The organism is Gordonia aichiensis NBRC 108223, assembly GCF_000332975.1.
GTDB lineage: Bacteria > Actinomycetota > Actinomycetes > Mycobacteriales > Mycobacteriaceae > Gordonia > Gordonia aichiensis.
On sequence record NZ_BANR01000031.1, the window covers coordinates 1 to 43792 of the forward strand.

Below are 43792 nucleotides of genomic sequence, written 5' to 3' on the forward strand. Positions count from 1 at the left end.
CTCAGGGAGCGATGCAGCTGGTCATGAATGACCAGCTGCGCGATGCCACCGGGTCTCCGCTGTGAAAGTATCGCCCGCAATCTTTCTCATCACCAGCGGGCTCCCGCTCACCGCCTGTGGTGCAACGCATTCCGACAGCAACGACCACACCGACCCCGTGAGCACGGCCGTCGAGGCCCCATCCACGGAGTCGTGAGCACAGCGTTCCTCGGTATCAACGCGACGGACGCTCGGCAAGCGGGCGGATTTCGTCAGCCGCGGTGCCCGTAACCCGCGGGCAGGTTGACCGACTCGGCCTTCTCCACCGCTGTCACCGCGCCAGACGAGGCCAGGATCACGCCGCCGACAACGGCCGCCACGAAGGCCACGATCGCTGCCGGACCCCAGCCGGACCGCGTGACGTCACCGAGAAAGATGATCCCGACGGCACCGGGCAGCACAGTCTGTCCGACGACCAGCGCGGCGGCCGCGCCGTTGACTGAACCCGTTTGCAGCGCAACGGTGAACAGGTAGAAGCCACCGATGCCGCTGATCAGCAGCGCATACAGTGCCGGGTCGGTGAACAGCACTCCGGGCTGCAGCGGCGAGACGCCGGTCAGAACGCGGGAAGCCACGGCCATCACGCCGAAGATCGCACCTGCGATCAGTCCCGCGAACGCAGCGATCCGTCGTCTGAGTACGCGGGCCCCCGCGATTCCGATGACGATGAGCAGTGGTCCGGCAACCAGCGTCGCCCACCCCATCCATGCGTCGTAGTCGGAGCCCTCACGCCCCGCGGACACCGCGAGCAGTATCAGCGACAGGATGACCACGGCGCCCGACACCCATTCCCGCCAGGTCAAACTCACCTTCAGCACGATCGCGGCGAGTACCGCGGTCGCAACCATTCGCGCGGAGATGATGGTCTGCGAGAGAAAGAGCGGGATCAGACGCGCAGACACGATGGTGGCGACAAAACCGATGATGTCGAAGACGAATCCGACGAGGAACGGCACGGTCAGCATCGTCGCGGCGGTCGAGCGCAACGTCGGATGCGGTGTGTTGGACCGTAGTTCGTCGCGGTGTTCGGCACGTTGCGCCACTCGTTCGGCGCCGAGCGCCTGCAACACCGACGCCGCGGCGAAGGAGAGCGCACCGATCACCGCGATGATGATTCCGAGAGTCATCGCGCCACCCGAACCCACCGCGAACTACTCGACGGCACACCACGCGTCATACGACGCTACTGAGTCTTGAGCGCGTGGGGCTTGAGCACGTCGGTGCCGACGTACCGCGCGAGTTCGTCTGGCAGCACGACCGAACCGTCAGCCTGCTGATGGTTTTCGAGGATCGCGACGATCCACCGCGTGGTGGCGAGTGTCCCGTTCAGCGTTGCGGCGATCTGCGGCTTGCCCGAGTCATCGCGGTACCGGATCGACAGGCGACGCGCCTGGAACGTCGTGCAGTTCGACGTCGAGGTCAGTTCTCTATACGTCTGCTGCGTGGGAACCCATGCCTCACAGTCGAATTTGCGAGCGGCCGACGATCCAAGATCGCCGCCCGCGACGTCGATGACCCGATACGGGACGTCGATAGCAGCGAGCATCTCCTTTTCCCAGCCCAGTAGTTTCTGGTGTTCGGCCGCGGCGTCCTCGGGCTTGCAGTAGACGAAGCCCTCGACCTTGTCGAACTGGTGCACACGGATGATGCCGCGGGTGTCCTTGCCGTAGCTGCCCGCCTCGCGCCTGAAACACGTTGACCACCCTGCATAGCGCTTCGGGCCGTCGGAGAGGTCGATGATCTCGTCCATGTGGTAGCCGGCGAGCGGGACCTCCGAGGTGCCGACGAGGTAGAGGTCGTCCTCTTTGTCGAGGTGGTAGACCTCATCGGCGTGTGCGCCGAGGAACCCGGTGCCGCCCATGACCTCCGGCCGGACGAGCACCGGCGGGATCATCAACGTGAACCCATTGGCCGTGGCCTTCTGCGCGGCCATCGTGAGCAGGCCGAGCTGCAGCATCGCGCCCTGACCGGTGAGGAAGTAGAAGCGCGAACCCGACACCTTCGCGCCACGCTCCATGTCGATGAGGCCGAGCGACTCGCCGAGCTCGAGGTGGTCCTTGGGGTTCTCGATCTCGCGCGGCTGACCGACGTACTCGAGCACGACGTAGTCGTCCTCGCCGCCGGGAGGTGCACCCTCGACGATGTTGGAGATCGCGCGTTGCGCGTTCGACGCCGCGTCGTCGGCCTCGTTCTGCCGTGCGACGGCAGCCTTGACCTGCTCGGCGAGCTCTTTGCCCTTGGACAGCAGCGCCGCCTTCTCGTCGCCGGAGGCCTTGCCGACCTGCTTACCCAGCGCCTTCTGCTCCGAACGCAGCGAGTCGGCGTCGACGATTGCCGCTCGACGCGCGGAGTCGGCGTCAAGCAGAACGTCGACGAGGCCGGGGTCTTCTCCGCGGACGCGCTGAGATGCGCGGACGAGGTCGGGGTCGTCGCGGACGATTTTGAGGTCGATCACGCCTGTCAACGATACTGGAGCGCCGATCGGGCGGATCGTCGGACGTTGTGCGGCTAGTGCCAGCGTTCGCGATAGTCGGCTCTACCGAACATCGACGCCGCATCGTCGGCGCTCGGTGTTCCCGCGAATGGGTCGGCCCCGGCGTTCACCAGCACCGCGACGACGTCGTCGACTCCCTTGAACACCGCGCCGGCCAGCGGGGTTTGGCCCTTGTCGTTCGCGAGGTCGACGTCGGCGCCGCGCTCGACGAGAGCTGTGACCGTCTCGGCATTGCCGTGGTAGGCCGCGAGCATGACAAACGTGTCGCCCGACTGATTACGCAGGTCAACGGGCACTCCTGCGTCGATATACGCGGCGAGGGTGGCGGTGTCACCCGAACGCGCCATATCGAAGAGTCGCCCGGCGAGTTCTTGCAGATCCGGGCTCGGTTGCGTGTCGTTCTCGCTCACCGTCCCGAGTGTAGGCACAGGTATCGGCTCACCCCGGCCGTCGGAAAGTGCATGATGGATGCCGATGAACGACGATCCCGAGAAGGCGCCAGACGCCGACGAGACGCCCGAGCCCGCGGCAACCGGGGCGACACCCGACGGCGCCAGGACATCCACCGACGCCGCGCGCGTCGTCGACGCCGAGGACGCGACCGAGGAGTTCGAGCCGATCACCGAACAGCTCGAGCCCGTCGTCGCAGATGACGACGCAGACGAAGCCGAATTCCCGGAAGCTGATACAGCTCAGACGTCCGCGACGGAGTCCTCACGACGCCGCGGCGGAGTGACCGGCGCTCTGGCCGCGAACCCGATGCGGGTGGTGCTTGCTGCGGTCGTTGTCGGCGCGATCGTCGCGGGCGGTATCGCATTCGCGCTCGGCACATTCACCGACAACGGAAACGTCGGGACCACCGACATCGGCGAGAACGAGCGACTGGCCCAGAACGCGTTCACACGCTCGGTTGCCGGTGACTGCCTCGACTGGCCCGACGGCCAGCCCGGTCAACCGTCGAAGGTCGCGTGCGATCAGCCGCATCGCTTCGAGGTCGCAGGGCCGCTCAACACCGCGGTACTTCCGGGTGCGGAGTTCGGCGACTCGGCCGCATGGCCTGGGACGGAGCGCTTCGCGGCGATCCGCGACGAGCAGTGCCCCGTCATCGTCGACGACTACCTGCAGGGCAAGCTCGACCCACAGGGACGTTACTCCGTCGGAATGATGTTCCCCTCGCAAGCGCAGTGGGACAAGGGCGCGCGCGAACTGCGCTGCGGACTGCAGCAGACCGGCAAGGGCGGCCAGCCCGACCAGGTGACCGGCCGTCTCGTCGACAACGATCAGTCGTTCTCGTGGCCCCCGGGCACGTGCATCGGCATCGATCAGCAGACTCGACGCCCCACGGTGCCCGCGACCGTCGTCGGATGCAGTGAACCGCACGCCTTCCAGACCACAGGCATCGTCGACCTGTCTGCGAAATTCGGCAACCGAACGTCGGGCAAGCCGTGGCCGGAGATCGCCGACCAGAACAAGTTCTTGGCCGGGATATGTCCCGCGCAGGCACAGCGATTCCTCGGTGGCAAAGAAAAGCTGGACGCCACCACGCTCAACACCCAGTGGTCGGTGATCAGTGAACCGAGCTGGCTCGCCGGCAGCCGCAAGGTGGTCTGCTACATCGGGCTGCCCGACCGAGGTGGATTCGCGACGCTCGTCGGAGACGCACGCCAGACGCTGCTGATCAACGGCAAGCTCCCGGTACCGCCCCCGCAGGCGCCGCCGGGTCGCGTGCTTCCCACGCCCGTCCCGCTGCCACCCGGCATCCAACCGAACCCCGAAGAGGTCCCGGCGCCCGTCGGCTGATCAGGAGAAACACCCATGCCCGTCGCCATGTCCGACGACGAGTTCGAGGGCCTGGTGTCCGATGCACTCGACACCATCCCGAAGGAATTGACCGACGCGATCGACAACGTGGTGATCCTCGTCGAACCCAGCAACCCGGAGTCGCCGGACATTCTGGGACTGTATTCGGGCGTCGCCCTGACCAGCAGGGACCACGATTACGGCGGCTTCCTCCCCGACACGATCACCATCTACCGCGAACCGATCCTCGGGATGTGCCACACCCGCGATCAGGTCGTCCACGAAGTCGCGGTCACGGTGATCCACGAGATCGCTCACCATTTCGGCATCGACGACGCCTGGCTGCACGCCCACGGCTGGGGCTGAGGGTCGTCGGATTCGGGGGTTCTCCTGTGGTGCGGGCTCCGGTGATTCCTGCGCCGAAGGGTCGAAAACCTGGGGGGCGGGTTGCTCCGCCCTGGAGCCGGCACCCGGGGGCGACGCCTTCCGCAGGTTTCTGCGGCCCTGGCGGGGCTCTTCCGCTACTTTCTGCGCCCGGACCCGCTCTTCCGCTGGTTTCTGCGGCCCTGGCGGGACTCTTTCCGCTAGTTTCGGCACTCCGGCCCGACTCTTCCCCTACTCTCGTGCCTTTCCCCGCGAAATAACCCGCGGAAACGTCGAGAACCAGCGGAAAAGCTCCTTCCGCTAGTTTCTGCACCCCGGCGCGGGTCTCCCGCTAAGCTCCGCGGCCCGGCGCGACTCCTCCCCTAGGTTCTGCACCCCGGCGCGGCCCTTCCGCTAGTTTCTGCGCTCCGGCCCGACTCCTCCCCTAGGTTCTGCACCCCGGCGCGGCTCTTCCGCTAGATTCGGCGGCCCCAGCGCGACACTTCCGCTAGTTTCGGCACTCCGGCGCGGCTCTTCCCCTACTCTCGTGCCTTTCCCCGCGAAACAACCCGCGGAAACGTCGAGAACCAGCGGAAAGACTCCTTCCGCGAGTTTCTGCACCCCGGCGCGGCTCTTCCGCTAGTTTCGGCGTTCCGGCCCGACTCCTCCGCTGGATTCCGCACCCCGGCCGCCACTCCTCCGCCAGATCCGGCGCCCCGGCCGCCACTCCTCCCCTGGTTTCTGCGCCCGCGTCGGCCCCCAGGCCTCCGCGCCGACTACCCCATCGGGTCGGCGACGAGGGGCTCGTCGACGAGCTGGAACGGGGCGCGGGTGGCGCCCCAGCGGTGCGGGACCCACAGCCCGTCGGTGTACTCCAGTTCGACGGACCCGGTGTTGGGCAGATGTGTTGCGGCCGCGAACTTTCCGTCGATCCCCGCGAGGTGCGCTGCGACCAGTCGGATGGCTGCGCCGTGGCTCACCAGGTAGACGTCGCGTGCATCCGGGCCGGTGAGGTAGCGCTGGGCGAGGTCGGTGACCGCGGGGAGATAGCGCTCGAGCACCATCGTCAGCGATTCGCCGCCGGGGATCGGGGCGTCGGGGTCGCCCGAGTACCACCGGTCGAGAATGTCGCGGAACACGCCGTGGGCCTCGTCGTCGGTGCGGTCCTCGAGCTCTCCGGCCTGCACCTCGTACACGCCGGAAACGACCTCGGCGTCGGCGCCCCACACAGACCCGATGACCTCGGCGGTCTGTTGTGCGCGCGTCGCCTGCGAACTCAGCAGCACCGGTCCGGGGTCGGACTCCTCACGACGATCCGCCCGGTTCTCCAGACCGTATCTAACCGCCTGTCGCACACCGAAATCGGTCAGTGCAGCACCGGGTAGCGCGGTATCGAGTCGACGCATCACGTTCGACGTGGTCTCGCCGTGCCGGACCAGATACAGACGGGCCATCAGTCATCACCATCCTCGACGTCGTCACCATCTCCCACTCCTCGACGCATCGCCGACACCCACTCCATCCCGGGCCGGTGGTCCGGCGGCGGCGAGCCGATCCCCCCGCGCGCCGTCCACGATCCGAGATACACGACGTGTTCGGCTTCGCGGTAGAGCGCTTCGAGAGCCTCGGCGACAGCGTCGTCGTCGATGTGTCCGACGGCGTCGAGGAAAAACCGATACTGCCCCGGATTCGATTCACCGGTGGCCGGGTCGCGCCTCGGGCGGGATTCGATCCTCGTGAGATCTATTCCGCGCGAGGCGAATTGGTTCATGGCCGACATCAGGCTACCGGGTTCATTGGGAAGTTCGAGGATCACAGCGGTACGGTCGGCGCCGGTGCGCGGCGGCGGTGACACCGGGCGTCCGACGAGCAGGAATCGCGTCGTGGCGTCAACTGCGTCGGACACCTCGTCCGCGATCACGGTCAGCCCCGACAGCTCTGCTGCCAGCCGGGTGGTCACCGCCGCATCGGCCTTCCCCTCCGCAACATCCTGTGCCGCACCGGCGTTCGACGACGCAATGACGAACTCCGCACCGGGGTAGAGCTTTTCGACGGAGGTACGAACCTGGGCCGACGCGACGGGGTACGCCGCTATCCGGGTCACCTCCGACGCATCGATGGCGGTCCGGGCGGCGATCGCGAATGCGACGTCGACCACCGTTTCAGCAACCACCTGTACCCGCTTCGAACCATCCGGCACGAGCGCATCCATCGTCGCGGGCACCGATCCCTCGAGTGAACTCTCGATGGGGACACACGCGAAGTCGGCATCCCCCGAGCGGACCAGCGCGATGGCGGCGGCCGGACTGGGCGCCGCCACCTTGGTCACCTCATCGCGATCGTCGCGACGAGGAACCCCCGCGGCACCCGTCTCGGTCGCGAGGATCTTGTCCAACGCCATCTCGGTGAAGGTCCCTGCCGGACCGAAGTACGCGAACACTGACACGACAAGAGCTTAGTCGACGCCGAGTGAACGTCGGCCTGACCTGCGCGGACAAGCAGTCGACGTCGGACACAACATCCGCATCCCCAGGCCAGGCGCTTACGCGGCCCTCGACGATCCCCGGGCACGGTGGGTCAGACTCCCCGCGAGCCGAACCATTGACGATCCCCCGAATCGACTTTAGGTTAGGGTTACCTACTATGAGTTGGGCAGCACATCAGCCGACCGGGAGTGAGCACCGCATGACACGAGCCGTCACCGACCGACCGACGGACGCCGAGGTCATCGCCACCGCATGTCGCAGGGCGGGAAGCGCGATGCTGGCCGTCGAATCACCCGTCGGCACGTCGCAGGAGGAGCGCACCGGCCACGCCGCCGACCTCGCCACGCCGACCCAGGTCGATCTGGTTCACCTCTTCGACACGCAGGCATTCCTGCTGGTCCCCACTGCCGGGCCGGCCATGCGCGCTGCCGCCGAGAGCCCCGACGGGCTTCCGGCGATGGTCGAGATCACCGACTGCGCGCCCATCGACCTGCGTGAGCGGGTCCGCTCGCTGATCTGGCTCAACGGACGCCTGCACCACATCCCCGCCAACCTCGAACGCGACCTTGCCGTCGAGATCGCCACCGAGCACCCCGATGAGGGCCTCCTCGACATCGGGCACGGTCGGTCGATGATGCGGCTGCAGGTCGAGACCGCAGTCGTGGCGTGTGGCGCAGGTGCAGCATCGGTGAGCGCCGACGAACTGGCCGGCGCAGAACCCGACCCCTTCTGGGAGTACGAAAACGACTGGATCAGCCACCTCGACGCCGCGCACGCCGACATCGTCGGACAACTCGCACGCAGGCTCCCGCGTCACCTGCGGCAGGGCCGGGTGCGGCCACTCGGCATCGACCGCTTCGGGCTCCGGTTCCGAGTGGAGGGCTCGGCGGGAGATTCCGACGTCCGGCTCCCATTCCCGCATCCGGTGAACGACGTCAGCGAGCTGTCACGCGCACTGCGCAACCTGGCGGGCTGCCCGTACATGAACAGCCTGCCGGACTGAACAAGACCACCCCGCCCAGTCGGATCGGAGGTCCCCTCGTCCGAGAAACGGCTGGATTGCCAGGGTGCGCGGCCGGGAGGGCTGCCCGGCCGCGCGCCCGACTCAACTCGGTGCAACCAGCAGACCCAGCAGCCGTAGGCTGTCGGCCATGGTCGACGTGAGGCGCGGGATCGCGACGCTGGTACGGCCAGGACTCCAACAGATCTTCGACGTGGTCGCTGACCGCCGCGAGCGGCGCGCACTGGTCATTGAGCTCGCCATCGTCGGCGTACTGACCTTCGGATTCTCGGCGCTCTCGGCGATCCTCTCGCTGATCGAAGTGCAACTGACCAGCGGCATCGGCAACGCGACGGTCGCGCTGAACCCGAGCCGGTCGTCGGTGGCATTGATCGACTTCATTCGCCAGGTCATGAGTGCGGTACGACTGTTCGCCATCGCCGGGCTCGGCGTCTATCTCCTGTGGCGATCGGGGTGCGGACCGCGCATGATCGGGCTCGCTCGTCCGGCAGGCCGTGACGTCCCGCCGGGTCTGGTACTCGCAGCGGCGATCGGGCTGCCGGGTCTGGCACTCGTCGCCGCAGCACGCGCACTCGGGATGAACGCCCATCTCGTCCCGAGCGAGGTCGACGGCCCGTGGTGGCGGTGGCCGGTCCTGATCCTGATCGCCGTCGGCAACGCGGCCGCCGAGGAGATCATCGTGGTCGCCTACTTCATCACGCGGTTGCGCCAACTCGGAGCGTCGGAGAACGTGTCGCTCGCGGCCAGTGCCGTCCTACGTGGCGGCTACCACCTATACCAAGGCGTCGGCGCAGGCATCGGGAACGTCGCGATGGGGCTGGTGTTCGGTCGCTATTACCAGCTGACGAACAGGGTATGGCCGCTGGTCATCGCGCATGCGGTGATCGACGTCGTCGCGTTCCTCGGATACGCGCTGCTCCACGACCATCTGTCGTGGGTGGGCTGAGATTCTGCGTCACCTCGACGGCGACTCGACGCTGTGCACCACGTGAATGACGCTCGGGCGCACCACGTTGCGTACATTTGATCTGATGAACGAGCCAGATCCGCGCTACATGCGGCGCCGCGGCAGTCCGTCGCCGCGCGATCAGCAGCCGCGGAATCCGGCACCCACGCCACCGCGACGAGACGACGCTCCTGCTGGTCAGCGACGCAATCCGGCACCACCGCCGCCTGGCGGACAACGGCCAGACAATCCGTCCCGACAACCGCCGGGCAGGCGACCCGATCCGCGACCACACGGACAACAACCCCGACGCCCCGCACCGCCGAACACCGACGATCCGACCCGCCACGTGGGCGGCGCCGCCCAGAACGATCGGGCGCGTCGGGTCGGAGAGTACCAACCGCCCCTGGCATGGTCGGCGACCCCGAACCGGGCGCAGCCAGGGCCTCGACGCCCCGCACCGTCACCGCCCCACGCCCCACGCCAGCCTGCTCAGCGGGACCGGGATCCCGCCGGTCCGCGAGACCGAGACCACGCAGGACGTGCACCCGCAGCCGTCGGAGCCGCAGCGGGCGCGGACGCCGCCCGGGCATACGCACCGACGCAGAAGCCGGAGCCGATCTCCCGAAACAACCAGCGGCCGGGTCGCGGCGGCGCATCCCCACCTCGGCGCCCCGATCGCGGCCGTGGTGCGGCTCCGGAGTCGCCGGCCCGACGCCGAATCCCGGGCCTGCGTCGGCCCAGGCTCGGACGACCGCGACGCATCGGCAGAATCATCCTGGTTGTCCTGCTGGTGATCGTTCTCGGATCGGTGGGGCTGTTCTTCTATTACGACAGCAAGCTGCACCGCGTCGACGCTCTGCCCGGCTATGCCGGACGCCCGACCGATACTCCCGGGACCACCTGGCTGATCGTCGGCAGCGACTCACGCGAGGGCTTGACCCAGCAGCAGAAGGACAATCTGGCCACCGGCGACAGCGACGGATCGCGTACCGACACCATCATGCTCGCCTACAAGGCACGCAGCGGTAAGGCCGCGCTGATCAGCATCCCGCGCGACCTCTACGTGCCCATCCCCGGGCAGGGCAACCACAAGATCAACGCCGCCTACAACTTCGGCGGTCCGCAGCTGCTCGCCCAGACCATCGAGCAGCTCACCGGCATTCGGATCGATCACTACGCCGAGATCGGATTCGGGGGTTTCGACACCCTCGTCGACGCCGTCGGCGGCGTGAACATCTGCATCGACCAGTCACTGAACGATCCCAAGGCGGGACTCAAGCTCACGAAGGGCTGCCACGACCTCAACGGTCAGCAGGCGCTCGGCCTTGTCCGCACCCGCGCATTCCCCAACGCCGACCTCGAGCGCGTGGTCAACCAGCGAAAATTCCTGTCGGCGTTGATGTCGAAGGCCACCAGCCCCGGCGTGCTCCTCAATCCGTTCCGCCTGTTCCCGTTCATCAGCGGAGCCGTCGACGGCCTGACCGTCGACAACAGCACCCACCTGTGGCATCTCGGCATGCTCGCGTGGTGGCTCAGTGACGACCCGATCACAACCACGACGCCGACGGCCGGTTCGGAACAGACCAACGACGGCGACTCACTCGCGGTCGGCGACAACACGACACAGTTCTTCGACGCCATCCGGAGCGGCAAGGAGATCCCCAAGGAACTGCTCTCGAATCAGGGCGGCGCGATCGGGTAAGGCCCCTTGCGGAGCAGCTACACGACGCTCTCCACCGACCGGGGTCTCGGCGTTGAGGACCGAATCATATTCTCGATCGTCGAGCACGGTTGAGTTCCCACCATGCTCCCGACGGAGCCATTCGGACAGCAGACGATTCCGTATTTTCTCACTACCGGTTGTATCGTCGGGGATTGGACCATGGGGCTGCACACCGGGGATTGCGAGGACAGACGTGACGTTCGACCACAATCGAGTGCCTGCAGCGCCGCCGTGGCTCACCGGAGGAGGCGCACCTGTGCCGCCACCGTCACCGGACAACGCGACCGGTGATGACGTGAACTCTCCAGCATCCGAGGCGCAACCGCCGATCTCTACACCCCCAGCCGGGCAGGTAGCCGCAGGCCCTGTGGCTGCAGACCCTGGTGCTGGAGGCCCTGGTGCGGGAAAACCTGTCGCGGGGGGACCTGCGACAGGCCATCCCGCGACCCGCGAACACGGAGAACCGAGCGGACCGGCCAATGATCAGGCTCCGGCTCCGCTGCCGCCGAATGCACCGCGCCCGCAATGGGTCCCAGAGCCCGAAGACCCACACGCCAGCCCAGCCTGGGAGCCGTCGCCGTACCCTGCCCCGCACGGACCGACGTACCCGAACGCCCCGGTGGCGCCCTACCCGAGCGCCAACGAGCCGTCGTATCCGAGCCACCATGCGCCGGGGCCGGTCCTGAATGGGCCGTACCCACCACCACCGGGGGCCGGCTATGGCCCACCACTCAACCAGCACCACGCCGCCCCGCCCGCGCCCGGGTACCGCCCTGAGTTCCAGAACAGTCACAGCGCGCCAACCGGATTCAGCCCCACACAGCCCGGCGACGGTCTCGAATCGGCCGCACTGCTGCGCAGGGCACGTCGCGCTCCGCGTTCCGGCTGGCGTCGTACTGTTCACCGAATAACCGGCGGCCGCGTCAACCCCGGCGAATCCCAACAGACCGTCTACTACGACGACCTCGTACGACAGGCGAACGCACCGGTACGCGGCGACTTCCGGATCGCGGTGCTCTCACTCAAGGGCGGTGTGGGTAAGACGACGACGACGGTCGGTTTGGGATCGACATTCGCCAGCCTGCGCGGCGACCGGATCATCGCCGTCGACGCCAACCCCGACCTCGGAACACTCTCGCAGCGCGTGCAGGTGCAAACGCCGTCGACGGTTCGCGATCTACTCCTCGATAAGGCCATCTACCGTTACTCCGATGTGCGACGGCACACCTCGCAGTCAAGCAGTAGGCTGGAAGTCCTTGCCTCCGAACGAGATCCGGCCACAGCCGAGACGTTCAACGAGCAGGACTATCGCACGGTGATGAAGACCCTGCAGCGGTACTACAACATCATCCTCACCGACTGCGGCACAGGTTTGTCTCACTCGGCGATGAACGGAGTGCTCGATCTGGCACAGTCGTTGATACTGGTGTCAACCCCCGCACTCGACGGCGCGCGCAGCGCAAGCGCAACACTGGACTGGCTGCAGACGCACGGGTATCAACACCTGGTTTCGCGAGCGGTCGTCGTTCTGAGCGGCCCACGGAAAGACTCGACGAAGATCGACGTCGATCAGCTCGCGCAACACTTCCTCGCGAGAACCCGTGCGGTACAGATTATTCCGTACGACGATCACCTCGCCGAGGGCGCAGAGGTAGATCTCGAATTACTCGACAAGGCAACTCGTCGTGCGTTCGTCGAACTTGCAGCGACCGTCGCGGAGGATTTCGCCCTGGCGAGCGACGAGCCAGGACTTCATTAGAAGACCGGCGACCATGGCAGATCTGATGTGGGCTCGGCGTGTGTTCGACGCGGGAGTATTCGCGAAATCGACTACCGCCGACAGCCAGGAACCAGGCGGATACAAGTGGTGCCCGGCACTCACGAGAATGCAAAACGAGGCGGAATGGTGATGGATAACGAAACCTTCCGTGTGCTGATATGAGCACTAGCTCGAAAGATAAGGCTTGGATCGGATCATTTCCCATATATGACGGTGGTGGGGTGTTCATGCGCGGGGACTTCGATTTCGACGAGGAACTGTCCCCGGCACCAGTGACCTCGTCCGACTACACAATCATGACCACCGGGGTGGAGACTGCCTGGGTTGTGCTCATGCGAGACGCCTCCTACATCGGTCTACGCATCGAACTCCGTGCCGCGGCCCCGCTGCCCGTTGAACCTCAACACCCGCTCGTCGCAGTGCACCCTCTTGCACCGCACGAGACGACCAGGACGTACACGCATGAAGCAGTAGTGACCTTTACCAAACCACCTCGCCTCTGGCGTATGGGAATTGACCCAGTCGGGCCGGAAGATGATCCAGTGTTTGGGACACTTGACATCGCGCCAGGAACGTACCACCTGCGGGCAACCTTGTGGCACCAGGAAACAGTCATCGACGAAGACCAGGCCACAGTTCCACCAGATCTGTATTCCATCCAAGTCGCTATTCAATTGTGGCCTTTGTCGACGCCTGAAAACTGACCCCTAGCGACCGTTCTCTGCCACGACGCGGTGCACACGGCGAACAACCACTGTGCGGTTCACTCCAAAGAGTCTATGCCCCAACGGATGTCGCGCATCATGTCGCCCGGCGTACGGAAGTCCTCCGGGTCCAATGGAGCACCGAAGACGAGTTTCACCTGCCGTCGCCGATCGAAGGACACGCCGTTGCGGCGGTACTTGCGCAACGGCAGCACATCATTCGAGCCAATGATCTTGACTGGAACGACCGGCGTTTTGGTGCGGAACGACAAGACTGCGACCCCGGGTCTATAGCGCACTGTCTCGCCGGGCGGTACGCACCGCCCCTCGGGGTAGATGATCACCGCACCGTTGAACCTCAGCGCTGTTTCAAGTCGCTCAAGCGCGCGGCTTCCGGATATCTTGTCCGAACGGTCCACCGGCACGAAGTCGAGTTTCCGGACTAGCCAGCCGACAACCGGCCAACGCCACAGCTCAGCCATTGCGATGGCGATCGCGCGTCGTCGCAGCGCGCCCCAGAGAAACACGCCATCGAGCATCGAGATGTGATTGCTGGCGAGAATGACGGGCCCTGAGCGCGGCACGACCTCTCGATTGACAACCTGTACGTGGACCACTCGGAATGCCGCCAGCAGACGCAGAATCCTGCGAACGACCCTCGTCATCAACCATGCGCGAAAACCCGATCCGCGCGGCCTCGGCTCCGTTCTCGACGCGTCCATTTCTCGCATTGTGGCAGCGTAGTCCACGACGTCTTCAGGGGGTCAGGCAAACAAGTCCGGTCGATATGCGCGAACCCACGAGCCCACGACCCCTTGGCTCCAGTTGTCCTCGTACTCCGCAGGAAAGATGACTGCGGTGTCACGTACCGTGCTCTCACCCTTGCGTAGATTCGATCCGGTCATGCGGTCATGCCCGCGGAGCACGCCCCGCGGTGCTCCCGGGACGGGCGACACTCGCCCACGTCCTACGATCGCCAGCGACACATCGCGCTTGGTCGCGTTCGCCACTGCGGCGACTGCTTCTCCCGCGACGCCCATGCCACCCGTCTTGATCGTCGAATCATGCTGTTGGAGTCGGGCGATGTCGCCCCAGGCCATCTCCACCCGCATGCAGTCGTCGGCACGGACAATCCCCCACGACGAGAGGTCAAGCGTCTGTTCACGGAACCGTCGGCGCAGTTGATTCCGTTTACGGACGTACATGGCGGGCGTGAAGATCGCAGTACACACTGCCGCGCCAGCGTAACCGATATATCCGTTCATCGTTGCGACGCCGATGATCAGCATCGTGATGAAGTACGTGGCCCCGGCCACCATGAGCATCAGCCCGATGCCCTTTGTCCTCATGTAGTGGTCGGCATCGCGAATGCCGGTCAACCGCACGGAGTCAGTATTGATGTGGTCAGGTGTATTCACTCCGTTGACTCTTGAACGGTAACGCAACCTTCGTCGCCTCGACGTACGGCGTTGATCGATGTCGCTCGCTCGATCAATTCACTGCCAATCGACCGCGCAACAGCTCTGCCAGTTGCGAGCGCCCCCGATTGAGCCTCGACTTCACCGTCTGCACGCCGACACCCTGATGCTCGGCGATGTCGGCGTAACTGAAATCACCGAACTCGCGTAAGACGACTGCCTCGCGGATGTCGTCGGAAAGTTGTTGTAGCGCTTCGCGTAATGCGTCGCGAAGTGCTATCTGCTCGTCGAATCGGGGCGCCGAATCGTCTGCGTCGAGTGTCACCGGCTGCTCTGGATCGCTGAAGTCCGTCAGCGTGGTGTTCGCCTTGCGCTTGCGGATCAGTGCGAGTGCGTTGTTGGCGGCGATGCGGTGCATCCATGTCGAGAATCTCGCCTCACCACGGAACTTGTCGAGGTTGCGCCAGGCGGCGAGCAGCGTCGCCTGCAACGCATCCTCAGCATCGTGCTGGTTTCCGCAGATCTGCAGGCACACCGCCCAGATCTGGTTTCGATGACCGTTGACGAGGTCGGCGAATGCGCGCTGGTCGCCATCACGCGCCTGCATCACGAGTACGGCTTCGTCCACAGATTCTCCCGATCAGTCATGCACCGACGCACCGGTGACGGACGCGTCACCGGTGCGCAGACTGTGTGCGATCTTCAGCATTGTGCTCATCGAGCTCTCACAGGTGGTAGTCGCCCCCGTCATGAAATCCACTACCGTCGTGATCACCGTAGTCGTGGTCGGCGAGGTCAACCTCGTGGCCACCGCTCGCTTCGTCGTGCTGCAGCGTCGGATCGTCGTTGCCATGCAGGACCGCAGGGTCGGCCGGGATCGCATCCCCGTCGTGATCGGTCCCGCCGTCGTGACCCTCGTCAGGGCCCTCGTGGTGTACGCCGTCGTCGACGACGAGATCGTCGTCGGGCACCGCGGGCTCATCGTCCATGACCGGAACGGTGCTGTCGTCTGCCGGCGCATCCGATGCGAACGCATCGGACAGGGCGTGCTCGAACACACCGGCCGGAGGTGCCTGCACGTCGTCGGGCGAGATGCCCAGCGCAGTCAGGATGGAGTCGTCGTCAGCGCTCATCCGTGTCTCCTTCGTTGGTGGCGGGCGACCCGTGACGAGGTCGCATGCCAGCTTTCTCGATTAGATGCTGCCAGGTGGGCTTCAGCCGGTATACGCCGCCATCGACGACACCGCTGACGCGATCACCGCGACATAGAGCACGATCGAGATCACGAACAGCACCGCGAACGCGATCAGAGCATACTTTCCGAGCCTCTTGACCTGGTCAGACGCGTGCTGCGCACCTGCCCGGTCGCCCGAGAGCCACAACGTCGTGACGTTGCCTGCATGTCCGAATGCCGCAAAGGCCAGCGGCCAGAAGAAGATCAGCGCCGCAGCGGCCCACCCCATGTTCGACGACGGGCAGGTGACCGGGACGGTGGACGACGTCGCGTCGGGCTGCTGCGCCGGACGTTGGGTGGGCGCAGCATTCATTTCTCGTCCGGAGGTCCGCATGACGGTGGTGCGTCCGTCAGGTCCGGCCTGGGTGGCGCGGAAGGCGGGCATCGGCTGGTTCTGATTCGCGTACATCGTGCTCTCCTCGGTTGTTCGGCGCCTTGTGCGCTGTCAGAGATTGGATGCGGCGAGAACACCCGAATGTGCCCCGCGTCGTCGAACATTCTTTGTGACCTGCATCACTGGCACGGTCGACGTTTCAACTGCAGTTTCGATGCGGTGTACCCGATGAGCACCACACCGAGTAGCGCGAGCACGCTGGTCGCCAGGAGCGCGTTTCCGAAAGCGGGCTCCCAGAGGTGGGCTCCACGAGTCTGCGGGGCCAGCGGAGCGATCGCCCGCAGATCGACAGCCATCGCCGAGGCCGCGTACCCCCAGTACGACGGGAAGAGCCACGCGAACTGAGACAGGACCGGCGCGTCGAGCCGAAAGAGCCCACCGCAGAACACCAACTGCGAGATGACGAGGATGACCAACGGCGGCATGGTCTGCTCGTTGGACCTAACGGTAGCCGAGATAGACAGTCCGACAAGCACACTCACACACGCGATGGCTGCTACCGCGCCGAGTAGCTCGATCGGCGCCACCCCCAGAACCCCTCCCGACGGCAACCCCTTTCCCAGGTAACAGATCACCACCATCACCATCGATTGCGCGATCGCCGCACCGAAGTAGACACCGATCTTGGCGGTCAGGTACGCGCCGGGACGCAGTCCGACAGCGCGCTCGCGTTCGAAGATGTCGCGTTCGCCGACCAGATCACGCACTGTCAGCGCGGTGCCCATGAAGCAGGCGCCGATCACCAGGATCACGAGAATCTGCAGCGACTCGCCCGCGGTGTCTGGGGTCTTGTTGACGTTGAATCCCGCGCTGCCGGGAATGACCAGCGTGAGCAGCCCCAGCACGAGTGGCATCACCCCGAGAAAGGTGAGATATCCCGGGTCGGCGAGGATCAGTCTCGTCTGTCGGCGGGCGATTGTGCTCGCCTGCCGCTGTGCACTGGTCTGGGGCGGGGGTAGGACCGACGCTCGTGCAGTCGATCGACGCCGGCGGGAGGTTCGTCCCTCGGTTCGCGCCAGGTGCCTGCGGTGCGCATCATCGGGATGGCTTGCCACATAGGCGAAGATCTCGGCCCAGTCGCTGCTGCCGAGCGCGGGCGTCACGTCGGTCGGGCGTCCGCAGAACGCGGTCTTACCGCCAGGCGCGAGCAACAACACCTGATCGCACAGCGCGAGGTGTGTCAGCGAATGCGTGACGACGACCACGGTGCGGCCTGCGTCGGCCAGCCGACGCAGGGTGAGCATCACCTGGCGGTCGAGCGCGGGATCAAGACCCGATGTCGGCTCGTCGAGGATGAGAAGTGAGGGACCGGTGAGTAATTCCATCGCCACAGACGCCCTTTTGCGCTGTCCGCCGGAGAGTGCGTCGACGCGGGTGTCGAGATGCTCGGACAACTGCAGTTCGTCGAGCACTCCTGCGATCACATGATCGCGATCGGCTGTGGTGAGATCCTCGGGCAGGCGGAGTTCAGCAGCGAACCGAAGCGCCTGGCGCAGAGTCAGTTTCCGATGCAGCACGTCGTGCTGCGGAACCATGCCGATGCGGGTGCGCAACGACTCGTACTCTGCGTGGACGTCGTGCCCGTCGTACAACACCCGGCCCGCGGTCGGCACACTCAGGCCTGCGACGACCGTCGACAGCGTCGACTTGCCCGCTCCGGACGGGCCGATGAGTGCGGTCAGTGTACCGGGCCCAGCGGCGAGATCGACGTCGTGGAGCAACTCCTTGTCACGATCGACGACGAGCCTGACACTCTCGACCTGCAGCCCTCCTCCGGCGGTGACCGCCCCAGCCGAGACGAGACCGGCGCCGCGAACGACAAGGTCTGTGTTGCCGACGGTGACCACGTCGCCGTCGGCAACTGCAGCCCGACCAATCCTTACCCCGTTCACGAACGTGCCGTTGACGCTGCCGAGATCCTCGAGGTGTAACGCATCCGGTCCGGCAACGAACCGCGCATGCCGTCGCGACACCAGCACGTCGTCGACGACGAGATCACTGCCGGGTGCGCGGCCGATGAGTGTCACCCGCGCGGCGCCGAACCCGACGTCGCCGGTCACGGATGGCTCGTCGATCGCGGCAGGCGGGCACTCCTCCCATTCCGACGGAACCGGGGTCGGCTCATCGGACGCCAGCGACACAACCAGCACCGGCGCCGTCGCAGGAGAACCGAGGTGCACCACCGCCGTGGACGTGATCGGGAGATCCACCACCATTGCCCCGGACGAGACGATCATCGCTGCGTCCACACTGACGAGATGCCATGTGTCGCAAATCCATTCGATCACCAGGTGATGTTCACGCACGTCACTGTGATCGACGACGATGTCGTTGTCCTGCGCGGAGCCCACCGTGATCCGCGCGGCGTCCCCGAGCGCGTACACACGCGATTCGACGCTCACGCTGCCGCGAATGGGAGCAGTGGTGGTCATGACCGATCCGCCTTCTCGAAAGAGCGCTGCGCGTGTCCACGCCGCAACGACCACCGGGCGGTGGCCTCCGCGATCCGCAGTGAGGCTACCGCCCGGTGTGGGGTTGAACGATGGTTGCTTCGCGAGTAGCGCGACCTAGACCGAGGTGTCTCCGTGCACGTCGGCGTGCGCGTCCGTCTGCGCTCCGTGATCCTCGTAGGCGTCCGCGTCGGTGCCGTACGTCTCGTGCGGCGCAGCCGACTCGTCATGTGCCGACGGGTCGGTGGCGCCGTCGGGGCCGCCGTAGATGTAGCTCACGGTGTCCGCGTTGCCGTCGCCGTCCGTGTCGGTGAGCACGGTGTCGGGCACACCGTCATGGTCGACGTCGAGGACCGTGGTGTCGAAGCGTCCGTCGTGATCGCTGTCGATGAGCTTGACGTCGGGAGTGCCGTCCTGGTTCAGGTCGAGCGTCGCGCTCGTGACCTTGCCGTCTGCATCAAGGGTGTCGACCTCGCGGACCTCGCCGGCGGGGTCGAGGATCGCACGCAGGTCTGCATGCCCGTCGCCATCCGAATCGGATTCGACGACGGTGGTGCCGTCCTGCCCGGCGTAGGCGACGGTGTCCATCGTGCCGTCACCGTCGGCGTCACCTTCGACCAACGTCACGTTGCCCGAATCGTCGAGGTAGGCATTCAGATGATTACCCGCATCGTCGGTGAGGTGGACGACGTCGGCCTTGCCGTCACCATCGGTGTCCACCGCGGAATCCGCGTGCAGGCCACTCTCGGACTCGGCGGGCGTCTGCTCGGGCGCCGACGTCGGCGTGGGTGCAGCAGCCTCAGGGGCTGCAGCCTCACTCGGAGCCGCAGCCTCACTCGGAGCCGCAGCCTCGTTTGGGGCAGCACTGGGAGCCGGCGCGTCACCGGGTGCGGCAGCCTCCGGTGAGTTGTCTGAGTGCGCGTCGGCAGGGCTCGCCTGGTTCTGCTGATCCGACTTCTCTTCGTAGGGCTCGTCGGGGCTGATGTTCGGCTTGGCATCCTGATCCGACGCCGGGGTCGGTGCCTGCGCGTCGGCGGGGGCCGAGTCGTTCTCCGGGACCTGCGTACTGGTCGGCGCCTGTGCGTCAGCGGGGGTCTGGCCCGAGTCCGCGGCGGATGCGGACGGATTGGATGCGGACGGATCGGATGCGGACGGATCGGATGCGGACGCGGTCGCGCCGAGGTCTTCTCCGCTGACGGTGCCTGCGGGCTTGCCGTTCTCGGTGAAGGTCACGTCGCCGTTGTCACCGATGACCGCGTCGATCTTGTTGCCGGCGTCGTCGTGCATGTGGACGGTCTCGGGAACGCCGTCGTGGTTGGTGTCCTCGACCGAATCGGTGGTGAGGTTGCCCTCGACGTCGAGTCCAGCCAGCTTGGGATCGGGTGTGCCGCTCATGTCAGATCTCTTTCTCTTCGTGCCCGTGCGTCTGAGTTCTGCGCCTGCCGGGCTTGCTTGTTGCGTTCAGGGATTGGATGCAACCACGTACGGAAAATGTTCCGCGGGTCAGGAAATCAATCCGGACCTGCTCAGAAACGTCTTGCCGTCGTCGATCGACTTGAGTCCGAAGACGGTCATACCCAGGTTGGTCGACGTGTTCGCGTACGAGGCGGTGTAGGACTTGGTGCCGGTCCCCGCCTCTATCTCCGCCGCGGACACACGCGCCGAGTCCTCCACGAGAGTCCCCTTGCCGTCACTCATCGTTCCGTTCCGCAACGAGGTGATGGTGCTGCCCACCTTCGTCGAGTCGGAGTAGAAGCTGATGAAGCCGTTGATTCCGTATGACTCCGTCACGAAGAACGGCGCAAGCGGGCCGTCCTTCTTGATGTTGCACATCATGTCGAGTGCGCCGCTCTCCGTGAAGTCGCTCTTGCGGCAGTTCTCAACGCCGTTCTGCAACCCTGACGGCAACATCGAGTAGAGCTGTTTCTCATCGGTGACGATCGCGCTCCCGTTCGCGGCTGTCTGTGCAGCGGCCGTCGAACTGCCGCCGGCTTGATCCGGCTCGTCATCGCCACCACCACGGTTCGCCAGAGCGACACCCCCGATCACGATGCCCACCAGGGCGACGACGGCCACCCCGGCCAGTGCCAGTCGACCCCACTTCCGTCCACCCGATGAGGACTGCTGTGGCGGGGGTGTGCCCGCGACACGCTGGTGATCCGACGCCGGTTGTGCCGGACCGGGCTGGTACCCGCGGCTCGCCTGCGGTGACGTCGGAGCGAGCAGCTCCGAGGCGCTCGGCGCCGTCGGGCGTTCACGGGTGTCACCACCGCGATCACCCACAGCCGTCACCAACGCGCCTTGTGCGACAACGGTTTTCGGATCGTCGAGGGTCGCGACCGGTCCGACCTCGCCGAGCCGCTGCTGGATCAGTGGAATGCGTGACGAACCGCCGGTGAGGTAGAGCGCGGTCAACTGGTCCGGTTGGGTGATACCCGCGTCGAGAAGCGTTGCCCTGGTCAGCCGAAGCGCCTGCTCGGCCGCTGGGGCGATCAGTTCGTCGAACTCGTCGCGGGTGATCTGCAGGGTTTGACGCCCCTGCGGGGTGTTGTTGATCGTGATGGTTGCCGAGGGCGCCTCGGACAGCAGTTCCTTGGCACTCCTGATGGACTCCTGCAGACTCTGCACCACGTCGACGGGGGCCCGCCGACGCAGCCACTCGACGAGTTCCGGGTCGCGGTCTGCGAGTCGTTGCTCCACCCACCGCTGGATGAGCGCGTCGATGTTCTTGCCACCCAGACCGTTGTCGCCCCGCGCAGCGATCACCTGGAAGGCGTTGGGCCCGGTCACGGTCAGCACAGCGATGTCGAGGGTGCCGCCACCGAAGTCGAAGACCGCGATCCGAGCACCGGGCTGCATCGCATGCGAACGGCTGTAATGCGCCGCGGCAGCACGAGGTTCGGAGATCGTGCTGATTCGCGACCGGTCGATTCCCGCCCGCATCGCCGCCTCGACCAGCACGCCGACCTGTTGCGGTGCCCACGCCTCGGGATGGGTGAGAACCACTTGCGCCGGTAGCGTTCCGGCGTGCGCGGCCTTGCCGCGACCGATGATCGCCGACATCACGGCAGCGACCGGCAACGCCGACGGCAGCGTGTACCCGGCGATCACCGTCGTCGGCGCGCCTGTGATCAGGCGCTTGGGAGAGGCGACGAACCCGGTCGGATTCTGCTGAGCGAGATTACGGGCGGGTTCGCCCACCGATATCCGGTCAGGCGCAGCGACATAGACACTCGACGGCATCAAGTTGCTGGTGTGCGAGAGCGACAACGTCTCGATGCTTCCACTCGTCGCGCCCGAGTGAGCGGCAGCGGAATTCGACGTGCCGAAGTCGATGGCCAGAATCCAGGTCGGTGACATATGCGTGGGGGTGTCCTGTGTGCTGCTCGGTGAGCCGGATGCTCACCTGGTGGTTGTCGGTGTGGTCAAGGGGGTGTAGCTGCGGATGAGAGTGACGAGCGCAGCGTCCTCCGCCGCCGAACTGGTCGCCAACGACCGCTGATGGGCCATCGCCAGTCGACGCTGCGCTTCCGCGGCGACGGCGTGCGACGGCGCTGTCGCGGGCAGTCCGACTCTGCCCGGCACCGAGGTTGCACGCAGGATGGTGTGCAGTTCCTCGGTCACCGGGGCATGAGGATCGGTGCGGAGCATGCGCTGGTAGTCCTCGAGCACGGTGACCAGATGCAACTCGGGTGTGTTGCGAAGCCCCATTGTCAGGGTCCGGATGTGGTCCCTGGCCGGATGGGTGAAGGCCAACTGATCGAGCCGGGCAAGGATACGGTGTGCCCGGTGCAGGACCGCGAATCGGGCTGTCGACGTGCTCAATGCCCGACGCAGTTGGTCGACACCCGACAACGAGGTCAACCATGCGTTGAGTTCCGCTGCTCCGCGTGCGGCGACGCTTCTGCCGTTGAGAACGCCGTACTCCCCGAGCAGCCCCAGGAGGCGTGCACGGACGTGCGGCGGCAGCTCACTGCGGACGTCGTCGTTGTCGAACGTGCGCACCACGTCGAGACGCGACAGAGGGGTGAGCCGGGCCAGCGCCGCGGCCAGTTCTTCGGTCAGCATCCCCGTGTGGCTCGTCTGCGCCATCAGTCCGGAAATCGGCAGGACGTCACTGACTGTCTCCGACAGCTGCTTCGCCAGAACTCGTGCATGCTCGGCGGCGTGCGGGATCGGGTCACGTCGACCGAGCGCACCCTCGCCGAACGAATCGGCGCGTGAGAGGACACCGAGCATGTTGAGCGGGGTGAAGGGTAACTGGGAGAGAAACTCGATCTCGTCGGTGCGTGGCGCCGCGTCGAACAGGAAGACCGCCGCATCGGCATCGACCGACGCGGTGCGCGTCTGCTCGAATCCGTCGATCACCGCACGCCGAGTCGCCGTGTCGTTCTCTGCGGTCAGCGTCGACAGTCCCGGGGTGTCGATGAGTGTCAACTGGCGTAGCGAGGCCGACGGCATCCAGCGCTCGACGAACTGGATCTCCGACGAGGGCAGCGGGAGCTCCACAGGCTGATGTGCGTGTACGGCGACCCGATGGCGTCGACCGTCGATCCCGACGATCTCTGCACGCGACGGGCTGCCGTCGGAATACACGGTCACCACGTTGGTGGCCTCGAGCGCGGCCGTCTCGGCGACGGGCGCGCCAATCAACGCGTTGACCAGCGTCGACTTACCTGCCTTCAACCGTCCGACGATCACCACTCGGGGCGGTGACCACAGAATGGTCCCGATGGAGTTCGCGTGTTCAACGAGGTCACCACCGAGCCCGGCGAGCTGACGCAGACCGCGATCGAGGACTGCGTGCACCGGGTCGTTGCCCGATTGGGCGGTCATCGTCTGACTCCGTCGAGGTACTTCTCGGCCGATGCGATCCGCTTGTCGACGACCTCGAGATTCGACGTCAGACGGGTCACCGTCTTCTCCCTGGAGGCGGCGTCGGCTTTCGCTGTCTTCTGGACCTCGTTGATCGTGTTCTGCAGGGTCTCGATGTTCTCCCGCAGATAGTTTCGGTAACGGATGACGATCTCAGGGCGAGACTGCGCGACAGCACTGTCGAGGAGCCTGCCCGTCGCCGCCTTGGTCGCTGCAATGGTTTCCCGCAACCAGGTGAGCAGGTTGGCCTTACCCGCCCGGATCGCGCGGAATCCGAGGTTGACACCGACCCACACCGTGCCGACGACGACCCCGACACCCATGAGGGCACTGAGGCCGAGTATTCCGCCGAGCGTCGACGACCCGACGACGCCCATCGTCAGCAAGGTCGGATCCAGCAGACCGTGACGTTTGCTCGCGACCTGGTGGGTTTCAATTCGCTTGTCCTGCATGGACTCGACGATCTGCGTGCGCAACTCTTCCCACACCGTTGGATCGTCCGCGAACCGGGGTGAGATCACGGTGTCGTGCAGACGCTGGAGGAAGTCGGCGAGTGTCTGAGCCATCGCCAACTGCAGGTCGGCGTGCATGTCGGCGGTGAACTTCTGCTCGCTGCGGCGCAGCACCTGCATGCCATGCTTGTTGACGTAGAGCGTCCACTTGTCGCGCACGTCGTCGAGACGCCGCTCGAGATCGTCGACCGCTTGCTGACGCAGCAGCGTGAGATCGCGTGCGAGATACTGTTCCCACTCACGCGCCTGCTCCTGTAGTTCGGTGAGCCGGTCACGCTCGGCCGTGAGGTCGGGAAGCGCCTCGGCGCCTGCCTGAACCGCGTCGAGTTCTCGGGAGATTCTCCCGCGTACCACTTTCAGTCCCTCGAGACAGGTCCGCACAGCGTCGACCTCCGGCAGGGCAGCCGCGGCGTCGAGCCTGCGTGCAAGCTCGCTGCGCAATGACGCGATACCGCTCTCGTCCTCGAGACGCTCACGTTCGCCGTGGTCGGAGAGCTCGGCGGAGATCGACGCGAGAAGGCTCGACACTCCGAATACCGGGAATGGACGTCCGATCTCGCGGGTGAGCAGACGCTCGTTCTCGCCCACGATCTCGCGCCAGCGCCGAAGGTGCTTGTCTGTCTTGGTCACCACCACGATCACCGAATCGACAGTCGACGACGCCTCTCGCACGAACTCCATCTCCGGTGCCGTCAAGGGCGACGACGCATCGCACACCAGCACCAGCACACACGCCTGCTGCGCCGACTGGGCTGCCAGTTTGGCCAGTCCGACGTCGAGGCCGCCGACTCCCGGGGTGTCGACCAACGTCATGTCGGACACGCGCGCGGCCCGTACCGCCACCGCGGCCGACGTCGGCAACTCCTCGACCTGAGAGTCACGGACCTTCGCACCGTCGGTGGTCACCCACTGCGCGAGTTCGTCGACAGGTGTCGTCCGCGTCGTCCCGGACGGGAAGAACAGTTCGGCGGTTTCTTCGACGTCGAGGCCGGAATCGACGGTGACGGATACGGCTGCCGACGAGGTGACCTCGACGCCGACGGGACACAGGTCGCGCTGTCCGACCAACGCGTTGACCAGCGAACTCTTGCCGCGCTGAACTTCGCCCACCACGACGACCGTCCGCGTCTGGCGGTCGCGCGCGAGTTTGGTGGCCGCCACATCGGCGAGGGCGTCCATCTTGTAGGCGCGCAGCACGGTGCAGGCGGCTTCGACAATGGCAGACGCGTCACCCGCGGCGGCCTGGCCGTCCGCGGCATTGCGCGCTTGTGCACCCATCGCCGTCTCATTCTCCGATTCGTCTCGTATTCGGCGCGCAACGGCACCCGCATAGCCGGATCGGAGTGCCATCAGAAGTGGCTCCGGACCCGACAGGGCGTGAGTCTAACGTCCCGCCCCCTGGACCGCGTCAACTAGACGACGTGAATGACGCCGGTATCCCGTCCACGGAGGTCGTGTAATAGCCTCCTGAGCGAAGCGCCCGAAAGGGTCACCGAAAGTGCGAATACGCAGCACTGGGTATCAATGCGCACCATTGACGAAGGCGAGAGGCACCATGACGGGCAGGCGACCGGGAGCCAGGACATTACTTGCGAGCGGATTCGCGGCACTCATCGTGGTCAGCGGTTGCTCGGTCGACGGGAATGCGGTGAGCGACGCAGACCCCGCAGCCAGTGCGACAATCGACGTCAAGTCACTCGACACCGGCAAATACCCGACCGAACCACGAAAGCCGTTCGGTGAAGCGACCGAGGACCAGGTCATACCCTACGAAGCGCAGCGCATGGCGCAGTTCATCGTCGCGCCGTTCGAGATCGACAGCGACCTGACCAACATGGGCTTGCCGACTCAGGTCCTCTGGAGCCGCTCGAGCAACCTGCGACCCATCGTCGGCGACGATGTCGCGAACGTGAAGGCCAACGATTCCGTCATCTACGGCTACGTCGTCTCGGCGTCCACCCCGGACGAGACCATTCGCGCCGGAACGAAACGCGAACTGAACAACTTCGTGACGCGGTATCTGACCGCTGCCGATGCCACCGCCGCCGCCAACCAGATGGCGGACGCGTATCTCAAACGCCCGAAGACCACGACGGTCCGCCCCGACGGAATGTCGGGTAGCCGTGTCATCGCGATGCCGGGAAATACCGACGGCACCTCAGCGATGGTGTCGATCACCGCACACAACACGTATGTGCTCTACACCTACTACCAGGCGACAGATGCACAGAAGGACAAGCTCGAGCCGGCCATCAAGAAGGCAGCGAGCCTGCAGAGCGCGCTGATCGACCAGTTCCCCGCCACGCCGACCAAGGACGAACGGGAAGCACGGAACATTCCGAAGAAACCGATGATCATCGATCAGAACCACATTCTGATGTACGCACTGCCCTACACCGACGACGAGATCAAGAACGCTCACGTCAAGACTCCCAACCCCGGCGACGTGCGTGCGGTGTATGGACCGAGGTCGATGTCGTTCTTCGCCGTCGATCCGGCGGGCATGTTCAATCTCCTCAACGATGTGGGTTCCACGGCGAACGCGATGGACCGCGCGACCGTTTACCGCGCCAAGACTCCCGACGGCGCCAAGAAGATCATGAACACGTTCGAGAACCTTCAACGCGGCCGCGGCATGAAACCCGTACCGGCCCCACCGAATCTGCCTGTGGCGCGCTGCTTGAGCGAGGTCACCGACAACATCACCGGCTACTGGTGCGAGGTTCAGTTGGGCCGCTACGTTGCCGAATTGATCGGTACCGATCCGAAGGACGTCTACCAGCAGACCGCTGCACAGTACGCGATCTTCACCAAGGCTGATCAGAAAGCCAACTGACATTGGGAAGGATTCTTCGTGCGAAGTAAAAGGTTTGCCGCACAGACTGTTTCACTGGCCATGGTAGCCGCTGCAGCACTCGCGGGTTGTTCCGTCGACGGCACAGCCGTCAGTACTGCCGACCACTCGGTTGACATCAACGCGCTCGACACGGGCAAATACCCGACGGCTCCGAGGCCGACATTCGGCAATGCGACAGCCGATACCATCGGGTCGCTCGAATTGTCCCGCCTGACCGATTACATCGTCGCGCCGTTCGAGATCGACCCTGAGGTGACGAAGGGCATTGCGGCGACCAAGCCCATGGGCCAGGGACGAGAAGGCATCGCGGACCTCAATATTCCGGACATCGTCAACGTCCCCGCCAACGACCATGTGCTCTACGGCTTCAACGCCAGCGCAACGACGCCGACCTCCGCTATCCGAGAGGGCAACAGGCGGCAGCTGGACAACACGGTACTGCGCTACGACACCCCCGAATCGGCCGCTGCAGCCGTGAAACAGATGGGTGACGCCACCCTCAAAGACGGGCTGAACGCCGAGGTCCATCCGTCGGGTTTCCCGGGCAGTCGCGTGTTCGCAAGTTCCGGCGAGACCGCAAAGGACTCGCCGTCATTGTCGGCGTACACGGCGCATGGAGGGTGGGTGCTCTACACCTGGTACGGGGTCGCCGGCAAGGACAAGGACCTACTCGAACCGGCTCTACGCGAAGCGATCTCGAAGCAGTCTGCCCTCATCGACAAGTTTGTGCCGACACCGACGAAGGCGGAGGCCCAGGCCAAGCACCTGCCCGAGCATCATCAGGAATTCGATCCGCATCACATTCTCGTCTACGCACTCCCCGGGTCCGATCCGACGAGCAGCGGCACGGTGCTCGGAGCCCGGGGCATGGCGCTGTACGACAGCCAGTCGCCCGACACGCTCGCCCTGTTGACGAAGGTCGGGTCGACTGCCAATGCGGTCGACAGGTCGACGGTGTACCGGGCAACGACATCTGATGGGGCACAGTCGATCATCGACAGCAAGTACAACGGCGCGAGAACGGACGGCAGACAGGCCGTTGCCGCGCCGCCACACCTGCCGGACGTACGCTGCTACGACAAGGACGCCGGGGATGCGTTCGCCAAACCCTCGTGCTGGATTCACGTGGGTCGCTACGCGGCGGTCGTCTCATCCACCGATCGCAAGGATCTCTACCAGCAGGCCGCAGCCCAGTACGTGATCCTGACGAAGGCCGATCAGAACGCCAACTGAGTGCTCAGCGGATCGTGACCTGACGGGTCCGCAGACCGTCGCGTGAGCTGCGCTCGTCGATGGTCAGATCACTTGTGGCACTCAGCGCTTCGGAGAGCCACGCGTCGAACTGATCGAGCCCGGCGTACCACTCCTCGTGGTGCATCTCATTGTCGAGGTCGAAGACGGGCACCAGCAATCCGTGCGTTCGGAACGAGCCCGCGTACCGTGAACCGTCGCCGAGTGTGAGACGCCCGGCGGCATGCAGGCGCGCCAACGCGTTCATCAATTCGTCCTCGGGCTCAGGACGCACCCACCGCAGGTGGGCACGCTCGCCCGCGTCGACCCACCAGGGCGCACCGATGCCGCTCTTGGGCCGCAACCGCGCCGTGGGCAGCACCGTATCGCTTGCGCGCTCGACCATCGGCGCGATCTCGGCAGGCACCTCAGCGCCGTCGGGGAACCACCAGGAGAAGTCGTCGTGCACGATGATGTCCAGCGGAGCATCGACTTTCAGCACATCGGCGAGCGATGTGTCGGAGTCGGCGTCGGCGTCCGGCCCCCGATAGTCGTCACCGAGCTTGGCGTGCGCTGCCCACGAGATCGACTGTGCGAGGGCGGAGTTGACGTCTTCCGGCTCCGGATCGGTCTGCGTCGCCGCGACTCCCTGTGGGGCGCCACGGAACTCGCGAACGAGCGCGGAGATGGCACCGGGGAGGATCGTCGCCAGGAGCACCTCGTTGCGTTCACCTGGTGCCGGCGCGGGTCGCCGGGCGTCGTCGGGCATCACCGACGTGGGTTCGGGGAATGTCGGGCCCGGCTCGACGAGGTCGAGTACCGCAGTCGCGGAGTTGACGAACGACCTCAGTGCGACGAGATCACACTCGGCTGCGAGTCCGGCGAACGGGCGTGGGGATGGTGCGAGAGTGGCTGCGGCACGCGCCTTCCGCGCGGCGACACGCTCGGCCCGGTTGCTTCCCGGACGCGGACCGGATCCTCGTTTGCTCTTCTTGGCCATGGGTCCACCCTCTCACGTACCGATCAGTCGACGGTCACCAACCAGTCACGCACCTTGGCCGGTCGATTGGTGGCGACCCAGCGCACCCCCAGGTCGGCGCACAGCTGGACATCGGCCTGCTCGTCGACGGTCCAGCAGTAGGTGACACGTCCGGCCGCAGCGGCCTTGTCCACGATCTCGGGATGCATGCGCAACGTCTCGACCGATGGCCCGATTCCGGTCGCGCCGACCGCGGTCGCCGCCGACCCCCCGAGCACCCGCGCGGTGTCGCCGAGCAGGATCGTCGGCAGCATGGGCGCGTGGCGTCGAATCCGCCACACCCCCGCCGACGAGAACGAGATGACCACGGCACGACTGTGATCGGCCGACGGTGGTGTGGCGACACCGAACTCGTGCAGCACCTCGAGCAGTTCCTGCTCGACGAGGCTGCCGTACCGGACGGGGTGCTTGGTCTCGATGAACAACCGCACGGGGCGTCGCCAATCGAGGGTGAGTGTGAGCAGCTCCCGAAGCGTGAGCACCGCAGCGGGGGTGTCGGCGTCGTGCCAGCTGCCGAAGTCGAGTTCGCGTAGCTGCGCGAGCGTCATCTCGCTGACCACGCCGGAACCGTTCGACGTCCGGTCGACCGTCCTGTCGTGGACACAGACCAACTCGTGGTCGGCGGTGAGCCGCACATCGCACTCGAGACCGTCGGCCCCCTGGTCGAGCGCCAGTTCATATGCGGCAAGGGTGTGTTCGGGCGCCTGCGACGAGGCACCACGGTGTGCGACGACGGCCGGCTTCCCCGAACGCGAGACCTTGTCGACGCTCACGCGACCGCCACCCACCGTTTCTTGACGACGGGCGCGTCGTCGGACACGAGAACACCCGGAAGATGTCGGGAGGCCCAGAACGCGAACACGGCCGACACCGCTGCGCTGACCGTGATCAGTGCGAGTGCGTCCGCACCGGTCTGGATCGAACCAGAGGACACCGAGACCGCCCAGGTGATCGCCGCCCACAGCGCCAGCGCGTTGACGAGCGCCCACGCGACCCAGAGCCGATCGAGGGCAGCACGGGTCACGCCGTCGACACCGCGCTCGCGCCACTCCTGCGCCGACGCATTCGCGGCTTCATGCAGCAACAGGGGGGCACCGACCACGTTGACCACCGGAATTCCTGCCAGCACGATGATCTGCCACAGGGGGCGGGGTTCGCGGCGACCGCGGTGTCGATAGGCCTGCGCACGCACTGCGATCAGCCAGCGAACCGCGACGACGAGGGCGCTCACGACTGCGATCAGCGCGAGGAGACCGCCGAGGATGACCAATACGGAGCTCGCGACGATCAGCCAGCTCGGCAGTGGGGTGTCCCGATTGATCACCAACAGGATGTACCGGAAGAGGTGAACAAGAGCCGACGCACCGAGGGCACCTGCACACATCATCAGAGCGGCCCGCAGGGTCTCGGAAGCGTGCTCGGCCGGGGCGTCGAGACGATGCTCGTCGACGGGCGCATCGCGCAGTCCCCATCGCGGGAGGTAGGTGTAGCGGGGGATCAGTCGAGGTCCGCGATACACCTGGCCCAGACGCGGGGGAAACGACTCCGGCGGTCGCCTCGCCACCCAGCGCACGTTGCGACTGCGATACATGCGAGGACCCTGGCCCCGTGCGGCAGCTTGTCGCGGTGTCGGCGGAGGTGCCGTGCGTCGGAGAACGGGCCGTCCGCCGGGGGTGGCAGCGGGTCCGGGAGCGGGAGCAGGACCGGTAGGGCGCGGTACCCGTGCGGCCGCCTGGGGCGACGCGACGACCACGAGGTTGCCACCGCACCGAGGGCAGTGCTCGCGCCCGTCCCGATGCGGCGCCTGGATGCGGCACCGCGGACACATGTCGTACATCGAAACCGCCGCTACTTCACGTCCGGAACTGAGTCCGCGTCGGCCGGTCCGGTCTGCACCGGCTTGCTGTTCTCGAGCCAGGCGAGCATGCCGCCGCGCACGCACGAACCGTCGATGCCCATCTGTGCGAGGTACTGGAGAACCCGCATCGAGCGCCCGCTGGAGTGGCAGATGACGAGCAGATCGGAATCCAGGTCGATCTCGTCCAGTCGCGCAGGGATCTCACCAAGCGGGATGTGCAGAGCGCCTCGGACGTGGCCCGCGTTCCATTCGTCATCCTCACGTACATCGAGTAGAACGCGGCCGGATTCGTCGGTGAAGTCGTCCGGCAACTCGGTCACCGGTACCTTTGGAATATCGCCCATGCTCACGTCCCCATGTTGGCACACCGCGCGAGCCCAGAACCGCGACCTTGCCCGAACACTGCGACAGGTTCGATCCGGGGAGTCACGATCCCGCCTACCATCTCGCGGACAGCTGTCGACGGCGCATGGTCCGTATGCACGACGCGCAATTTGACACCCAACCGAACGCTCACCGAGCATCCACAGCGCTTTATGTATGTCTGCATAATGCTATCCACATGCCAGTTTGACAAGCGTCGCTTTAGGCAACTCGCTCGAGTGTCAACCTGTGAATGAGGCTGTGAATTTGTGGACAACTTGCCCGATTGTGTTCACCCCGTGTGATGCCAGTCACTAAATCGCAGGTCAATCAGCATATTCTGTTCACCACAGTGAACTTGTCGGCGCTGTCGCGGACGTTGTCACCGATATCACAAACCCTGTGGATAACGTGGGGACAACTGTGGATGAATCGATCAGCGGAACCCAATCCGCTGGGTTTTCTCCACAGCGGATAGCGCGCCGGAGACGAGGGCATCAGCGAGCGCAGATGCCCCCGACGGGCCGTTGAGCAGGCGGGTGAGAAGCGGTTTCGGTGCGGCGATCACCGTGATCTCGACGTCGGGGTAGCGTTCGGCGACCACCGAGCGCATCACGCCGATGCCGTCGACGAGGCCGGCGTCGCGGGCCTTCTCACCGATCCAGATGTCGCCGTTGAACAGTTCGGCGTCGGTACCGACGAGCTTCTTTCCGCGGCGCTGCTTGACCCAGGCGATGAATGCCTGGTGCAGCTCGGCTTGCATCCCCTTCAGCCACTCGACGTCGTCGGCGTTCTCGGGTGAGAAGGCGTCGAGTCTGGCCTTGTTGTCGCCCGCGGTATAGAGACGGCGCTGCACACCGAGTCGGTCAAGCACCTCGTTGAAGCCGAAGCCAGACGAGACGACACCGATCGATCCGACAAGTGAGGTGTGCGCGGCGAAGATCTCGTCGGCAGCGCACGCGATCCAGTAACCGCCCGATGCAGCGATGTCCTCACAGAACGCGAGGACCGGAACGCCTTTCTCCGACGAGAGCTGCCTGATGCGCTCCGCGATGTACTCCGACTGCGCGGGCGATCCGCCCGGTGAGTTGATGACGATCACGACGGCCTTGACGTGTTCGGTCTCGAAGGCCCGTTTGAGGACCGGCTCCACCGAGTCGATGTTCAATCCGCGACCCGCCCCGACATGTCCTATCGTGCCGTCGAGGCGCACCACTGCGACCTTGTCAGCGCGGGAGTGCTGGAACTTCTTGACGATCTCGCCGATGGGCCCGTTCATTGGATCGAGTCTAGTGCGCGTATCCGACAGTCCGGCCCCGGTGCTGCCGGGCAACCGTAGACTCGCAGACGTGGACATCCGGTGGCTCACGGCGTTTCTGGATTTTCCTGCCGCTCAGTTCGGCGACGAGGTCACCTTCTGGCGGGCGATCGCGGGCAGTACCGTGTCACCGCCACGTGGCGAGCACCGCGAGTTCGCAACCCTCGAGCCGTTCAGCGGGGATCCGCACCTCCGCGTCCAACGTCTCGGCTCCGGCCCGGGCGGTGTGCATCTCGATCTCCATGTCGACGAACCCCGGACATCGGCCGCCGAGGCGGTCGAACTCGGCGCAACCGTCCGCGACGACCGGGGCCCGCTGCTCGTACTCGAGTCTCCGGCCGGGTTCGTCTTCTGCCTCGTCGAGTGGACCGGCGAATCGTCGCGATCGCGACCGATCCGGTGGCCAGACGACACGATCAGCATCATCGACCAGGTGAGCATCGACGTCCCGCCGCGCCTGTTCGACCGTGAGCTCGAGTTCTGGACACGACTCACCGGCTGGCGGATACAAGCAGGTACTCACCCCGAATTCGTTCGGCTGCAGCGCGATCCGAATCTGGCTGTCGGAATCCTGCTGCAACGCACCGACTCCGACGATGCCGCGTCGGCCACCGGGCACGTCGACCTCGCAGCCAACTCGGTGACGCAGGAGGTGGCCCGCCACGAGGACTGGGGCGCGCGGGTCGTCGAACATCATGACGACTGGACCGTGATGACCGATCCAGTCGGCCGGCCGTACTGCATCACGTCACGCAATCCACGTACCGGCGACTGACCGCGATGGGTCAGCGGCTCGCGCGGAACACACGGAGCCGCTCGACCTCTGCGTCGAGCTCCGCGGTCTGCGCGCGGGTCAATTCGGAATACAACTCGACATCGATGTCGGGGCCCCTGCCGGGCCGCCACGTCCCGGCGAGCAGACCGTCGACGAGGACGAATCCCGGCGATCGGCCGTTCGGCGTCACGGTTCGTCGGTATGCGGCGTCGGCAGCGATGCGGTAGCGGTCGGCCTGCGCCACGAGGATGTGGTCGAAGGGCGCGATCAGCCGCACGGGCGCCGGCTGGTCGGGGTCGGCGAGTCCGAGACCGTCGAGGTCGACAAGGACCTCACCCGAGGGCCCCTCGAATTGCACCAGTTCCCAGTCCGCAAGCATCTCGTCGAGGAGTGGGCGCAGGCCGGTCAGGCCCGACCACGTCGCGATCGCCTTCGCCGACGCGGGGCCGAACCCGCGCAGATACAGGCGTATCAGCTCCTTTCGCGCTTCATCACCAATGAGTGCCGGTTGACCGGGACCGATCCAGTCGTCGAGGAGGCGGTAGGTCGGCGCGCCGCTGCCCTTCCACAGACCACGGGGCGGTATCTGGACGAGAGGTAGGGCGCACCGCGCATGCGCGACCAGCGCGGCGGGATCCTCTGCTGAGTACCGTTGCGCCAGAGCGCGTTTGAGGTCAGCGACACTCATTGCGCGCCCATCGAGCAGGCCTGCCGTCTCGGCTTTGATCTCATCGGGCGTCGTGGATACGAGCGAGTACTGGCGATTGGCCCGCACTCCGGCCTCGATCGTCTCCTGGGCCAGGCCACGAATCCACCGTGCGTCGAGGCCGTCGAGCAGAAAGACGGTGCTGCGCAACAGCGCGATTCGAACCACTTCCCGATCCGTGAGCAGCGCATCGAGTTCCTCGGACCGGAACCCGTCGATCCGGGAGGCGAGAGCATAGAAAGCGCTGGACGGATCCTGCGATTGCAGACCGACGACGCGGTCGATGACCTCGATGGCGTCCTCGTCGACTCGGCTCAACAGGTGTTGACGGGACAGCAGGGTCCGGTTGGCCTGTCGCGCCGTGATTTGAGTCATAGCCAGCAGTGTGTCTATTATTCTCGCTAACCGCACATCGCTGTGATGTCAGTCACTCTCCGGGGTGCTGTCGGAACACCGATCACGACGCACCGACAACTCGGGACGAGGTTCTTCATGGCCGTCAACGCTTCGGGGCACACACGGACCGCATCGCAGCGACCCGGCGTTCCGGCCGCGGTCTACAACATCCGACACTCGTGCCTCACGATCGGACTCAGCGTCGTCGCATTGCTGGTTCTGTTCTTCGCACTCATTCTCATCTGACACCAAAGACGCTGAGCAACAGAACGTCTCGCGCCGAGCCCACTGTCGAACCCGCAGCGATACCTCAACCGCACTTGAGGTTAGTTGAGTCGGGATTGTTGCATTCCCCCATCGTCTGCGGAAGGCTGGAACTACCCGCGCGAGCGTCCACGACTCTCCGGAATGGGCTCGCGCGAGACCAAGAGCAGTAGCCGAAGCAGTACCCGACGGTATGAACGCTCGAAGGTTGAGCACAGACTCGAAGGTTTGAGCACAGAGAGAGGAAAACCGTGGCTGAATACACCTTGCCGGATCTTCCGTACGACTATGCGGCGCTGGAGCCGCACATCTCCGGCAGGATCATGGAGCTCCACCACGACAAGCACCACGCGACCTACGTCAAGGGCGCCAACGACACCCTCGCCAAGCTGGCCGAGGCCCGTGAGGATGGCAGCATCGCAGGCAAGGTCTACGGACTGTCGGCGACCCTCGCCTTCCATCTCGGTGGACACACCAACCACTCCATCTTCTGGAAGAACCTCTCGCCGGACGGCGGCGACAAGCCCGAGGGCGATCTCGCAGCCGCGATCGACGCGCAGTTCGGCAGCTTCGACAAGTTCCAGTCGCACTTCACGAGCGCGGCCACCACGCTTCAGGGCAGTGGTTGGGCGATCCTCGGTTACGACACCATCGCAGGCAATCTGGTGATCCTGCAGCTCACCGATCAGAGCGGCAACATCCCCGCGGCGATCATCCCGATCGTGATGCTCGACATGTGGGAGCACGCCTTCTACCTCGACTACCAGAACGTCAAGCCCGACTATGTCAAGGCGTGGTGGAACGTCGTGAACTGGGCCGATGCGGCCGAGCGTTTCGCCACCGCGACCAAGCAGGGTCCCGGCCTGGTGGTTCCTGCCTGATCTCTCCGCAGATTCACGACGCGGCGGTCACCTCCGGGTGGCCGCCGCGTTGCGTTGTGTGCGGGTGTGAACCGACGAGTAGAAAACCTCGTCCGACGACTAGAGCACCACCGACAGCGTGATGGCCACAACGCAGACGATCGCGAGCAACACGAGTGCGACCGCGTCGCGACGATGCGGGCGGGACGTGGTTGCGGTGAGTCGGCCTGTTCCGCCACGCGCGGTGATCGCCTCAGCCATTTCCGAGCTTCGTCGTAGCGCCGACGACATCGCGGCGATCACCATGTCCATGATCCCCATCTCGGCCGATGGGTGATCCGACCGGCCCGACGTGGGACGTAGTCGGTGGACCGCGACGAGCAGTCGGATCTCCTCGATCAACAGCGGCAGCCCGCGCAAGCACAGCGCGATGCACACGGCCCACTCGTCAACCGGCATACGCAGTGCGCGCAGCGGCCGCATCAACCGAGTGACTGCCGGAGCGACCTCAGCCATCGGCGTCGTCCAGATCACCACGACCGAACTGGCCACGAGAACGAGAGCAAGTGCGATCGCGCGGAGGAATACGATCGCCGCGGCAAGACCGAACGAAGCGTTCACTGCGACGCCGACCGCGATCAGCCCCCAGAACCACCAGGGCGGCCGCGGCACCGCGCCGAGGGGGATCCCGGCGACGAGGGCGGTGACCAGCATGACACCGGTGACCAGGCCGAGTGACGGCCAGGTCGGCAGGACCACGGTCATCAGCCCCAGCACGAACACACCGATCAACTTGGTTCCCGCCCACAGCCGGTGGATCGGCGAATCCCCGGGTACCTGCCGCAGCGGGACAGTGCGCACGCTCATGGCGTCCTCCTGCGAATCGCGTCGTCTGCGGGCCGAACATCGTCGGGGTAGGGGTTGGCGGGGTGGGAATCGGCGGGCGCGGGGCCGGCGGGTTGGGTGTCGGGAACCAGTGTTCCGCCGGCCAGACGCACCCGCCGCGTGCAGAGTTGTCCGAGCGAGGCGAAGTCATGCGAGATGATCACGATGGTCATGCCGTCGGCACGCAGCTTGGCAAGCAGGCCAACGACCTCATCACGCGCAACGGGATCGAGCCCGGCGAGGGGCTCGTCGAGAATCATGACCTGAGGTGCCCGTGCGATGAGGCCCGCGAGTACGACGCGCCTCATCTGGCCACCGCTGAGCGCGTCGATCCGGCGGATCGCCATCGTCCTGGGGAGCCCGACGGATTCGAGTGTGTGCGCGACCTCGACCGTCCCGATCTTGAGGCCGCCGACAGCCATGATGTCGTCGCCGACGTTCTGCTTCTGCAGTTGCAGACGTGCGTGCTGGAACGCGAGCCCGACCTCGCCGACGTGATCGCTGACCGGCTCACCCCGCCCGGGGCGTTCGGGTAGGTAGAGCAGGCAACTACCGTCGGTCGGCTTGATGAGACCGGCCATGATCCATGCGAGAGTTGTTTTGCCGGAACCGTTTCCGCCGACGATCAACAATCCTTCACCGCGGTGCACGGTGAGATTCACGTCATGCAGCGCGCTCACCTCCCAGGGAGATCCGCGCAGATACGTGTGTCCGACGCCGCTCAGTGACAGTACGGGTTCGCTCGTCGGTTCCGGACCGGACACCACGTCACCGCTCGACGCCTCGTGCCACGACGCGTCGAGCGCGTATCCCCCTCCGGCAGCAGTATCTGTCGCGTGCAGTTCCGCCAGCCAATCCGGGCTGTAGGGCACGATCCGACCCTCGACAAGATGCACGATCCGATCAGCTGCGACGGCCTCGATCGCCCGGTGGGTGATCATCACGACGGCGATCCCGCGGGTACGCGGAAGCGCGCGGAGCACTTCGAGTAGTTCGGCGCGGCCCGCGGGATCGACCATCGAGGTCACCTCGTCGGCGATGAGCAACGCGGGATCGCGAGCCAGGGCGGCCGCGATGGACAGTCTCTGCTGCTGGCCGCCGGACAGGTCGGAGGTCTCACGGCCGGCGAGGCCGGCCAGCCCGACCTCGGCGAGCAGGGCGTCGACGTCGACCTCGGTTCCCTCCGGGAGACCCCACACGACGTCGTCGGCGACGCGCGCGCCGAGCATCTGGGTCTCCGGGCGTTGGAGCACCATGGCGGTTCCGCCGCGCCTGCCGAGCCCCGCGGCACCCGGCCGGTGCACGACCCCGGTCGTCGGCCGCCTGCCCGCCAGGATCTTCGACAGCGTCGACTTGCCCGACCCATTGGCTCCGACGACCGCGATGAACTCCCCTGGCTCGATCCGGAGGTCGATGTCGGAGAGGATCTGGGGTCCACCGGGCTGATAGGAGAACCCGACATGCTCGAGTGCCAACGGCAAGGGCTCCACCCGCCGGTCGACGTCGTCCGCGTCGGAATCGTCGAGCGTGTCCTCGCTGGGGATGTCGGCGAGTCGGTCGATCACTGCGCTGAGGATCCACCAGCCGACCACCATCGTGATCAACGTGCCCGCCGCACCCGTCGCCCACATCCAGACCCACCAGTACGTCACCAGGTTGTCTCGCAGCCCGTTGATGCCGTCGGCCAACGAGTGGGCTGACGGAATCTTGCCCACCCACTTCGCCACTCCGCCGAGAGTGTTCGACATCGCGGTCAGCGCCAACTCGCGCAACGGCTTCAGGATCAACAGCACCACCACGGACACACCGCCGATGACCGGCGCCGTGATGATCGAGACGATCAACAGCGTCGGCCAACCGTGTCCGCGCCGCTTGATCTCGCCAACGATGCCTCCGACCAGGGCTGCGCCGATGAGTGCGAGCGCCGCCTTCCAGCCGGCCATTGCAAAGCTCACCGCCGCGGTGGAGACCGAGGCTGCCACCATCGCGCGCGGCCTCGTGCGCGCCCCTATCAGCGCGAGCGGAACCGGGGCGAGCACACGAACAGCACCTGCCAGAGGGATGACCGAACCGATGACGACCGCCGCGACCGCGAGGCCGCCGAAGATCGCTATCCAGGCGATCTCGAGCGGGCGTAACGCGCCGCGAGTCCTCGCGCCTGGCATTTCGGACGTTGAGTGCACGTATCCATAGTGCCTGGCCGCTCCGACCATGCCTGTGCCGCACCTGTCGTTACACCGTGTAAACGAAGCGTCACAACACGGCGCTTCGGCTGGACGACGCCGCGCCACTGGTGGATTCTCATGTCACGAACAGGGAGGTCAGAACATGCAATCCTCTGTACCGATCGGGCTCACACCGGTTCATCAGCACGGGCATCTGAATGGAATCGTCATTTCCGGGCGCTGGCCGGAGTCGACGCTCGAATGGACCCAGACGCTCGTGGCCTCCGTGCGGATCGCATGTCGCCCCGGATTCCTGCCGACCACGACGATCTTCCGGGTGGTCGAGGACCGTCCCGACGACCTCGACGAACCCGCTGTCGGCATGATGGTGGCCGTCGGCAACGTCATCGACGACAGCTTCGTCGAAGCCGGTCGTCTCGACAGCAACCCGCCGGCGCTGGTGATGCTGCATCCGCCGTCGCGCACGCGACCGTCGCTTCCCGAGTGCGCCGACGTCGCGTCGGGCTGCGTGTTGCTGCCCGGGCTTCCCGAATTGGGTCTCGAGCATCGCGCGGGGTGGGCAGAGGCAGAGGCCGACGGCACAGTGGTCACCCTGCGCAACAAGGTCGGGATAGATCCCAACGCCGACCCCGATACCGCGGTCCTCGCCATGCTGCTGATCGCCTGAGACCACCAGGAGGACTCTTCTACGGGTCCCCGAACTTCAGGTTTTGTGCCTCCTACCTGCATGGATGCGGGTTTGCGATCTGTTGCAATCGCCGGTGAGGTCTGGCTAACCTCGAACCCATGATTGCTGCCCTTCTGCTGAGTTTCGGCGTGATCTTCGTCGCCGAACTCGGCGACAAGTCGCAGCTGATGGCCATGACCTACGCACTGCGCTACAAGTGGTGGGTCGTCCTTCTCGCCATCACCGTGGCAACCACCGCGGTGCATGCCGTGTCCGTGTTCTTCGGACATTTCCTCGGTCTCTCGATCCCGTCGAACGTCATGTCGATCGTGGCGGGCATCGCCATGCTCATCTTCGGCCTGTGGACGCTTCGCGGAGACAGTCTCGACGACGACGAGCAAGGCAAGGCGGACCGCGTCGGCACGTCGGTGTTCCTCGCGGTGATGTCGTCGTTCTTCCTCGCCGAACTCGGTGACAAGACCATGCTGGCCACCATCACCCTCTCGGCGCACAGCAACTGGCTCGGCGTGTGGATCGGCTCGACCATCGGCATGGTGGCCGCAGACGCACTGGCCATCGCCGTCGGCGCCCTGCTCGGCAAGCACCTACCCGAGCGGACCATCGCCATCGGCGCGTCCGTGTTGTTCTTCGGGTTCGCCGCGTGGTTGCTCTTCGAGGGACTGCGCGACTCGTCATCGGTCATCGTCATCGCGACGGTGTCTGCCGTGGTGGCCATCGTCGGTATCGGCTCGTACTACATCCAGCGCGTGCATCGGGCGCGCTCCGACGCCGAGACACCCGATTCAGACGAGGTCCGGACCGGATCGGGTTCTGAGCTGCAGTAATACTGCGCGCTCCCCCTGTTTCCCGAGCGATCGGTCGGTTTTACTAGGGGTTCCTTCTATCCGGCGGCGCGGCCCCCTTTATGGTGATGCACACCGACCTGCCGATCGAAAGGACTCTCACCCGATGGACATCTCCGGCTCCTCAGTACTCGTCACCGGTGCCGCGTCAGGCCTCGGCGCTGCCACCGCCACGCGTTTCGCCGCAGCAGGCGCCACGGTGTTCGGCCTCGACCTGCAGCCGTCGATCGACAAAGCCGACAGGATCGACGGTGTCACCCTCATCCCGACCGACGTCACCGACGAAGCGCAGGTGGGCGCTGCAATCGGTCAGATCGCCGATTCGGGCCGACCGCTCCGGGTTGCCGTCAACTGCGCAGGCGTCGGGTGGGCGTCGCGCATCCTGACCAAGGAGGGCCCTCACGATCTCGATCTCTTCCGCAAGATCATCGACATCAACCTCGTCGGCACCTTCAACGTGCTGCGGCTGGCAGCGAACCAGATGAAGGACGAACCTGTCGTCGACGACGACGGGCAACGGGGTGTCATCGTCAACACCGCATCGGTCGCCGCGTTCGAAGGACAGATCGGCCAGATCGCCTACGCGGCGTCGAAGGGCGGAGTCCACGCGATGACCATCTCGGCAGCACGCGATCTGGCCCGCGTCGGCGTCCGGGTCTGCACGATCGCGCCCGGAACCATCAGCACCCCGATGCTCGCAGGCATCACACCCGAGTTCCAGAAGACGCTTGCGGAGGCCATCCCCTTCCCGCACCGCCTCGGCGAGCCGGCAGAGTACGCCGAACTCGCGGAGTTCATCGTCACGCACAACTACCTCAACGGCGAGACCATCCGGATGGACGGCGCACTGCGCATGGCCCCGCGCTGAGCGTCCGAACCTCGTGAGCGCCACGCTCACGAGCGCCGACCCCTCGTGAGCGCTGCCCCCTCACGCGCACCATGAACCCGGTGCGACCGCGCTCGCGAGGGGTTCAGGCCGCCGAATCCACGCTCGCGTCCTCGACCGCGACACAGCGGGACAATCGGATCAGTGGCGCAGCCTCGGCATCGAGGCCGGCGCCGTCGGCGGGAACCATGGGCCGCACCGGGCCCGACGCTCCGCCCTCGTCGCGGTACGCGTCGACGGCATCGCGCAGCATCGCGACCTTCACCTCGTCGTCGACGTCGTCGAACTCCTCGGGCACCAGCGGGCTCAACTGCGTGAGTGCATCCCTGATCTCGACGACTTCCCGGTGCAGCCGCTGCGTGGGGCTACTGCTCTCGGTGGGCAGCACGACCTCGGGTATCGCGGCGGTCACCAACTCCCACAACGGTTCCAGCGCTGTCGCGTCGCGTCGATGACGACGTCGCGCCGCCAACCCCGTCCAGCGCGAGTGCAGCATCGGAAAGCTGATCCCCACCAGGAATGCGACCACACCGACAATGTCGAGGGTGCGCACCGCGATCAATTGATTGACTCCCTGCACAAGGCCACTCACACTCCCCACCACCGCGAGCACCTGAAGCACCGAGGCAACGGCGAGCAACGCGAACCCGAGAATGAGCAGTGCGAGTGAGAACCGCAGATAACCCTGCGCCATGCGATAGAACTTGCGCACGTTGTGCACACACGCGCCGAAGCCGTACGCGAGGTACGCGCTGGCGATGACGTAGAAGAGCGCGAATCCCCAATTCTTGGCGCTCCACTCGCTGAGCGATGACGTGCGCAGTGAACTGGGTGTGACCAGCAAGGCCACCTGCAGACCGATCAGCGCGACGACGAGCGGCAGAGCCTCGTGACCCGCGCGCCGCTCGCGGGTTGCGCCGGCCCTGGGGAAGAAGAACACCACGATCAGCGCAGCAACTCCGAGCGCGAGCAGCGCATAGAACAGCCATCGGGAGACGCCGACGTAGACGTACTCGTCGAGAACGTGTGCGCTGGTCTTGGCGCTGACCACGAAGGCCAACGTCATCGCGGCGATCGCGACGGTCATCGCGAGGGCTTGCAGGCCTCCGTTGCCGCGCCTGATGCGATCCAACCGCCAGCACAGCGCCAGAACGAAGACGACGAGCGCGACGAGATTGATGATCTCGGGCATCTCAAGTCACCTCACAGCCAGCCTTTGTGTCCCCCGAGTAGGCGTTGGAGACCACGTACTTCTGGATTGTCGGCCGTCCGTCCGACACTGTTACCCGCCGATTGGGCCCACGTGAGGATCATAGAAGCCAGCGTCTCGGCTTCCCACTCGCGTGCGTCGGAGTAGCACGTTCGACGCAACGCGGCGTCGGATTCGTCGCCCGAAGCGCTCGCAGGTGCGGTCAGCGAGGTTTCACCGAGCATCTGGTGTCCGGCGATGAGGTGACCGAACTCGTGCACGATGATCTGGTCGCGATGCAGCCGGGAGGTGTTCTCCTGGAAGAAGAAGTAGTCGGCGTCCTTGGCGGCGAGCCAGACGCCATTGGGCATGCCTGCGGGCAGCGCGTACGGGAGTGGCTTGATCGGGCGCCCGCGCCGCCGTCCGTAGCGCTCACACAGTTGCTCGACGTCGAGCGGGAGGTCGAGGTCGAGCCCCTCGAGTGAACGACGAGCGAGTGCCCACAGCGCCCGCTGACCGCGTGGCGAATCCTCGGCGTCGATCGGCCCTGTCGTTGTCACGGATGCATGCCGACGCGGCACTAGTCGTCGTTGGACATGCCGACAACACGCAGCCGCGCCTCGATGGCGTCGGCCTCATCCTCCGTCAGACCTGCAGCGACGACGTCCGGCGGATCCTTCGGCAGGCCCTGCTGTTCACGCAGCACCTTGATCAGCTCGTTGACCACGGTGACCGAATCGCTCGACAGCCCGGCGAGCCGGAAAGCGGCGAGCTGAACGTCGGTGTCGGCCTGCAACCGCATCAGATCGATCTCGTCGCGGGTGCGCTGTGCTGCACGGTCCTCGAGGAAGTAGTGGACATCCACCCCGAAAGCAGCAGCGATTCCCTCGACCGTGCGGAACGACGGCGACTTGGCCTTACCCGAACGGAGCTGGCTGAGGTAGGACTCGCCCAGCCTGAAACCTCGTTCCGTACTGCGCGCAGCGATCGCCTTGGCACTGTATGCCCGACCGTTGGGTCCGGGAACCGTCCGAAAGAGCTCTTCGAGCCGTCGAGCAAACAAACCTGGATCGACGGACGCGGAGCGCTCGTCGAACCCACCCCTACCGGCGTCGCCCGTGGGCTTATCCGTCCCTTGTGAAGTCATTCAACTCTCCGAAAGCCGACATTTGAACTTGCAAACATTAAAGCTTGTCACGCATCCCCGA

The 43792-nt window shown here is 65.6% G+C and carries 40 protein-coding genes; 14 read left to right on the forward strand and 26 right to left on the reverse strand.

Annotation, left to right across the window (positions count from 1 at the left end):
* Positions 1 to 251: 251 nt before the first annotated feature.
* Genes GOACH_RS20530 through GOACH_RS20540 form a run of 3 tightly spaced genes read right to left on the reverse strand, consistent with a single transcriptional unit; the run spans position 252 to position 2880 of the window.
* Entirely contained in the window at positions 252 to 1166 is a 915-nt protein-coding gene (locus GOACH_RS20530) for a DMT family transporter (RefSeq protein ID WP_040519326.1), read from the reverse strand.
* Between the two features lie 56 nt (positions 1167 to 1222).
* A complete protein-coding gene (gene serS, locus GOACH_RS20535) occupies positions 1223 to 2494 on the reverse strand; it encodes a serine--tRNA ligase (protein ID WP_005179241.1) in 1272 nt (423 codons plus the stop codon).
* 53 nt (positions 2495 to 2547) lie between these two features.
* The gene (locus GOACH_RS20540; RefSeq protein WP_157227892.1) at positions 2548 to 2880 is read right to left on the reverse strand and encodes an ankyrin repeat domain-containing protein; all 333 of its coding nucleotides are present in this window, start codon (positions 2878 to 2880) and stop codon (positions 2548 to 2550) included.
* A gap of 127 nt (positions 2881 to 3007) precedes the next feature.
* Here GOACH_RS20540 and GOACH_RS20545 point away from each other — a divergent pair, with 127 nt between their 5' ends.
* A complete protein-coding gene (locus GOACH_RS20545) occupies positions 3008 to 4333 on the forward strand; it encodes a septum formation family protein (protein WP_005179244.1) in 1326 nt (441 codons plus the stop codon).
* A gap of 15 nt (positions 4334 to 4348) precedes the next feature.
* Positions 4349 to 4699 (forward strand): metallopeptidase family protein, encoded by a 351-nt coding sequence (locus tag GOACH_RS20550; RefSeq protein WP_005179246.1) that lies wholly within the window; start codon positions 4349 to 4351, stop codon positions 4697 to 4699.
* 773 nt (positions 4700 to 5472) lie between these two features.
* Here the strand turns inward: GOACH_RS20550 and GOACH_RS20555 are convergent.
* Both GOACH_RS20555 and pheA read right to left on the reverse strand, forming a co-directional pair.
* On the reverse strand, positions 5473 to 6150 hold the full coding sequence (locus GOACH_RS20555) for a histidine phosphatase family protein (protein WP_005179247.1): 678 nt from the start codon (positions 6148 to 6150) through the stop codon (positions 5473 to 5475).
* Positions 6150 to 7142: a prephenate dehydratase gene (gene pheA, locus GOACH_RS20560; RefSeq protein WP_005179250.1), complete on the reverse strand. Its 993-nt coding sequence runs from the start codon at positions 7140 to 7142 to the stop codon at positions 6150 to 6152. The genes GOACH_RS20555 and pheA overlap by 1 nt, the downstream gene beginning before the upstream one ends.
* A 239-nt stretch (positions 7143 to 7381) precedes the next feature.
* Here pheA and GOACH_RS20565 point away from each other — a divergent pair, with 239 nt between their 5' ends.
* From GOACH_RS20565 to GOACH_RS20580, 4 genes are all read left to right on the forward strand, one after another.
* Complete coding sequence (locus tag GOACH_RS20565; RefSeq protein WP_040519321.1) at positions 7382 to 8185, forward strand: DUF2470 domain-containing protein; 804 nt, start codon at positions 7382 to 7384, stop codon at positions 8183 to 8185.
* 148 nt (positions 8186 to 8333) lie between these two features.
* The gene (locus GOACH_RS20570; protein ID WP_005179254.1) at positions 8334 to 9149 is read left to right on the forward strand and encodes a CPBP family intramembrane glutamic endopeptidase; all 816 of its coding nucleotides are present in this window, start codon (positions 8334 to 8336) and stop codon (positions 9147 to 9149) included.
* 85 nt (positions 9150 to 9234) lie between these two features.
* Positions 9235 to 10854 carry an LCP family protein gene (locus GOACH_RS20575; RefSeq protein ID WP_306302300.1) on the forward strand — a complete coding sequence of 540 codons (1620 nt, stop codon included), beginning with the start codon at positions 9235 to 9237 and terminating at the stop codon, positions 10852 to 10854.
* 349 nt (positions 10855 to 11203) lie between these two features.
* On the forward strand, positions 11204 to 12634 hold the full coding sequence (locus tag GOACH_RS20580; RefSeq protein ID WP_444542621.1) for a MinD/ParA family ATP-binding protein: 1431 nt from the start codon (positions 11204 to 11206) through the stop codon (positions 12632 to 12634).
* A 784-nt stretch (positions 12635 to 13418) separates the two neighbouring features.
* Here the strand turns inward: GOACH_RS20580 and GOACH_RS20590 are convergent.
* The 10 genes from GOACH_RS20590 to GOACH_RS20635 form a co-directional block, all read right to left on the reverse strand.
* A complete protein-coding gene (locus tag GOACH_RS20590) occupies positions 13419 to 14090 on the reverse strand; it encodes a lysophospholipid acyltransferase family protein (protein ID WP_040519328.1) in 672 nt (223 codons plus the stop codon).
* Positions 14091 to 14123: 33 nt separating this feature from the next.
* Entirely contained in the window at positions 14124 to 14777 is a 654-nt protein-coding gene (locus GOACH_RS20595) for a hypothetical protein (RefSeq protein ID WP_005179276.1), read from the reverse strand.
* Between the two features lie 73 nt (positions 14778 to 14850).
* On the reverse strand, positions 14851 to 15405 hold the full coding sequence (locus GOACH_RS20600; protein WP_005179278.1) for an RNA polymerase sigma factor: 555 nt from the start codon (positions 15403 to 15405) through the stop codon (positions 14851 to 14853).
* A 97-nt stretch (positions 15406 to 15502) separates the two neighbouring features.
* On the reverse strand, positions 15503 to 15910 hold the full coding sequence (locus GOACH_RS20605; protein WP_005179280.1) for a hypothetical protein: 408 nt from the start codon (positions 15908 to 15910) through the stop codon (positions 15503 to 15505).
* An 81-nt stretch (positions 15911 to 15991) separates the two neighbouring features.
* Positions 15992 to 16420, reverse strand: a complete 429-nt coding sequence (locus tag GOACH_RS20610; protein ID WP_005179282.1) for a CD225/dispanin family protein — start codon at positions 16418 to 16420, stop codon at positions 15992 to 15994.
* Between the two features lie 104 nt (positions 16421 to 16524).
* Positions 16525 to 18837: an ATP-binding cassette domain-containing protein gene (locus GOACH_RS20615; RefSeq protein ID WP_005179285.1), complete on the reverse strand. Its 2313-nt coding sequence runs from the start codon at positions 18835 to 18837 to the stop codon at positions 16525 to 16527.
* A gap of 135 nt (positions 18838 to 18972) precedes the next feature.
* The gene (locus GOACH_RS20620; protein WP_005179288.1) at positions 18973 to 20250 is read right to left on the reverse strand and encodes a hypothetical protein; all 1278 of its coding nucleotides are present in this window, start codon (positions 20248 to 20250) and stop codon (positions 18973 to 18975) included.
* Positions 20251 to 20358: 108 nt separating this feature from the next.
* A complete protein-coding gene (locus tag GOACH_RS20625) occupies positions 20359 to 22215 on the reverse strand; it encodes an Hsp70 family protein (RefSeq protein WP_005179293.1) in 1857 nt (618 codons plus the stop codon).
* 42 nt (positions 22216 to 22257) lie between these two features.
* Positions 22258 to 23691, reverse strand: a complete 1434-nt coding sequence (locus tag GOACH_RS20630) for a GTPase (RefSeq protein ID WP_005179296.1) — start codon at positions 23689 to 23691, stop codon at positions 22258 to 22260.
* Positions 23688 to 25520, reverse strand: coding sequence for a dynamin family protein (locus tag GOACH_RS20635; protein WP_005179300.1), 1833 nt, complete (start codon positions 25518 to 25520; stop codon positions 23688 to 23690). Before GOACH_RS20635 ends, GOACH_RS20630 begins: the two co-directional genes overlap by 4 nt.
* 277 nt (positions 25521 to 25797) lie before the next feature.
* Here GOACH_RS20635 and GOACH_RS20640 point away from each other — a divergent pair, with 277 nt between their 5' ends.
* Positions 25798 to 27078, forward strand: a complete 1281-nt coding sequence (locus GOACH_RS20640; RefSeq protein ID WP_005179302.1) for a DUF7373 family lipoprotein — start codon at positions 25798 to 25800, stop codon at positions 27076 to 27078.
* Positions 27079 to 27096: 18 nt separating this feature from the next.
* Positions 27097 to 28332 carry a DUF7373 family lipoprotein gene (locus GOACH_RS20645; RefSeq protein WP_157227890.1) on the forward strand — a complete coding sequence of 412 codons (1236 nt, stop codon included), beginning with the start codon at positions 27097 to 27099 and terminating at the stop codon, positions 28330 to 28332.
* 4 nt (positions 28333 to 28336) lie between these two features.
* Here GOACH_RS20645 and GOACH_RS20650 read toward each other — a convergent pair whose 3' ends face one another.
* From GOACH_RS20650 to GOACH_RS20670, 5 genes are all read right to left on the reverse strand, one after another.
* Positions 28337 to 29329, reverse strand: coding sequence for a DUF5926 family protein (locus GOACH_RS20650; RefSeq protein WP_005179308.1), 993 nt, complete (start codon positions 29327 to 29329; stop codon positions 28337 to 28339).
* A 23-nt stretch (positions 29330 to 29352) separates the two neighbouring features.
* Positions 29353 to 30141, reverse strand: coding sequence for a glycerophosphodiester phosphodiesterase (locus GOACH_RS20655; RefSeq protein ID WP_005179312.1), 789 nt, complete (start codon positions 30139 to 30141; stop codon positions 29353 to 29355).
* Positions 30138 to 30959: a DUF4328 domain-containing protein gene (locus GOACH_RS20660; RefSeq protein ID WP_245551982.1), complete on the reverse strand. Its 822-nt coding sequence runs from the start codon at positions 30957 to 30959 to the stop codon at positions 30138 to 30140. Before GOACH_RS20660 ends, GOACH_RS20655 begins: the two co-directional genes overlap by 4 nt.
* Before the next feature lie 257 nt (positions 30960 to 31216).
* On the reverse strand, positions 31217 to 31570 hold the full coding sequence (locus GOACH_RS20665) for a rhodanese-like domain-containing protein (RefSeq protein WP_005179326.1): 354 nt from the start codon (positions 31568 to 31570) through the stop codon (positions 31217 to 31219).
* 455 nt (positions 31571 to 32025) lie between these two features.
* On the reverse strand, positions 32026 to 32868 hold the full coding sequence (locus tag GOACH_RS20670) for a S49 family peptidase (RefSeq protein WP_005179335.1): 843 nt from the start codon (positions 32866 to 32868) through the stop codon (positions 32026 to 32028).
* Between the two features lie 70 nt (positions 32869 to 32938).
* On the opposite strand from GOACH_RS20670, the gene GOACH_RS20675 reads away from it, so the two are divergent.
* Positions 32939 to 33682: a VOC family protein gene (locus GOACH_RS20675; protein ID WP_040519330.1), complete on the forward strand. Its 744-nt coding sequence runs from the start codon at positions 32939 to 32941 to the stop codon at positions 33680 to 33682.
* A gap of 10 nt (positions 33683 to 33692) precedes the next feature.
* Here the strand turns inward: GOACH_RS20675 and GOACH_RS20680 are convergent, their stop codons facing one another.
* Entirely contained in the window at positions 33693 to 34763 is a 1071-nt protein-coding gene (locus GOACH_RS20680; protein WP_005179337.1) for a winged helix DNA-binding domain-containing protein, read from the reverse strand.
* Between the two features lie 117 nt (positions 34764 to 34880).
* Between GOACH_RS20680 and GOACH_RS20685 the strand changes: the two genes are divergently transcribed.
* On the forward strand, positions 34881 to 35030 hold the full coding sequence (locus tag GOACH_RS20685; RefSeq protein ID WP_005179338.1) for a hypothetical protein: 150 nt from the start codon (positions 34881 to 34883) through the stop codon (positions 35028 to 35030).
* Between the two features lie 269 nt (positions 35031 to 35299).
* The gene (locus GOACH_RS20690) at positions 35300 to 35929 is read left to right on the forward strand and encodes a superoxide dismutase (protein WP_005179339.1); all 630 of its coding nucleotides are present in this window, start codon (positions 35300 to 35302) and stop codon (positions 35927 to 35929) included.
* Between the two features lie 99 nt (positions 35930 to 36028).
* Here the strand turns inward: GOACH_RS20690 and GOACH_RS20695 are convergent, their stop codons facing one another.
* Positions 36029 to 36775: an energy-coupling factor transporter transmembrane component T family protein gene (locus GOACH_RS20695; RefSeq protein ID WP_005179340.1), complete on the reverse strand. Its 747-nt coding sequence runs from the start codon at positions 36773 to 36775 to the stop codon at positions 36029 to 36031.
* Complete coding sequence (locus GOACH_RS20700; RefSeq protein ID WP_157227899.1) at positions 36772 to 38958, reverse strand: ABC transporter ATP-binding protein; 2187 nt, start codon at positions 38956 to 38958, stop codon at positions 36772 to 36774. Before GOACH_RS20700 ends, GOACH_RS20695 begins: the two co-directional genes overlap by 4 nt.
* Before the next feature lie 163 nt (positions 38959 to 39121).
* On the opposite strand from GOACH_RS20700, the gene GOACH_RS20705 reads away from it, so the two are divergent.
* From GOACH_RS20705 to GOACH_RS20715, 3 genes are all read left to right on the forward strand, one after another.
* Complete coding sequence (locus GOACH_RS20705; RefSeq protein WP_005179346.1) at positions 39122 to 39646, forward strand: hypothetical protein; 525 nt, start codon at positions 39122 to 39124, stop codon at positions 39644 to 39646.
* 119 nt (positions 39647 to 39765) lie between these two features.
* The gene (locus GOACH_RS20710) at positions 39766 to 40491 is read left to right on the forward strand and encodes a TMEM165/GDT1 family protein (RefSeq protein WP_005179348.1); all 726 of its coding nucleotides are present in this window, start codon (positions 39766 to 39768) and stop codon (positions 40489 to 40491) included.
* 124 nt (positions 40492 to 40615) lie between these two features.
* Complete coding sequence (locus GOACH_RS20715) at positions 40616 to 41377, forward strand: SDR family NAD(P)-dependent oxidoreductase (protein WP_005179351.1); 762 nt, start codon at positions 40616 to 40618, stop codon at positions 41375 to 41377.
* Between the two features lie 103 nt (positions 41378 to 41480).
* On the opposite strand, the gene GOACH_RS20720 is transcribed toward GOACH_RS20715, so the two are convergent.
* Genes GOACH_RS20720 through GOACH_RS20730 form a run of 3 tightly spaced genes read right to left on the reverse strand, consistent with a single transcriptional unit; the run spans position 41481 to position 43731 of the window.
* A complete protein-coding gene (locus tag GOACH_RS20720; protein ID WP_005179352.1) occupies positions 41481 to 42587 on the reverse strand; it encodes an MAB_1171c family putative transporter in 1107 nt (368 codons plus the stop codon).
* 11 nt (positions 42588 to 42598) lie between these two features.
* The gene (locus tag GOACH_RS20725; RefSeq protein ID WP_052004087.1) at positions 42599 to 43144 is read right to left on the reverse strand and encodes a hypothetical protein; all 546 of its coding nucleotides are present in this window, start codon (positions 43142 to 43144) and stop codon (positions 42599 to 42601) included.
* Positions 43145 to 43164: 20 nt separating this feature from the next.
* Positions 43165 to 43731: a helix-turn-helix transcriptional regulator gene (locus GOACH_RS20730; RefSeq protein WP_005179354.1), complete on the reverse strand. Its 567-nt coding sequence runs from the start codon at positions 43729 to 43731 to the stop codon at positions 43165 to 43167.
* Positions 43732 to 43792: the final 61 nt, after the last annotated feature.

Bases quoted from the DNA above. Each gene is read 5' to 3' on its own strand.
- GOACH_RS20530 (WP_040519326.1), bottom strand. From the start codon at position 1,166: ATGACTCTCGGAATCATCATCGCGGTGATCGGTGCGCTCTCCTTCGCC.
- GOACH_RS20540 (WP_157227892.1), bottom strand. From the start codon at position 2,880: ATGGCGCGTTCGGGTGACACCGCCACCCTCGCCGCGTATATCGACGCA.
- GOACH_RS20545 (WP_005179244.1), top strand. From the start codon at position 3,008: ATGAACGACGATCCCGAGAAGGCGCCAGACGCCGACGAGACGCCCGAG.
- GOACH_RS20550 (WP_005179246.1), top strand. From the start codon at position 4,349: ATGCCCGTCGCCATGTCCGACGACGAGTTCGAGGGCCTGGTGTCCGAT.
- GOACH_RS20555 (WP_005179247.1), bottom strand. From the start codon at position 6,150: ATGGCCCGTCTGTATCTGGTCCGGCACGGCGAGACCACGTCGAACGTG.
- GOACH_RS20565 (WP_040519321.1), top strand. From the start codon at position 7,382: ATGACACGAGCCGTCACCGACCGACCGACGGACGCCGAGGTCATCGCC.
- GOACH_RS20570 (WP_005179254.1), top strand. From the start codon at position 8,334: ATGGTCGACGTGAGGCGCGGGATCGCGACGCTGGTACGGCCAGGACTC.
- GOACH_RS20575 (WP_306302300.1), top strand. From the start codon at position 9,235: ATGAACGAGCCAGATCCGCGCTACATGCGGCGCCGCGGCAGTCCGTCG.
- GOACH_RS20590 (WP_040519328.1), bottom strand. From the start codon at position 14,090: ATGCGAGAAATGGACGCGTCGAGAACGGAGCCGAGGCCGCGCGGATCG.
- GOACH_RS20605 (WP_005179280.1), bottom strand. From the start codon at position 15,910: ATGAGCGCTGACGACGACTCCATCCTGACTGCGCTGGGCATCTCGCCC.
- GOACH_RS20610 (WP_005179282.1), bottom strand. From the start codon at position 16,420: ATGTACGCGAATCAGAACCAGCCGATGCCCGCCTTCCGCGCCACCCAG.
- GOACH_RS20615 (WP_005179285.1), bottom strand. From the start codon at position 18,837: ATGACCACCACTGCTCCCATTCGCGGCAGCGTGAGCGTCGAATCGCGT.
- GOACH_RS20620 (WP_005179288.1), bottom strand. From the start codon at position 20,250: ATGAGCGGCACACCCGATCCCAAGCTGGCTGGACTCGACGTCGAGGGC.
- GOACH_RS20625 (WP_005179293.1), bottom strand. From the start codon at position 22,215: ATGTCACCGACCTGGATTCTGGCCATCGACTTCGGCACGTCGAATTCC.
- GOACH_RS20630 (WP_005179296.1), bottom strand. From the start codon at position 23,691: ATGACCGCCCAATCGGGCAACGACCCGGTGCACGCAGTCCTCGATCGC.
- GOACH_RS20635 (WP_005179300.1), bottom strand. From the start codon at position 25,520: ATGGGTGCACAAGCGCGCAATGCCGCGGACGGCCAGGCCGCCGCGGGT.
- GOACH_RS20640 (WP_005179302.1), top strand. From the start codon at position 25,798: ATGACGGGCAGGCGACCGGGAGCCAGGACATTACTTGCGAGCGGATTC.
- GOACH_RS20650 (WP_005179308.1), bottom strand. From the start codon at position 29,329: ATGGCCAAGAAGAGCAAACGAGGATCCGGTCCGCGTCCGGGAAGCAAC.
- GOACH_RS20660 (WP_245551982.1), bottom strand. From the start codon at position 30,959: ATGTATCGCAGTCGCAACGTGCGCTGGGTGGCGAGGCGACCGCCGGAG.
- GOACH_RS20665 (WP_005179326.1), bottom strand. From the start codon at position 31,570: ATGGGCGATATTCCAAAGGTACCGGTGACCGAGTTGCCGGACGACTTC.
- GOACH_RS20670 (WP_005179335.1), bottom strand. From the start codon at position 32,868: ATGAACGGGCCCATCGGCGAGATCGTCAAGAAGTTCCAGCACTCCCGC.
- GOACH_RS20680 (WP_005179337.1), bottom strand. From the start codon at position 34,763: ATGACTCAAATCACGGCGCGACAGGCCAACCGGACCCTGCTGTCCCGT.
- GOACH_RS20685 (WP_005179338.1), top strand. From the start codon at position 34,881: ATGGCCGTCAACGCTTCGGGGCACACACGGACCGCATCGCAGCGACCC.
- GOACH_RS20695 (WP_005179340.1), bottom strand. From the start codon at position 36,775: ATGAGCGTGCGCACTGTCCCGCTGCGGCAGGTACCCGGGGATTCGCCG.
- GOACH_RS20700 (WP_157227899.1), bottom strand. From the start codon at position 38,958: ATGCCAGGCGCGAGGACTCGCGGCGCGTTACGCCCGCTCGAGATCGCC.
- GOACH_RS20705 (WP_005179346.1), top strand. From the start codon at position 39,122: ATGCAATCCTCTGTACCGATCGGGCTCACACCGGTTCATCAGCACGGG.
- GOACH_RS20710 (WP_005179348.1), top strand. From the start codon at position 39,766: ATGATTGCTGCCCTTCTGCTGAGTTTCGGCGTGATCTTCGTCGCCGAA.
- GOACH_RS20715 (WP_005179351.1), top strand. From the start codon at position 40,616: ATGGACATCTCCGGCTCCTCAGTACTCGTCACCGGTGCCGCGTCAGGC.
- GOACH_RS20720 (WP_005179352.1), bottom strand. From the start codon at position 42,587: ATGCCCGAGATCATCAATCTCGTCGCGCTCGTCGTCTTCGTTCTGGCG.
- GOACH_RS20730 (WP_005179354.1), bottom strand. From the start codon at position 43,731: ATGACTTCACAAGGGACGGATAAGCCCACGGGCGACGCCGGTAGGGGT.